This window comes from Treponema bryantii (assembly GCF_900113965.1).
In the GTDB taxonomy this organism is placed as follows: Bacteria; Spirochaetota; Spirochaetia; order Treponematales; family Treponemataceae; genus Treponema_D; species Treponema_D bryantii_A.
Genome location: NZ_FORI01000014.1, coordinates 1 through 46,781, shown reverse-complemented (window position 1 = coordinate 46,781; position 46,781 = coordinate 1). Strand labels below are relative to the sequence as shown.

The 46,781-nt window shown below is 40.3% G+C and carries 33 protein-coding genes, 1 tRNA gene and 1 rRNA gene; 17 read left to right on the top strand and 18 right to left on the bottom strand.

Translation table 11 applies throughout. From position 1 onward, the window contains the following. The 5 genes from BM161_RS13825 to BM161_RS13800 form a co-directional block, all read right to left on the bottom strand. Positions 1 to 128, bottom strand: a 16S ribosomal RNA gene (locus BM161_RS13825); the annotation flags it as partial. Between the two features lie 974 nt (positions 129 to 1,102). Next, positions 1,103 to 2,110, bottom strand: coding sequence for a LacI family DNA-binding transcriptional regulator (locus BM161_RS13815; protein ID WP_074933785.1), 1,008 nt, complete (start codon positions 2,108 to 2,110; stop codon positions 1,103 to 1,105). A 3-nt stretch (positions 2,111 to 2,113) separates the two neighbouring features. Next, a complete protein-coding gene (locus BM161_RS13810; RefSeq protein WP_074933782.1) occupies positions 2,114 to 2,956 on the bottom strand; it encodes a carbohydrate ABC transporter permease in 843 nt (280 codons plus the stop codon). Beyond that, on the bottom strand, positions 2,956 to 3,810 hold the full coding sequence (locus tag BM161_RS13805) for a carbohydrate ABC transporter permease (protein ID WP_074933780.1): 855 nt from the start codon (positions 3,808 to 3,810) through the stop codon (positions 2,956 to 2,958). The genes BM161_RS13810 and BM161_RS13805 overlap by 1 nt, the downstream gene beginning before the upstream one ends. A 138-nt stretch (positions 3,811 to 3,948) precedes the next feature. Beyond that, entirely contained in the window at positions 3,949 to 5,283 is a 1,335-nt protein-coding gene (locus tag BM161_RS13800; protein WP_074933777.1) for an ABC transporter substrate-binding protein, read from the bottom strand. A 428-nt stretch (positions 5,284 to 5,711) separates the two neighbouring features. On the opposite strand from BM161_RS13800, the gene pepT reads away from it, so the two are divergent. Both pepT and murA read left to right on the top strand, forming a co-directional pair. Beyond that, entirely contained in the window at positions 5,712 to 6,941 is a 1,230-nt protein-coding gene (pepT, locus tag BM161_RS13795) for a peptidase T (RefSeq protein WP_074933774.1), read from the top strand. Further along, entirely contained in the window at positions 6,941 to 8,224 is a 1,284-nt protein-coding gene (gene murA, locus BM161_RS13790) for a UDP-N-acetylglucosamine 1-carboxyvinyltransferase (protein WP_074933771.1), read from the top strand. The genes pepT and murA overlap by 1 nt, the downstream gene beginning before the upstream one ends. A gap of 79 nt (positions 8,225 to 8,303) precedes the next feature. Here the strand turns inward: murA and BM161_RS13785 are convergent, their stop codons facing one another. The 3 genes from BM161_RS13785 to BM161_RS13775 are packed head-to-tail and all read right to left on the bottom strand — an operon-like array spanning position 8,304 to position 12,019. Continuing rightward, on the bottom strand, positions 8,304 to 10,595 hold the full coding sequence (locus BM161_RS13785) for a radical SAM protein (protein WP_074933768.1): 2,292 nt from the start codon (positions 10,593 to 10,595) through the stop codon (positions 8,304 to 8,306). Positions 10,596 to 10,617: 22 nt separating this feature from the next. Continuing rightward, positions 10,618 to 11,520: an AEC family transporter gene (locus BM161_RS13780; RefSeq protein ID WP_177206253.1), complete on the bottom strand. Its 903-nt coding sequence runs from the start codon at positions 11,518 to 11,520 to the stop codon at positions 10,618 to 10,620. 16 nt (positions 11,521 to 11,536) lie between these two features. Then, positions 11,537 to 12,019, bottom strand: a complete 483-nt coding sequence (locus tag BM161_RS13775; RefSeq protein ID WP_074933761.1) for a COG2426 family protein — start codon at positions 12,017 to 12,019, stop codon at positions 11,537 to 11,539. A gap of 69 nt (positions 12,020 to 12,088) precedes the next feature. Here BM161_RS13775 and BM161_RS13770 point away from each other — a divergent pair. Both BM161_RS13770 and murD read left to right on the top strand, forming a co-directional pair. After that, positions 12,089 to 12,174 (top strand) — tRNA-Leu (locus tag BM161_RS13770). Positions 12,175 to 12,326: 152 nt separating this feature from the next. Next, on the top strand, positions 12,327 to 13,742 hold the full coding sequence (gene murD / locus BM161_RS13765) for a UDP-N-acetylmuramoyl-L-alanine--D-glutamate ligase (protein WP_074933758.1): 1,416 nt from the start codon (positions 12,327 to 12,329) through the stop codon (positions 13,740 to 13,742). 61 nt (positions 13,743 to 13,803) lie between these two features. On the opposite strand, the gene BM161_RS13760 is transcribed toward murD, so the two are convergent. The 3 genes from BM161_RS13760 to leuA all read right to left on the bottom strand — a co-directional run bounded on the left by BM161_RS13760 (position 13,804) and on the right by leuA (position 19,950). Next, positions 13,804 to 15,909 (bottom strand): methyl-accepting chemotaxis protein, encoded by a 2,106-nt coding sequence (locus BM161_RS13760; RefSeq protein WP_074933755.1) that lies wholly within the window; start codon positions 15,907 to 15,909, stop codon positions 13,804 to 13,806. A 133-nt stretch (positions 15,910 to 16,042) separates the two neighbouring features. Then, complete coding sequence (locus BM161_RS13755) at positions 16,043 to 18,145, bottom strand: methyl-accepting chemotaxis protein (protein WP_074933752.1); 2,103 nt, start codon at positions 18,143 to 18,145, stop codon at positions 16,043 to 16,045. 83 nt (positions 18,146 to 18,228) lie between these two features. Further along, a complete protein-coding gene (gene leuA / locus BM161_RS13750) occupies positions 18,229 to 19,950 on the bottom strand; it encodes a 2-isopropylmalate synthase (protein ID WP_074933748.1) in 1,722 nt (573 codons plus the stop codon). Positions 19,951 to 20,096: 146 nt separating this feature from the next. Here leuA and BM161_RS13745 point away from each other — a divergent pair, with 146 nt between their 5' ends. The 4 genes from BM161_RS13745 (at position 20,097) to BM161_RS13730 (ending at position 24,107) form a co-directional block, all read left to right on the top strand. Next, positions 20,097 to 21,077 carry a TAXI family TRAP transporter solute-binding subunit gene (locus BM161_RS13745; RefSeq protein ID WP_074933745.1) on the top strand — a complete coding sequence of 327 codons (981 nt, stop codon included), beginning with the start codon at positions 20,097 to 20,099 and terminating at the stop codon, positions 21,075 to 21,077. Next, on the top strand, positions 21,074 to 21,592 hold the full coding sequence (locus BM161_RS13740; protein ID WP_083425816.1) for a DUF1850 domain-containing protein: 519 nt from the start codon (positions 21,074 to 21,076) through the stop codon (positions 21,590 to 21,592). Before BM161_RS13745 ends, BM161_RS13740 begins: the two co-directional genes overlap by 4 nt. A gap of 78 nt (positions 21,593 to 21,670) precedes the next feature. After that, a complete protein-coding gene (locus BM161_RS13735; RefSeq protein WP_074933743.1) occupies positions 21,671 to 23,707 on the top strand; it encodes a TRAP transporter permease in 2,037 nt (678 codons plus the stop codon). 127 nt (positions 23,708 to 23,834) lie between these two features. Then, positions 23,835 to 24,107: a co-chaperone GroES gene (locus tag BM161_RS13730; protein ID WP_022932898.1), complete on the top strand. Its 273-nt coding sequence runs from the start codon at positions 23,835 to 23,837 to the stop codon at positions 24,105 to 24,107. A gap of 4 nt (positions 24,108 to 24,111) precedes the next feature. Here BM161_RS13730 and BM161_RS13725 read toward each other — a convergent pair whose 3' ends face one another. The 6 genes from BM161_RS13725 to BM161_RS13700 all read right to left on the bottom strand — a co-directional run bounded on the left by BM161_RS13725 (position 24,112) and on the right by BM161_RS13700 (position 31,985). Next, positions 24,112 to 25,977: a tetratricopeptide repeat protein gene (locus BM161_RS13725; RefSeq protein WP_074933740.1), complete on the bottom strand. Its 1,866-nt coding sequence runs from the start codon at positions 25,975 to 25,977 to the stop codon at positions 24,112 to 24,114. Next, on the bottom strand, positions 25,958 to 26,443 hold the full coding sequence (gene nusB / locus BM161_RS13720; RefSeq protein WP_074933737.1) for a transcription antitermination factor NusB: 486 nt from the start codon (positions 26,441 to 26,443) through the stop codon (positions 25,958 to 25,960). Before nusB ends, BM161_RS13725 begins: the two co-directional genes overlap by 20 nt. After that, positions 26,444 to 27,529: an MOSP complex formation periplasmic protein, TDE1658 family gene (locus BM161_RS13715; protein WP_074933734.1), complete on the bottom strand. Its 1,086-nt coding sequence runs from the start codon at positions 27,527 to 27,529 to the stop codon at positions 26,444 to 26,446. A 74-nt stretch (positions 27,530 to 27,603) separates the two neighbouring features. Next, the gene (locus tag BM161_RS13710; protein ID WP_074933731.1) at positions 27,604 to 29,427 is read right to left on the bottom strand and encodes an alanine--tRNA ligase; all 1,824 of its coding nucleotides are present in this window, start codon (positions 29,425 to 29,427) and stop codon (positions 27,604 to 27,606) included. 36 nt (positions 29,428 to 29,463) lie between these two features. Then, positions 29,464 to 31,029, bottom strand: coding sequence for a pallilysin-related adhesin (locus BM161_RS13705; RefSeq protein ID WP_074933728.1), 1,566 nt, complete (start codon positions 31,027 to 31,029; stop codon positions 29,464 to 29,466). A 122-nt stretch (positions 31,030 to 31,151) separates the two neighbouring features. Continuing rightward, the gene (locus tag BM161_RS13700; RefSeq protein WP_074933725.1) at positions 31,152 to 31,985 is read right to left on the bottom strand and encodes a hypothetical protein; all 834 of its coding nucleotides are present in this window, start codon (positions 31,983 to 31,985) and stop codon (positions 31,152 to 31,154) included. Positions 31,986 to 32,549: 564 nt separating this feature from the next. On the opposite strand from BM161_RS13700, the gene BM161_RS13690 reads away from it, so the two are divergent. The 4 genes from BM161_RS13690 (at position 32,550) to ilvC (ending at position 36,435) form a co-directional block, all read left to right on the top strand. Continuing rightward, the gene (locus tag BM161_RS13690) at positions 32,550 to 33,146 is read left to right on the top strand and encodes a hypothetical protein (protein WP_074933720.1); all 597 of its coding nucleotides are present in this window, start codon (positions 32,550 to 32,552) and stop codon (positions 33,144 to 33,146) included. A 180-nt stretch (positions 33,147 to 33,326) separates the two neighbouring features. Beyond that, on the top strand, positions 33,327 to 33,905 hold the full coding sequence (locus BM161_RS13685; protein ID WP_074933717.1) for a hypothetical protein: 579 nt from the start codon (positions 33,327 to 33,329) through the stop codon (positions 33,903 to 33,905). A gap of 228 nt (positions 33,906 to 34,133) precedes the next feature. Further along, positions 34,134 to 34,805: a hypothetical protein gene (locus BM161_RS13680; RefSeq protein ID WP_074933714.1), complete on the top strand. Its 672-nt coding sequence runs from the start codon at positions 34,134 to 34,136 to the stop codon at positions 34,803 to 34,805. A gap of 151 nt (positions 34,806 to 34,956) precedes the next feature. Beyond that, on the top strand, positions 34,957 to 36,435 hold the full coding sequence (gene ilvC, locus BM161_RS13675; protein WP_074933711.1) for a ketol-acid reductoisomerase: 1,479 nt from the start codon (positions 34,957 to 34,959) through the stop codon (positions 36,433 to 36,435). 94 nt (positions 36,436 to 36,529) lie between these two features. On the opposite strand, the gene BM161_RS13670 is transcribed toward ilvC, so the two are convergent. Continuing rightward, positions 36,530 to 38,578 (bottom strand): methyl-accepting chemotaxis protein, encoded by a 2,049-nt coding sequence (locus tag BM161_RS13670; RefSeq protein WP_074933708.1) that lies wholly within the window; start codon positions 38,576 to 38,578, stop codon positions 36,530 to 36,532. Positions 38,579 to 38,875: 297 nt separating this feature from the next. Between BM161_RS13670 and BM161_RS13665 the strand changes: the two genes are divergently transcribed. From BM161_RS13665 to BM161_RS13645, 5 genes are all read left to right on the top strand, one after another. Then, the gene (locus BM161_RS13665; protein ID WP_074933706.1) at positions 38,876 to 39,883 is read left to right on the top strand and encodes a LacI family DNA-binding transcriptional regulator; all 1,008 of its coding nucleotides are present in this window, start codon (positions 38,876 to 38,878) and stop codon (positions 39,881 to 39,883) included. Positions 39,884 to 40,057: 174 nt separating this feature from the next. Next, positions 40,058 to 42,535 carry a glycoside hydrolase family 94 protein gene (locus BM161_RS13660; protein ID WP_074933703.1) on the top strand — a complete coding sequence of 826 codons (2,478 nt, stop codon included), beginning with the start codon at positions 40,058 to 40,060 and terminating at the stop codon, positions 42,533 to 42,535. A gap of 215 nt (positions 42,536 to 42,750) precedes the next feature. Then, complete coding sequence (locus BM161_RS13655) at positions 42,751 to 45,837, top strand: clostripain-related cysteine peptidase (RefSeq protein WP_074933699.1); 3,087 nt, start codon at positions 42,751 to 42,753, stop codon at positions 45,835 to 45,837. 1 nt (position 45,838) lies between these two features. Next, a complete protein-coding gene (locus BM161_RS13650) occupies positions 45,839 to 46,210 on the top strand; it encodes a hypothetical protein (RefSeq protein ID WP_074933696.1) in 372 nt (123 codons plus the stop codon). A 109-nt stretch (positions 46,211 to 46,319) separates the two neighbouring features. Next, positions 46,320 to 46,781: helix-turn-helix domain-containing protein (locus tag BM161_RS13645; RefSeq protein ID WP_143090583.1), on the top strand; the 462-nt coding region annotated here is incomplete at its 3' end.

Here is a 46,781-nt window from a genome sequence, read left to right as displayed (position 1 = left end):
GTCACCCACGCGTTACTCACCAGTCCGCCGCTCTAGGATTAGTGCAAGCACCAATCTTACCGCTCGACTTGCATGCTTAAGACGCGCCGCCAGCGTTCGTTCTGAGCCAGGATCAAACTCTCCATGATTATTTCAATAGCCCGAAGGGTAATGATCTTCATAAATTGTTCTCTCCAGCTTTTATCTATTTGCTGAATTGATTTACAATCAAGTTTCGAGAACCGAAACTTGCGGGTATGTTTTTGTTCGTTGATATAAAAAACATAAAAAATTATTTAGTCAGTTATTTCCTTCCCTGATCTGTCAAAGAACTTTTTGTTAGTTCGTTGCCGCAACTCTGTGTTGCGACGGTGAAAATGAATATATCCCTTTCACCAAAAAGTGTCAATAGCGCACCCTGTTTTTTTTGTATTTTTTTTTACTTTTTTTACATTTTTTTCAAAGACTTTTCCGGCTCATATCACCCGCAAGCGGGCTCCCGTGGGAATATAACGGACAGTATAACTGTGGTAAGGGAGGGAACAAATTGCGGGTCCCAGCGACGGCAAAACTGAAAAAGCAATAGAAGAAGTAAAGCTAAAAAATGCTGTCGCATTTTTCTTAACGCTTTGCTATTGAACAACGGCCGCCAGCGGCCTTACACACTTTTTCATTTTGCCTGCGTCCCACAATTTCTTCCCTCCCTTCCCACGCTCCACAGTTAATTTTCCCACTCCGCCCGCTTCCGGGTGCCCGGGTCGGAGTTCTTTAATAGATGTAAGTTTAGTATAAAAAAACACAAAAAAGCTCACTGTTGATTTTTGACACTCTGTGAATTAAGGGGTATATTCATTTTCTTTTAAGCGGAAGGTGTGGTAAGGCGGGACTGAAATTGTGGGACGCAGGCAAAATCACAGAGTTGCACAAAAAAAGTGCGGAGTGGGAAATGGCATAGGGGTGCCTCGAGAAGTTTTGGCGCTTAGCCATAGAAAACAATCCGAGGATTTTTGCCTGCAAAAACCGCAGGATTGTTAACACAAAAAAACTGGCTCGCGAGCACCCCTATGTCATTTCCCACGGGAGCACTTTTTTTGTGTAAGATCTCTGTTAATTATTTAGGAAGTTAATTCAGACTTCTCACACTTTCACCTTCGACGAACTCAAACGGAATCCGCACCTGCCGTGCCGGCTCTTTTCGTTCCAGCATATTCAACAGCACCGCAAGGCCATCCCCCGCGAGCCGCTCTGTCTGCTGTCTAATAGTAGAAATACGTGGCGAATAAAAATCTGCATAAGGAAGTCCGTCAAAGCCTGTGATGGAAATATCATCAGGGACAGAAATCCCCATGTCATTTAGTGCACGGCAGGCTCCAATTGCCATTGAATCTGCCATGGTAAAAATTGCTGTTAAGTCTGGAGAGCGTTTAATCAGATTGCGAACGGCAGAAGCGCCGCCTTCGAAAGAATATTTTGAAACCGCATAGGCTTTTTCCTGATCAAAATCAAGGCCATGCTTTTCCATTGCATTAAGAAAACCTTTGTAACGTTTCTTTGTGATTTCTGAACTTTCAAAATCACCACCAATTACACCAATCTTCGTGTGACCTTTTTTAATCAGATATTCTGCTGCATACTCAGAAGCCGCAATATCATCTGTACTCACACTTGAAAGATATTCATTAGTAACTGAATTAGGTTCATTGGAAACCAGAACACATGGAATCCTAACCTTTTCAAAATCATTTCCATATCTGTCTGGATTACCACCAAGGAAGATCATTGCCTGAGGCTTGTGCTCGTAATAAACGCGATTGGCAACCAGTGCCTCATTATCATATTCATCAAGGACAACTACGCTCGCATTGTAAGAAAGGCCTTCCATTCTGTTGAGCACAACACTCAGCATCTCATTAAGAAGAGGGCTCGATGTACCTTTTACGAGAATCTCTATAGTTCTGCTGTCCTGACTTTTTAAGAGACTGGCATTTTTGTTCAGGACAAACCCGTACTTGTCGACAACCGACATTACCTTAGCACGAGTTTCTCCACTTACGTCCGGATGATTATTCAAGACCCGGGAAACTGTACCAACTCCGCAGCCACACTCTTTAGCAATATCCTTGATGGTCATTTTTTAACCTTTTACAGCTCCTGCTATAACTCCTCTAATAATATACTTTTGAGAAGAAATATAGAAGATAATAATAGGAATAATAGTAAGTACGAGCATTGCCATAAATCCACCGTAATCAGTTGAACCATAGGCTCCCTGCATTGCAAGCTGAATTGCAACAGGCACTGTTTTATGATCTGAACCGAGTACAAGATATGGAAGAAGATAGTCGTTCCAGATCCACATCGCCTGAAGAATTGCTACTGTAATTGCAGTAGGTTTGAGCATCGGGAATACAATCTGGAAATAAGTCTGAAGAGGAGTACATCCATCAATAGTTGCCGCTTCTTCAACTTCCAGTGGAATTGATTTTACAAAGCCGGTAAACATAAATACTGTAAGGCCAGCACCAAAACCAAGGTATACAAAAAGGATTCCAAATACATTATCAAAGTTCATGCGGTTTACAACAAAAGTCATTGTGTACATTACCATCTGGAACGGTACAATCATACTGAAGGTAAACATATAATAGAGAATTCTGCAGAACTTAGATTTTACGCGGGCAATATACCAGGCACACATTGAAGTTGCCACAACAATCAAAAGAACTCCTGCCACTGTAATCCAAACAGAACGAAGGAAGGCTACAACAAAACCAGAAGAAGTAACGCCATTAATATAGTTTTCAAATCCTACATACATATCTCCACGAGGGAATGCAAACGGAATTGTCGAAACATAAAGGCGAGACTTAAACGAGTTCATCAAAACAAGCAGAATCGGGAAAATGAAAACTGCGGTAAGAATAACCAGAATTGAAAAACGGATTACATTTTTCACAGATTTATTATTATCAACCATTATTGTTCAATCTCCTTTCTGTTTGTGAGTTTAAGCTGAACAAAGGCAATCAGAGCTACAAGAATAAAGAAGATTACAGCCTTTGCCTGACCTACCCCCTGAAAACCAGAGCGTCCGTAGAAAGTTTTGTATATGTTCAAAGCAAGCATTTCGGTATCTGAACCTGGAGCACCGTTTGTGAGCGCAAGGTTCTGGTCGAACATCTTGAATGAGTTTGTCAAAGTTAAGAACATACAGATAGTAATAGAAGGCATTACCATAGGTATTTTGATTTTGAAAAGTGTTCTGAGTGCTGATGAGCCGTCAATTGAAGCTGCTTCAAGAATATCAGTTGGAATGTTCTGAAGACCGGCAATGTAGATAACCATCATATAACCGATAAGCTGCCAGTTTGTAAGAATTACAAGCCCCCAGAAACCGTACTTTGCATTAAACGAAATATCTTCTCCAAAGAAATGCAGAAGCACACCATTAATAAGAAGATTCCAGATATAACCAAGTACAATACCACCAATTAAGTTCGGCATAAAGAAAACGGAACGGAAAAAGTTTGTTCCTTTAATTCCCTTTGTAAGTAAAAGCGCAAGCAGAAAAGCAAACACGTTTACTGTAATCATAGAAACAATTGTGAACAGAGAGGTAAAACCAAGTGCATGAAAGAAACTGTCGTCCAGAGTAAACGCTTTGATGTAATTCTTAAAACCTACAAAGGTAACATTTGTGATTACTTTAAACTTAGTAAACGAAAGACCGAATCCCATCACAAAGGGAACGATAAAAAACACTGTAAATGCAAGCAGCGTTGGTAAAACAAATACAGGAAAATATTTTCTCATTTCTTTTTTATTTTCCATTATTTGACCTCCTCATCTTTTTAATTGTTCAAAAAAAAAGGAACCGGCTGTTATCTGCAGAGTCTGCCGTATTCTCAGCAGCCGGTTCCTTAAAAAAAACTATTTTTTGTGAGATTGTGTGTTCACTAAAAACCTAGATTAGTAATCTTCAGCTTCCTTAAGCTGCCATTCTTTCTTCCAGTTGTTGATTACGTTAGAAGAAACTGTGTTCCAGTCTTTAGAACCCTGGCAGTACTGAAGAAGATCTGCACCAAAGTTATCTTTGAATGTCTGTGATGGGAACAATGTGAAGTTCCAAGCTACAGATACAGATCCTTTCTTGTCCATGTAGCGAAGGATTTCCTTAGCCAATGGATCTGTTGGCTTTTCGTTGTCAGCAAATGTATCGAATGGAGCGATGAAGCCAAGCTTTGTTGTTACATATTTCTTTCCTGTTGCAGAAGAATAGAGCCAGTAGATGAAGTCAGCAGTTGCTTTCTGATCTTCTTTAGAAGCCTTCTTGTTGATACAGTAGAAGTTTTCTGTACCTACACAAAGTCCCTGTGATTCTTCACCAGCAACTCCTGTATAGATTGGAAGATATTTAACATTGTCAGCCTTTACCTTGTTTCCAGATACACCAGCGATCTGTCCCCAAGCCCAGTTACCATTCTGTACCATTGCACACTCTTCAAGAGCGAACTCAGCCATTGAGTTATCTACAGTCTTAACACCAACATTCTTTCTGTCGATTACAGAGTCTGTTGTATAAAGATCGAAGATGTTCTTGAAGTTATTTCCATACTGGAATTTGATTTCATGTGTTGCATTTGATGTCAAATCAATCTTGTTGTTCTTGAATTCATAGTAAACAGGAAGGTTAGCAAGGTGTGTCTGCCATCTCCAGTCCTCACCAGCTTTCAAAGATGTAGATGCGAATACACCCTTAATTCCGAGTTCAGCTTTGTGAGCCTGCATATCATCACAGAGTTCCTTGAGTTTAGCAAAGTTGTTGATTTCGTCCATGCTCTTGAATGATGTGCCTTTTGAAGAAAGTGCAAAATACTTGTCTGTAATTGCCTTGTTATAGATAATTCCGTAACCTTCTACTACATAAGGAATGCCGTATACCTTACCTTTGTCTGTAATAGCAAGTGATTTGTCTGAAAGGTGCTTATAGATTTCTGTCTTTGTAAGATCAGCACAGTAATCTTTCCATGTTGAATAACCTACTGGTCCGTTTACCTGGAACAATGTAGGAGCCTGTTTTGTAGCCATTTTTGCTGTAAGAGTAGATTCATAGGTGTTGTTTGCAGCTGTTTCAACGATTACCTTTACGCCAGTTTCTTTTTCATAAGCTGCGGCAAGTTCTTCATAAACTGCAGCTACTTCTGGCTTGAAGTTCAAATAACGTACAGTTCCTTTTTTTGCTGCAGCACTCATTGTCATTGCAGCTGCGAGCAGAGCACATGTGCCCACGATCAGTTTTTTCATTAAAGTTCCTCCTCAAAAAACTTTTAATCAAATGTTTTCTGTTATGGAAACGTTTCTGGAAACGTTTCCAATAATTCAAGTATAAATCACATCTGGGTTCTTGCTTTAACAAAATTCACTTTTTTTATGATTATTTTCACGAAATCGTTGGAGAAATATAAATATTTTCAGAAATAAGCACCTGAAAACGGGCGGAGTGGGAAAACATACAGGGCTGCCTCGAGGAGTTTTGGCGCTTAGCCATCGAAAACAATCCGAGGATTTTTCGAAGAAAAACCGCAGGATTGTTAACACAAAAAACTAGCTCGCGAGCAGCCCTGTGTGTTTTCCCACGGGAGCCCATTTTCAGGTGAAGATTTCTGTATATTATAGATATAAAAATCTTACAACTAGCACCTATTTCTTAAAATCATTATAATTCCATCACTATGAATTACATTTACAATAATAAAGAAGAAGAAAATAAATTATTGGACCGTTTCTGCAGATATGTGAAAATCTGGTCAGAAAGTGACGGAAAAGCCGCAGACGCAGGTGTGTTCCCTTCAACTGAACGTCAGTGGGACATCGCTAAGATTCTTGTAAAGGAACTCCGTAATCTTGGAACCCGCAATGTTTATCTTACAGACAACTGTTACGTTGTTGCAAAAATTGACTCGAATATTGTTGAACCTGAAGAGCGTAAAAAGTATCCTACCATCCTTTTGATGGCTCATATGGATACTGTAGATGAAGTTACCGGCGAAAACGTAAAGCCAGTAATCTCTATGCTCTCTGCATCAGAATCTCCAACTGGTCAGGATGATACAATCGTAAAATCTGATGGAACTACTCTTCTTGGCGCTGATGACAAGGCCGGTGTTGCTGCAATTATGGCTGCTGTTGAATATCTTATGAATCATTATGAGGAAGAAGGCCTTCAGCATGGTCCGATTGAAGTAATGTTCTCTCCGGATGAAGAAACAGGTCACGGAATGGATAAAGTTCCTCTCAATATTCTTAAGGCTGATTTTGCAGTTACTGTTGATGGTGGAGATGAAGGCGAACTTGAATCTGAATGCTTTAATGCCTGGGCCGCAAATGTGCGCTTTACAGGAAAAGCCTGTCATACTGGAAGCGGAAAGGCTGATGGTATGATTAACGCTGTAACTCTTGCCGGAGAATTTGCTGCTGCCCTTCCTCATGATATGGCACCTGAAACAACAGAAGGCTTTGAAGGCTTTATTGCTCCTATGGAAATCAACGGAACTATTGAAAGCTCAAACGTAGAAATGCTGCTTCGTTCTTTCAATACAGACGAAATCGAAAATGAAAAGAAAATCATCAAGGCTGCTGCTGAAAAAGTTATTGCAAAATTCGGTGGCAGTTATGAAGTTGAATTCAAACAGCAGTATCTGAATATGAAGGCAAAGCTCGACGAGCATCCGGAAATTCTGGAACGCCTGGAAAAAGCCTACGCAGATGCCGGTGTAAAAGTAATCAAACAACCAATTCGTGGAGGAACTGACGGTTCTCGTCTTACAGAACTTGGAATTCCTACCCCAAATATCTTTACTGGAGCTCATGAATTCCATTCAAGAAATGAATGGCTTTCTCTAAACCAGTGTGCAAAAGCTGCCGATGTATTAATTAACTTATTAACACAAAAGGTGAAATAATGCACGAATATGTAATTGAGGGTGGATATCCGATTCAGGGAACAGTTACAGCAAGCGGAAACAAAAACGCAGCCTTGCCATGTATTGCGGCAACTCTTATGACAGATGAGCCGGTTATCCTTCACAATATCCCGGAGATTCAGGACACAAACGTAATGTTTGAGATTCTGAAATCTCTTGGTGCAAAAGTTGAAAAGCTGAGCAAACACAACTGGAAAATCCAGTGCGATAAAATCAAAACAACAGAACTTCCAAGCGACCTTACAAAAAAGGTTCGCGGTTCAATCGTTTTTGCAGGACCTCTTCTTGCAAGCAAAGGAAAATGTGAAATGACTCCTCCTGGTGGTGACGTTATCGGTCGCCGCCGTGTAGACACTCACTTCCTTGCACTCAAAGCTCTTGGTGCAAACATCCATGTAAACGGACGATTTGAGTTCTCTGCAACAAAGCTTGTTGGTGCAGACATCTTCCTTGATGAAGCATCAGTAACTGCTACAGAAAATGCCGTTATGGCTGCTGCCCTTTCTGAAGGCGAAACAATTCTTCAGAACTGTGCGAGCGAACCTCATGTTCAGGACATCTGTAAAATGCTCGTTGCAATGGGTGCAAAAATCAGTGGAATCGGAAGTAACATTCTGCGCATCACAGGTGTAAAAAAACTTCACGGCTGTGAGTTTACCATTGGACCTGACTATATTGAAATCGGTTCATACATCGGTATGGCTGCCGCAACAAAAGGAAAGATTACAATCAAGGGTGTACGCGCTGAAGAAATGCGTCCGCTCAAATACAGCTTTGCAAAGCTTGGAATCAGCTGGAGCATCGACGGCGATGAACTTACAGTTCCAAACACACAGAACCTTAAGGTAAATGATGATCTTGGAAATGCAATTCCTAAAATTGATGATATGCCTTGGCCGGGATTCCCTGCTGACCTTACTTCAATCATGACTGTAACTGCAACTCAGGTTGACGGTACAGTTTTGATTTTTGAAAAGATGTTCGAAAGCCGAATGTTCTTTGTTGATAAGCTGATTTCTATGGGTGCAAAAATTACTTTGTGTGACCCGCACCGTGCTGTTGTCTGCGGACCAAGCATGTTGCATGGAGACCATCTTGTATCTCCTGATATCCGTGCCGGTATGGCAATGGTAATCGCTGCAATGTGTGCACACGGAACAAGCCGAATCAGTAACGTTTATCAGATTGAAAGAGGTTACGAAGATTTAGTTGGACAGCTCAAGAAGCTGGGCGCTCACATTGAGACTGTTGAGATTTCATAAAATGAAACGTCATCCCGAACTTGTTTCGGGATCTATAAAAAGATTAGATGCTGAAACAAGTTCAGCATGACTATATTTTTTAGAAATCTAATAATACAAGGCCGCGGCCGAGGAGTTTTTTCAGATTTGAGATTGCTTCCGGGGTCGCGGTTATTTTATTTAACGCGGCAGTTCGGGCTTCGTCTGAAGCTTCCGGGCGGAGTGCGAGAAGAAGTTCGACATCCATAAACTTTGCCGGGGCGGTCTGTTCTTCCATCAGGTAGAGCCAGCGGTATTCTGTATTGCCTGTGCCGGCCAAGTTCGGCGTTCCGCAACGGACCGGGGCTCCGCCAAGCCACCATACATTTTTCACATTCTGAGCATTCAGCGAAGCCATGCGTTTTTTATTTATCTGCTCGTATTCTTCAATACAGCTGTCTATAAAGTTTTCTGAAACAGTTGGTTTTGGAACCTGAAAATCAAACCACTTTTGAACCTTCATCTCAATTTTATTTCCGTGCATCCAGTTATCAAGAGCTGTATCCAGAGGAAGACCAAATTTGTCGTACTGATTTTCGCCCTTAAAGTGAATGTTATTGCCGGCAAAGAGTCCACCTTTTTTATCTGACTTCGGTTCAATTGGCTGCAAGTTTTTCTGCCTCCCCTCTTTCCATTCTGTGTAAACCGTTGAGTTTTTTGTAAGTACAAACTTGTGCCAGAAGCAGCTGTCTAAAAGACCGGCAGCATAAAACTGGCGGAGAGTTTCCATTGAGTCGAGGATTGTCTGCGCAGTGTCATACCAGAAACCATAAATCATATAGGCATGAACGAGAACGCCCGCCTCCTTGAGCGCGGCGCAGGCACGGATGATTGAGCGGATGTCTGTTCCTTTATTGATATTCTCAAGTCCGCTTTCGGCAGCAACTTCAAGACCGGCAGATACACCACCGAGTCCACAGTAGCTCAGGAAAGCTGCAAAATCTTTTGTGAATGTTTTTTCAAAACGGATATTTCCCCAGAAGTAAAGCGGATTTCCATGCTTTGCATTTTCAAGAGCAAACCGTTTTAATGCAACCGGTGGCATTGCTTCATCTACGAAATGAATTCCGTAGACATTTTTTTCGCGGGCAGTTTTTAAAAGGCCTTCATAAAGTTTTTCTACAACTACCGGTCGGTAGGCACAGACATAATCCAGCTGAGTATCACAGAAGGCACAGCGGTGCCAGTAGCAGCCATGCGCAAGATAAGCCTTTATCCAAGAACCATCTGTCCAGATTCTGTGCATTGCGTTTTTATCATCGCACATGCGCAGGTATCGTGAAAAATCAATATCAGAATAATCTGGAATAATTTGAGTTGTAATTTCGGTTTCATACTTTTCATATTTTTCATCAGTCCAGACAGGCTCTATTACTTTACCGTTCTGGAAAATGCGAAGTTTGTAAAGAGGCTCGCAAAATACGGTGGTTGAGCCTGTCGAAACTACCGCAGACTCAGTTCCCATATTTTTAATAGAATCAAATAACGCTTTGTATGAACCATAACCTCTATCATAAGAAATTGCATCGATGTATTTTCCGAGTGAAGCATCTCGCAGATCCCGAAGTTCTGTATTTACAAAGCCGCCGCCTATGCAGATAAAAACCTTCTGCCCATATTGCGATTTCAGAAAGCGGGCAGTATACAGAGCTGGAACAAAAGTCCCGGCGAATGGAATGGAAATACAGATAAGAGTCTTTTCGTCAGATGCTGAAACAAGTTCAGCATGACGACATAGTACCAGTTTATAAAAATGTTCGAGCACCGGCGAATCCAGGCCCTTCTCTACTTCGGCAAAAGTTCGCTCATCAACTGTAAGTGCCTCGGCATATCTGATAAGTGAAAACTCTTTGTCAAAAACTGCGGTAATATAATCTGCTAAATCTGCGAGTGCATAAGAACACAAAAATCGCACATCATCAACAGAAGGCTCACGGCCGTCCTGAGCAAGTGCCTCCAGAAAGTTTTCCATTCGCTGACCGCGCGGCGCAAACGGAGAATATAAAAACTGATGTTCCTTTTCGCGTGCCCCGCCACCGCTCAATACGGCAGTTATAAAATCAATCCATTCAATCCAGATTTCTTTCTGGCTGATATAACGGCGGATATTAAATGCAGTATTGTCATCACCATTTTTCTCTGCCTTGTCTGCCATCGTAAGTGCACTCTGTTCTGAGAGAGAAAAAAGTTTTTCCAGTCCGCTGCGGCTGAAAATCTCATAGAAAAGTTCAATACTTAAATCTGCCCAGTGTGCGTCATGACCTTCCTTCTTAAAAAATGAAGTAAGATATGCGCCAGACGGATATGGAGCATTCAACTGTACAAGCGGCGGAATAATGGTGAAAACGTTCATAGCTTTATTATAACATCAAAAGTTATTTTATTATAAGTTCTGCAAGAGCAACAAAGCTTGGTAAAAAGAAAATGCACAGAATACTTGTAAAAGAAATTATAAGACTGGCATAAGTTTCATCACGATTAAACAAAACTGCAAAGCCCGGAATAGTTGTTGCAGCAGGACACATTGAACAAATCAAAGCTACAAAAAGAAGAATACGGCAGTCCGGTACATTCGGGAAGAGTTTCCAGACAACATACAAAATTCCAATATTCAAAACAGCACAGGCAACGTGACGCAAGAGACTTACCTTAACAATTTTGAGTGCATATTTTTTTCCGTCTGCTGGCTTAAAGTTTGCAAGAAGAATACCAATCAGAATCATACTTACTGCAGTATTCAAATCACCAATCATTGTAACTGGGCGGGCAATAAATTCCGGCAGAGTCCATGGACTGCAGAAAATTGCAACACCAAGAATTACTGCAACAATATTCGGATTTGTAATAATCTTTTTCAGATTGATTGAACCGCTCATAATATAAAAGCCATAAGTCCAGATCAGAATATTAAAGACAACAAGATAGCCCATCAAATAAAAAACACCGATATCTCCAAACACGCCGCGAATCAAAGGTATACCGATGAAGCCGCAGTTTGTAAAACAAACCGAAAGTCTGTCTACCTGTTCTTTGCTTGAAAAATATCCGAGCAGAATCATCACGCCATGAAGAATCAGGGCAATCACAAAAACAAAACCAAGCTGTGCAAGCTTATCCGCATCAAACTCAAGATTAAATGATTTAACGACCATGAATGGGTTGATGAAGTAAAGCAAAAGCTTGCTCAAAAATTTCTGCTGAGATTCTTCAACCTTAAAAATCTTTGCAAAGATAAAACCACTAAGTGCAATCAGTGCCATAGTGATTAATTGTTTCATAACAAGAATGTACATATTATTTTCCTAAAGCGGCAAAGAGTGCTGTAAATAAACCGAGGCTTCCTGCCATCATGATAAGGCCGGCAAGCAAAACTCCGAGCATAACTGCAATTACTGTATCACGGAAACGCATATCCAGAAGGCTTGCGGCAAGTGTTCCTGTCCACGCACCTGTTCCCGGCAAAGGGATTCCAACAAAAAGCAGAAGTGCTAAAAAGATTCCGCGACCAGCCTTTGACTGCATTTTTTCACCGGCAGCAGTTCCCTTTACAAGAAAGAAACGGCAAATTCCGCCGATAACTTTTTTATCCTGTCCCCACTCCAGAAACTTACGTGCAAAAAGATAGATAATTGGAACCGGAATCATATTACCGATTATACAGACGATATATGAAGGAATAATCGGAAGCTGCATTGCCTGCGAAACCGGAATGGCTCCACGAAGCTCAATCAGCGGCACCATTGAAATCAAAAAAATCCAGAGATAATTCTTAAACATAAGCACGATTATAATAAAAACCACCCGTCTTGAAAATATCCATTATTTCCTATATGATGATATTCACTTGCCGGGATGGCGGAACTGGTAGACGCCCAGGACTTAAAATCCTGTGCTGAGCAATCAGCGTGCCGGTTCGACCCCGGTTCCCGGCAACAGGCCTCCTGAGTTTTCGGGAGGCCTCTTTTTTTTACGGTGGTTGAGTAGGCACAGAGTGCCGTATCGAAACCACCGCAGATTTCGGCTCATATGGTGGTTTCGATACGTTGCTTTGCAACACTCAACCACCGGGCTTTCAGGAGTTCTTATGACACCACACGTTTATCCGCGCCAGTGCGCATTCAAATCAGTTGAAGATATTAAAGATAAAAAGGTTACTGTTATGGGCCTTGGTCTTAACGGCGGCGGTGAAGCTGCGGTGCGTTTCTTTTTGAAAAAGGGTGCATACGTAACTGTCACCGATATGAAAACTGAAGAGCAGCTCAAGGCCACTGTAGATAAACTGAACTCAGACGAAAGCCTTGACCACAGCCGCCTCACTTACCGCCTCGGTGAACACCGCATAGAAGATTTTGAAAACGCCGACTGTGTAATTAAAAACCCTGGCGTAAAATTTGAAGGCAACAAATACCTTGCGGCTGCCCACGCCATTGAATCTGACCTCAGCATTTTCCTTCGCTTTACAGACTGCCCGATTATCGCTGTAACAGGAAGCAAAGGAAAGTCTTCTACAGTAAGCGCAATTTATTACGGACTATCTCAGGCTGGTTTTACAACCTTCCTTGGTGGAAACATTACCGTGAGCCCTCTCACATTCTTTGATGAAGTAAGCGGCGACACTCCGGTTGTTATAGAATTTTCAAGCTGGCAGCTCGCAGACCTCCGCGGCCGTGGCGTGCTCCGTCCTCACATCGCTGTCATCACAAAGATTGTTCCAGACCATCAGAACTGGTACGGCGACATGGAATCTTATGTCGCAGACAAGCGCCTTATTTACGCAGATCAGACAAAGGGCGATTATTCAATTTTTGATTCTGATGACTGGGGAGACCGCTTTGCAAGTGAAACAAAAGCAACAGTTTTAAGATATGGCGACAAGGCAACCTGGAAGCTTGACCTCGGCGAACTCTTAGTTCCTGGCGTTCATATGAAAACAAACGCACAGAATGCTGCAACAGTAATGCATCTTATGGGAATTCCAGATGACCGTATTAAAGAGATTCTTCAGCGCTGGCCAGGAATCGACCATCGTCTTCAGTATTTCCACAGCTGGAAAAATGAAGCCGGCACAACAGTTAAATTTTATAATGATTCCTGCGCAACTGTTCCAGAAGCAGCCGCTGCCGCAACTCAGGCTTTTGGAAAACCTGTAATTCTTATGACAGGTGGAACAGAAAAAGGCCTTGAACTTACTCCGCTTATTAAGACTCTTACCGCGCCAGATGCAGATACAATCAAGGTAAAGGATATTTATCTTCTTGCAGGAACTGCAACAGACAAACTTGTTCCGGAACTGGATAAGGCTGGAGTTAAATACCACGGACCATTTGACGGGCTGGAGCCGCTGTTACGGGAAGCAAAAAGTGGTTTCGACAAGCTCAACCACCGCGGTGAAGAAGAAGTTTTCGTCTTCTCACCGGGGGCTACTTCTTTTGGTATGTTTAGCAATGAGTTCGACCGCGGCAATAAGTACATGACCGCAGTCAAAGAGATATTTGAATAGATTGCCACGCACTTCGTGCTCGCAATGACGGTAGTTTCGACAGGCTCAACCACCGCGCACGTTACACTTTAAACAAATCTACCTGCTCGCCAATCTTATCAATGGAACTCTTAACCTGATTCGAAATATCGCTGAGGGTTGAGCCAGTCTCATTGATTTTTTTTGCACCTATTGACATCTCAGACATGCTGGTGGTCATATAAGCAGTTGATTCTATAAGACTCTGCATATCCGTTACAATCTGCTTATTGCGGTCGGACATTTCATGTGATGAATCACGAACTTCACTCGTAGAAGTATTCAAATGTTTAAGGGCATCTATAATCTGCTTTGAACCTTCATTCTGTTCTTCCATTGCAGCCTGAATTTGAATCACAAGCTGATCTGTTTCCTTAATACAGCTTGAAACCTGAGTAAGAGCAGAACTTGCTTCATGAGATGAATTAACAACTCCGGAAATTGCTTCCATAATTTTTGTAAGCTGCTCACCAATTTTTTTAGACTGCTCTGAAGAGGTTTCAGAAAGTTTACGGATTTCATCTGCTACAACTGCAAAGCCCTTACCTGCTTCACCGGCATGAGCAGCTTCAATCGCAGCATTCATCGCAAGAAGATTTGTCTGTTCAGCAATTGCAGAAATAGCAGAGTTTGCCTCCTGCAGCATTTCCGACTGACCTTCTATCTTAAGAATCTGCTCATTAACATCTTCCTGTTTTGAGAAGCCTGTTTCAGCATTAGTCTCAAGGGTTTTAAAAGAAGATGTCATTTGTGCTACAGATTTATTTACAGAATTTATATTACCAACCATCTGCTCAACAGCAGCAGAAGCCTGCGTTACACTGGAAGACTGGTCTTCAATATGTACATCAAGTTCTTTAATTGATTTTGTAATATGAAAGACTGAATCACTGGTATTACTAACACACTTATCCTGATTATTAATCTGGGAATGAATACTGTCGATATTCGCAATGATTTCTGTAATTGAACTTGCAGTATTTTCTGTACCTTCATCAAGATTATTACCACTTAAACCAAGGTCTTCTTTTGAAGTCTTAAGGTTCTTTACAATATCATGAAGCTTGTCCATAAATTTGTCAAAGTTTATTATAAGCTCTCCAATTTCATCATAACAATAAAGCGTACAGCGTTTTGTTAAATCAGCATCACCAGTAGAAAGGTCTGCAAGAAAATATGAAACACCTTTAATTCGTTTAACAAGCCAGCGAATAAATGGTATACAGCCTGCAGCAATTATGAAAAACAGAAGAATGGAAGAAGGAATAATAATCTTAACTGACTGATCTCTGACTGCATTTATAGACGACATGGTTTTTGCAACAAACACCATACCGGCTATTGAGCCGTCATCATTTTTTATAGGATCATAAATTGTAAAATAATCGATACCATTAATTTTATTCTGACCTAAATACTGCTGACCTTTTTTCAACACTGCATCTGCAATTAGATCATTTTCAAGTTCTGTACCAACAAGATTAGCACCAAGTGTAGTTGCAGCTCTAATTCTTCCTTTGTAAATTGTACAATCCACAGAATGATGAGCCTGGACAATTGATACATACCCCTGCTGTCCCATTGTTGCAATATTATAACCAATTAAAAGGGCACCAATAACCTGATTGTTTTTTATAACCGGTGTAGAAGAGACAAGCGCATACCCGATATTTCCAAACTCACAATACGCATAGGACTTGTTACCACCAAGCGCTTTACTAACTAACGTTAGTGAGCTTTTGTATCCACGGTTTACATTATAACCTGCTATAACTGTTCCAGATTTATCAGTAAGGGCAAGAAGATCAACATCACAGATTTTTCCCTTATCTGATAAATATGCATCTTTATCGTAATCATCATAGGTTCCGTCTATAAAACCCTGAATACGATCCATTGAGGCAAGCATATCACCATAGCCATCAAGTGTTTCAAGCCAGTCATCTAAAATCCAGTGAACACCGTTTGTTGTATGCTGAAGATCTTGAACTGTTTTTTCAAGAAAGCCCTTATCGAAGGTAAAAAAAGAAATAGCGCCAGACATAAATACACCGATTACGCTGGCTCCAACAATCATCATTATAAGCTTTGCTTTTAATGACAAATTTCGCCTGAGGTTTGGATCAAACCTATTCAACTCTTTTGACATGTTCTCTCTCCATATATTCTTAAATATATTATTAAATATATTCTTAAATATCCTGCTTAAAGTATCATATATAAATGTCAAAAAAGCAAATTTAAATTTATTTTCGAGAAAAATATTATTTTTTTTTTGGATTTTAAACCTTAAACAAATCTACCTGCGCACCAATCTGCTGAATTGATTCCCTAACCTGAACAGAAATGTCGCCAAGAGTTGCTCCTGTCTCATTAATCTTTCGGGCACCAACAGCCATCTCTTCCATACTGGTGTTCATCATATCGGTTGATTCCTTAAGAATTTGCATATCCTTTACAATCTGTTCGTTTCTTCCAGACATTTCCTGAGAAGAATTACGAACTTCACTTGTAGAAGAATTCAGATGACGAAGGGCTTCCATAATCTGCTTTGAACCTTCATTTTGTTCTTCCATTGCAGACTGAATCTGAATTACAAGCTCATCTGTTTCCTTAATACGGGAAGATACCTCTGTAAGCGCCGTACTTGCTTCGCTAGAAGAACCTACAACCTCAATAATAGAATTCATAATCTTATTAAGCTGTTCACCAATCTTCTTTGACTGTTCAGAAGATGTTTCAGAAAGCTTACGGATTTCATCGGCAACAACCGCAAATCCCTTACCTGCTTCACCTGCATGAGCCGCTTCGATTGCCGCATTCATAGCAAGAAGGTTAGTCTGTTCAGCAATTGCAGAAATAGCCGTATTTGCTTCCTGAAGCATTTCCGACTGACCTTCAATCTGGCGAATACGTTCATTTACGTCTTCCTGTTTAGAGAAGCCAATCTCAGCATTATCTTCAAGAGACTTAAATGAAGAAGACATTTTTTCTACAGATTTGTTTACAGAATTAATATTTCCAATCATCTCTTCAACCGCAGCAGAAGCTTGAGTTACACTAGCTGACTGGTCTTCGATCAGATTTTCAAGATCTGTAATTGCACTTGAAATATGATGAACCGAGTTGTTTGTTTCTGAAACACTGTTTCCCTGATTATTTATCTGAGCATGAATAGAGTCTATGTTTGCAAGAATTTCTGTAATTGAACTTGCAGTATCCTGTGTTCCTGCATCCAGATTGTCTCCACTCACACCAAGATTTATCTTTGAATCTTTAAGAGTCTTTACAATCTCCTGTAATTTATCCATAAAAATATCAAAGTTGATAATGAGTGCGCCAATTTCATCACGAACATAAAGATTACAGCGCTTTGTCAAATCTGCCTCGCCGCTTGAAAGATCTTTAAGAAAAACAGTAACATTATTTATTCGCTTCATAATCCAGCGAACGAAGAAGTATCCGATTGTAGAAAGAATCAAGAAAAGAATTATTGCAACCGGAACTATCATTGAAATAGTCTGATTTCTTACCTTATCAATTACACTCATAGCCTTCGCTACGAAAACCATACCGGAAACTGTACCGTCATCATTTTTGAGTGGTGTATAAACTGTATAATACTCAACTCCGGCAATCGTGTTCTTTCCTACATATTCTACACCATCATAAAGAACCTGCTTAACGATTGCTTCATTATCAAGCTGGGTATTAAGCATGTGAACGCCAAGTGTTGTAGCAGCACGAGTTTTACCATCAAATACTGTACACTCAACTGTATGATAATCATGAACAATACCTACATATCCATCTGACCCCATTGTTGCAATATCATAAGCAATAAGAAGACAGCCCAGAGTTTTACCATTCTTAATAACTGGAGTAGCAAAAACCAACCCATAAGTCATAGCTCCAAGTTTGGTATATGCATAAGTTTTTTTACCTTTTAGTGCAGCCTGAATTATTGGAAGATTTGGTTTCTCACCCGGTTTAATCTCCCAGCCGGCATAAATAGTACCGCTTGTATCGGTAATTGCAAGAAGATCTACCTCACAAATCTCACCTTTTTCCTTAAGATATGCGTTTGGATCATCTGTATAAGTACCATCAAGATAACCTTTAATATGATCGGTTGAAGCCAGCATATCACCGTAACCACCCAGAGTATCAAGCCAGTCTTCGAGAATCCATTTAACACCACCGGTGGTATTTTCAAGTTCTTCAATACTCTGAGCATGCATACCCCGGTTAAAAACTGCAAATGCAACAGCACCAGAAACAAATACACCTATCATGCTGGCGCCGACAATCATTGCAATAAGTTTAGTTTTTAATGAAATATTTTTTCTTGGATTAGGATCAAATCGGTCCAAAGCTTTTGCCATAAATAAACTCCTAAAAGTAAAAATATAACAATCTATTTTATTTCTTACTTCTAATTATCGCACATTATGACAGAATTGCAATGTTATTTTATTTTTTTAATGTGACTAAAATTTAGGGCTGAAACAACGGCTGCAATACCGGCTCGTCCAACGTTAGAACTCTTTCCAACGCCCCATACCTGCTCACCATTATCTTTAGTAATCTGAACATAAGCAATAGCCTGTGTGTCTGAACCAAGACCAATAGAGTGTTCATGGAAGCTTGTGATATTGAAAGCCGGAGCAGGGGTCTGCTTCATGGCACTTACAAAGGCATCCAAAGGTCCGTTACCGTTTGCAGCAACAGCATAGCGATTTCCTTCCCATTCAACAGTAGCCATACCGGCAACCTGCTCTGGAAGATCTGTACCGCGCTCGCCTTCTATATGACGCTCTGTAATTTCGAGTACATTGAGTGGAGATTTTGTATAAAGCCAGGTTTCGGCAAAAATATCGTAAACTTCGTCCGGGCTGAGCTCACGCTGAAGTTCGTCTGCACGGGCTTTGATAACTGCGCCAATAACCGGATGCATTGCCTTTGGAGCAGCAATTCCAAACATTGTTTCGAGGATATAAGCTGCACCGCCTTTTCCACTCTGACTGTTGATGCGGATAATTCCATTGTATTCACGGCCAATATCGTGCGGGTCAATTGGAAGGTAAGGCACATCCCAAAGAAGATTTGATTTATTGCCAAACCGTGCATTAATTGCCTTGCTGATTGCATCCTGATGTGAGCCGCTGAAAGCTGTAAATACGAGCTCGCCCGCATAAGGAGAACGAGGATGCATTGCCATTCCAGTTAATCTTGTAAACTCAGAAGAAATAGTATCCAGATCAGAAAAATCAAGCTGAGGATCTACACCCTGTGTGTACATATTCAAAGCAACAGTTACAATATCAAGATTTCCGGTACGTTCGCCGTTTCCAAACAAACAGCCTTCTACACGTTCAGCACCTGCAAGAAGTCCAAGTTCACACTGAGCAATTCCTTCTCCACGGTCATTATGATTATGAAGAGAAATTATACAGTTTTCACGGCCCGGGAAATTTTCACAAAAATATTCAATCTGGTCTGCAAACTGATTTGGAAGACTGCATTCTACTGTAGCCGGAAGATTCAAAATCATCTTATTTTCCGGAGTCGCGCCCCAGGCATTCATTACCGCACTACAGATTTCAATTGCATAATCCATTTCTGTCTGAGTAAAGTTTTCCGGCGAATATTCAAAACGGAAGTTTGCAGGGGTACGGCCTTCTGCCTCTGCTTCTTTAGAAACTGCAGTAATATATTTTTTTACGCATTTTACACCGCTAACGGCAAGCTCAATTAATTCTTCTTTTGTCTTTCCAAAATTATATTTTCTCTGGGCTGGAGAAGTTGCATTGTATATATGGAAAATAACATTCTTTGCGCCATCAATTGCCTCAAAAGTTCTGGCAATCAGATGCTCGCGGGCCTGGCACAAAACCTGAATTGTTACATCATCAGGAATCAGTTTTTTTTCGATGAGGCGACGTATAAACTCAAATTCTGTATCTGATGCAGAAGGAAAACCAACTTCAATCTCTTTAAAACCGATTTTTACAAGCAGGTTAAAAAATTCAATCTTCTGCTCAATTCCCATCGGATTAATAAGAGCCTGATTTCCATCTCTTAAATCAACGGAGCACCATACAGGAGGATTTGTGATTGTTCGTGAAGGCCACTTTCTGTCTTTTAAAGGAACGGCAGTAAACGGTCTGTATTTTCCATTTGGATTCATATCCGCAACTCAATTTATAATTTACATAAAAAATCTTTTCCTAGCAATATGCAGAATTTTTGGAATTTAGTGCCACTTCAAAACTTTTGACTTATTGAAATTATGTTCCTATATATAGTAAAATATTATCATCAGGAGGAAGATATATGAAGAAAGTACTTAATGCTTCATTGGCACTGCTCGCAGCTGCCCTCATTTTCAGCGGATGTTCAAAATCAAATGCAAACGCTAAGAAAGACTACATTCTTGCAACAGGTGGTACCAGCGGAACTTACTATCCGTTCGGTGGTGCAATTGCAAATATCTGGAACACAAAAATTGCCAACATGAACGTAACAGCTCAGGCAACTGGTGCTTCTGCAGAAAACCTTCGCCTTATCAACAAAGGTGATGCAGAATACGCAATCGTTCAGAATGACGTTATGGACTATGCTTATCATGGAACAGACCTTTTCGCAGGTGAAAAGCTTACAAACCTTGCAACAATCGGAACTATGTATCCAGAAGTTGTACAGATTGCTGTTTCTAAAGCAAGTGGAATTAAATCTATCGCAGACTTCCGCGGAAAGCGCATTTCTGTAGGTGATGCTGGATCTGGAGTTGAATTCAACGCTAAACAGATTCTCGAAGGTTATGGTCTTACTTTTGATGATATCAAGAAGAGCAACCTTTCTTTCAAGGAATCTGCTGAAGGTATTCAGAACGGAACTTTGGACGGATGTTTCATTACAGCCGGTGTTCCAAACTCTGCTCTTCAGGAACTTGCATTCACAGCTGGTCTTATCCTTATTCCTATTGATCAGGCAGCAGCTGATGCAATCTGTGCTAAATATGGATTCTATACATATACAACAATTCCTGGCGGTACTTACAAGGGAACTGATGATGACACACCAGCTCTCGCAATCAAGGCTACACTTGCTGTAAGTTCAAAGCTTGATGAAGACACTGTTTATGAAATGACTAAGGCACTTTTCGCTAACCTCGACGAACTTTCTCGTGGCCACGCAAAAGGTAAGGAAGTTTCTGCTGCATCTGCTGTAACAGGTGTTTCAGTTCCATTCCACCCAGGTGCTTTGAAGTACTACAAAGAAATTGGTCTTAATGTAAACTCGGCAAATAATTGAACGTAAAAAAGTTTTCTACTTTTTTAATTTTACTTATTGCTGCAGTCGGAATCTTCTTTCTTCCTGCAGTACGAGTTCTTTCAATCAGCGGTAGAAAAAATCCAGATAAAGTATTTTATTCTGCCGCTGCTTTCAAAGAAGGCTTTATTATTTCTTATACACATTCTGTAAACAAAGGAAGAGTTCACGACTACTACAGTTTTTTACCAGACAGAACTCTAGAACTTTACAAGACACAGTTTGTTTCCTATGGAGCAGGCATTCCGGAACCGGAAGAAACTCCTGGAGCATTTTTTACCGTAACCAATGACGGTTACTTTATTGAAAATCTAAATAGAAAAGTTCCTCGCCTGGTAATGGCAGTTGGAATAGTCGCAAATCACTCTATTGCGGCAGGCTCAGAATTTGATTCAGGTAAAGAAAAGTTTTTCACAGATTATTTTGAGCCACAGACAAGTTTAATTCTTGAATATAAGAAAGTTTCAGTATTTTCATACATGAGACATAAATTATAAAATTTATGAAGGTGGTTTCGATACAGCCGCTCCGCGGCCACTCAACCACCGGGACATTGATAAAAAAAGGAGGTCCAGATGGACAAACAACCCCCGGCTGAACACAGCGCGATTGACAACATTCTTCCAACTTCAAATGAAGATGAAATGAAAAACTTGATGAAAAACCTTGACCGGGAGCAGGCTTATCGTGAACACAAATGCTGGCGCCAGTATATTACGGTTATCGTTTCAATCATTTTCGTAGCATTCCAGCTTTACGCCACCCTTTCAGGTGCAGTAACCGCCCAGATTTTACGTGCCACACACCTTGCCTTTGTCCAGTTTCTGGCTTTTCTCCTTTTCCCTGCAACCAAAAAGCTTCCACGTGATACACTCCCATTTTATGATGTGCTTCTCGGACTCGCAGGTGCAGGCTGCTGGATGTACATCGTAATCAACTTTCAGCAGCTGGTACGCCGCTCTGGAAACAATACAACACTCGACGTAATCATCGGTATTGTTGGTATTCTGATTCTTTTTGAAAGCTGCCGCCGTATTGTTGGTCTTCCAATTATGACAATTGCAGCAATCTTTATTATCTATGCCTTTACCGGTAAATATCTTCCTGGCTTCCTTCACCACAGAGGTTATTCTCTGCAGCGTGTAGTTTGCCACCTTTTCTACAATACAGAAGGTATTATGGGAACTCCAATTGGAGCCTGTTCAACCTTTATCTTCCTCTTCATTCTCTTTGGTGCTCTGCTTGAAAAAACAGGTATTGGTCAGTTCTTTATTGATTTGTGTAATGCAATTGCAGGTGGCGCAAGCGGTGGTCCTGCAAAGGTAGCAGTTCTTTCTTCTGCACTTTTGGGAACAGTTTCCGGTTCATCAGTTTCTAACACTGTAGGTTCAGGTTCCTTCACAATTCCAATGATGAAACGCCTTGGTTATAAGGGTGAGTTTGCAGGTGCCGTTGAGGCAGCAGCTTCCACAGGTGGACAGCTCATGCCTCCAATTATGGGTGCTGCAGCCTTCCTCATGGCAGAAAGTCTAGGTATGCCATACATCACAATTGTAAAAGCCGCAATCATTCCTGCAATTCTTTACTTCACAGGAATCTTTATTACAGTTCATCTTGAAGCAAAAAAGCTTGGTCTTAAGGGAATGCCAAAAGAACAGCTTCCACGCTTCCTTCCACTCTTCCTGAGTAAGGGGTATATGATTCTTCCATTGATTGTAATCATCTGGTTCCTTTGTGCCGGAAAGACAGCCGTTTACGCTGCCCTTATGGGTATTGTAGCCTGTCTCGTGATTGGAATTGTAGTTTCTATCGTAGACCTTGCAAAAGGCCGTAAGCCAACCTTTGGTTCAAAAGATTTAATTGATGTAATGTGTGCTGCAGCCCGCAACATCATCAGTGTTGCAATTGCCTGTGGTATGGCAGGAATTATTATTGGTGTAGTAACTCTTACCGGTCTTGGACTTAAGCTCGGAGCAGGACTTGTTTCACTTGCAGGTGGAAAACTCTTCCTCACTTTGATTTTCACAATGCTCGCTTCAATCATCCTTGGTATGGGAGCTCCTACAACTGCAAACTATCTGATTACTTCTACAATCACAGCAGGTGCTATTATTCAGCTTGGAGTACAGCCACTCGCTGCTCATATGTTTGCCTTCTACTTTGGTATTATTGCCGATGTAACTCCTCCGGTTGCCCTAGCAGCCATTGCCGGTGCCGCCATTGCCAAAGCACGGCCTATGAAAACGGCCTTTAATGCGACAAAGCTTGCAATTGGTGCCTTTATAATTCCTTATATGTTCGTTTATAATTCTCAGATGCTTATGATTGATGCATCAATCGGACGTATTCTGTTTATCATTGCAACAGCTTTAATTGGAATGTTTGGAATCAGCGTTGCACTTGAAGGCTATGGCTTCAACTTTACAGGTATATTCCATGGTAGTGATAAGCCGGTTGCACTGGTAACTACCTGCGATGTTATTGAACGCGTAATCTTTGCAGTTGCCGGCCTTCTCTGTGTAATTCCTGAGACTCGTTCAGACATCATAGGATTAAGTATGATGGCAGTGCTTATTGCTTATCAGCTGGTTGTTAAGAAATTAAAAAAATAACATGTCACCCCGAACTTGTTTCGGGGTCTCAGTTATAGATGCTGAAACAAGTTCAGCATGACAGTAATTATTTTGTTGACGTTATATAGTTAATTTTATTATCTTATAAATAAGAGGTTAAAATATTATGAAGATTAAACCATTAGCAGACCGTGTACTCGTAAAGAACGACAAGGCTGAAACAAAAACAGCAAGCGGACTTATCATTCCGGAGGCTGCACAGGAAAAGACTCAGACAGCAGTTGTTGTAGAGGTTGGACCTGGAACTGATGAGAATAAAATCACAGTAAAGAAAGGCGACAGAATCATGTATGACAAATATGCTGGAACTCAGGTAAAGATTGACGGTGAAGATCACCTCATTCTTCGTATGAGTGATATTATTGCTGTTATTGAATAGAAGCTTATCGGGTCGAGCCCGTTAATGACAATCTATCTTTCAGCATAGATGCCCTTGCGTTATCAGGATACAAAGAAGATGCGTATTCTGCAGAACGGAGGGCATTTTTTATGTCTCCGTCGCCGGCATATATGCAGGCAATGCGGTAGAATACTTCGGAACGCTTAGCGTTGCTGCTTTCACGGCCGGCAACCTTACCATAAAGATCTAAGGCTTTTGCTTTTTTACCCAGAGAAACATAAATGCTTCCAAGGTTTAGACAGGTTGATGTAGAAACAGCCTGTGAAATATAACCTTCGTCTAATAGCCCTGCACTCTCGTAAACACAGTATTCGTGCAGACGAAGGGCTTCTTCAGTCAATTTATTATAAGCGGCAAACCATGCACCAAACTCCATCATAGGAAGTTCATAGCCGCGTGCCTTTTCAATAAACTGCTCCCAGAAATCTCTTTTTGAATCATAAGGACTTAAGTCTGTTACATGATCATAAAAGAGCTTCCACGCATCATCATACTGCTTTGTTTTCAAAAGGAAATTAAGAGCATACTGAACTAAAAGACCTTTGAGCTCTCCGTCTTCGTTCAGGCTGTTTTCCAGCATGTTCCAGAGATCCCGGTTTTTGTCTTTTTCTGAAATAGAAGGATCTGTTTTATAACGTAGATCCAACTTTGCAATGTTCAGATACGGATCGTTGGTACGGCGGATAGAATCTTCAATTCTATAAAGTGCATCACTCATAGGAATTTTTCGACGGCTGTCATAACGCTCCATTTCGAGAGTCTGGATTCCGGCTTTTCTGAGGGCAGCAATTTCAGTATCTTCTTCGCGCTCAAGATTTGAGCGGTAAGCAAAATCAGCATAAAGAATAAGCCCCTGAATATTGTCTGGCCAGCGGTTTACAACATAGAAAAGCAGGTCTGCATTCTGTTCATCCATTCCCTGATTTTCTGCCCACTTTGCACTGTTCAGAATAATATTAGAAAGATATTCTTCATCACTCTTACGAACCTTAAGTTCATCAAGATTCATAACAATGCCGCGTCTTGCATTTTCTGCAGCTTCCATTTCTGAAACAGCCATGTATGAATCTGATTCAAGAGCTGTGAGAAGAACCGGAGAAGTCTTAAAGCTTACCGTTCCCTGGTAGCCGGTCATAAGACGGCGGGAATTATCTACAGCTTCAATTGCATTATAAAACTGGCCGGCATCATAACAAACCATAGACCAGAAATAAGCGTCATCTGCATCCTGGAAGAAGCCCGGATACAATGCAGCGGCAAGCCCATACTCACCGTTTAAAAGATTAAATACTGCGCAGTTACGAAGCAGCACAGCATTTTTTGAAGTTTTATATGCGTCTAAAAATATCTGATAGTATTCTTTTTGAGTATAAAAAGTGAAAGCTTTTTCATTTGAAGCAGCAGCCTTTTCAGCTGAATTACGAAGGATATATTCGGAATAAAGAGAGGCATACTTAGTTCCGCGCAACTTTTCCGCCGCCTTCCCCGCCTCGCCGAGGCGGCCTTCTCTAAGTAAAAACGCCGCGTACACCGCCTGCAGTTCTATATTCCCACCGTTTTTCTTAAGAGCCTTTTTAAGCACTTTTTCAGCAAGCTTAGACTCGCCGAGAGACATATATCTTTTGTATATACCAATGTAGGTCCACGAATCGTAAGCGCGCTTTTCTGCCTTGCGGAGTTCTTTTAAAGCCGACTGCATCTGATTCTGCATCACAAGAGCATCAATTAAATCAAACTGGCTTGTTAACGAGTTTTGTTCTGCCCTCATCCGGCAGGAAGAAAAGCAGAACAAAATAAAAGAAAATAATAAAAATGTAAGAATTAATTTTTTAAGCTCTTTTCGGCTCATCTTTTCCTATTTTATCAAGCACTGCATTAATAAACTTATAGGAATCATCAGTGTCAAAGTCTTTGGCAATATTTACAGCCTCATCAATGACAATTTTTGCTTCAGCGCCATTCTGGAACAAAATCTCATAAACGCTTGTACGCAAAATAGCAAGTGCTACTCGGCTGATACGCTCCATGCTCCATGAAGCAGACAGATGACTTTCAATAAGCTTATCAATTTCGTCAATATGACTGATTGTTCCTGAAATAATAATGCTTGCAAAAGTTCTTTCTTCTTTTGAAGTTTCTGAAAGTGCGAACATCTGCTCGTTCAGTTCATTCTGCTCTGCAACCTGATCGGCACTTCCAATCTCTGTATCTTTCTGCAACCATTCAAAAGTCAAAAGGTCATCCAAAGAAGCCTTTGTTACATCCCATGAATACAATGCCTGAAAGGCAATTACTCTACCATTTCTTCTGGACACTTAGTTCCCCCAATCCAGCAGCTTATCCAAAGCAGCGCCGCTCTTCTTCATATCAACATTCTCTGCAGTGTGAAGTTCTTTTGCTACATTTGTTGCAGCGTTATTCAAATAAATCTGCTGCTTCTGCTGAGTAAGGTTAGAACGGATATAATCATAAACAGTTACAGTTGTCTCCGGCTGAACAAGGTCACCGATTCCAAGCATCTTAGCATCATACTTTTTGATTACGCTAAGGAATCTGTAATCGTTAGCAGTTTCTTCAACATCAGAAGTATAGCCTTCTCCCTGAGTGAAAACAAAGATGAGGTTCTGCAAAGACATTCCAATTCCAGCTGCAGCTGCTTCTGTTTTAGGGAAGAGACCAAGACCAGCCTGGAATCCAGAACCTTCTGTCTGAGACTGAACTGCAATCTGCTCTGCAGAAAGAGTCTTTGCTTTATATTTTGTAAGGAAATCTGCAGTCTTCTGCTTAGCAGCTTCAGGATTGTTTCCCTTTGGAACAATTACGAGAAGCATTTTTACCATATCATTCCATACAAAAGAAGACTTATTGCTTTCATAAGCCATTCTGATTTCTTCATCTGTAGCAGCAACCTTCTGGATTTCTGCCTGATTCTGCTGAACAACATACTGCTGCATCATAAGAGTATTTTTAAGATGCTTCTTGTAGTCTGTTTTGTTCATGCCTGTCTGTTCCATAAGAACATCATCAAGAGTTTTACCCTGCTGCTTTTTAAGAAGTTCATCAAGTTCTTTTTCTGTTACACTTACACCAAGAGACTGGCTCATTGACTGAGCAAAATACTGATCAACAGAAGAGTCTGGAATAGAAACACCAGCTTTTGTAGCAGCCTGAACAATCAAAGTCTCTTCAATCAATGTATCGAGAACCTGTTTCTTCTCATCTATTGTAAGAGCTCTTCCTATCTGCTTTGAATAATAATCACATCTAACTCTAAGCTGTTTGAGTGTGATAGATTCATTCTTATTAAGTTTTACAACAGCAATTGGCTGCAAATCTGCCTGAGCAAAAGCAGCAACTGTAGTAAGCATTAAGATTGAAAGAACTGCAAAAATCTTTTTCATTTTATAATCCTTTTATTTTTAGTATCAGTTTTGTTTGTCTGTATAAGTATAACAAAGGTTCTGTCAAAAAGTTACTACTTATCCAGTGGAAGTCCACCGCTGATTACAGCACGGATACGGCGTACACCAGCTGAGCTAGACTGTTCCTTCTGAATCTTGAAGTCACCAATCTGAGCTGTGTGCTGAACGTGTGGTCCGCCACAAACTTCCTTACTGAACCAGTCGTTCTTAGCGTCGCGGCCGATTGTATAAACCTTAACGTCCTCACCATACTTGTTAGTAAAGAGAGCGCGTGCACCTTCTGCCTTAGCCTTATCAAGAGGCATAACTTCCATAGTAACAGGAAGGTCTTCCTTAATCTTTTCGTTTACGATGTCCTCAACCTTCTGAATTTCTTCCTTAGTCATAGGACGCTCGAATGTAAAGTCAAAGCGCATACGCTCGTTGTTGATATTTGAACCTTTCTGAGCAACCTGGTCGCCAAGAACGTTTACCAAAGCCTGCTGCAAAAGGTGTGTTGCAGTGTGATATTTTGTTGTAATTTCAGACTGTTCAGCAAGACCACCCTTAGCGGCACCTGCATCTACAGTTTTTGAAGCTTCCTGATGCTTGCGTTCAGCTTCCTTAAAGCCTTCTACGTCTACTGTAAAGCCATGTTCAGCTCCAAGCTCCTGAGTAAGCTCAAGAGGGTATCCGTATGTTTCGTAAAGATTATAAGCAACTTTACCGCTGATAATCTTTTTAGGATTCTTCATGAGATTTGGAAGAAGCTTCTGGAATTCAGCCTCTCCCTTGGTAAGGGTGTGGCGGAACTTTGCTTCCTCTGCAGTAAGCTCTTTGTAAACCTTTTCGCGGTTAGCTTCGAGCTCTGGGTATGGTCCCTTGAAGTTTTCGATAACTGTAGCAGCAACTTCTGCCATAAAGTCTTTTTCGATTCCAAGCTTCATTCCGTGGCGAACTGCACGGCGGATAAGGCGGCGGAGAACGTAACCTGCACCAACACGGTCTGGAGTAACGCCTCTCTGGTCACCAAGAATGAATACAGAAGAACGAGTGTGGTCTGCAATAATGCGAACTGACTTATCTTTTTCTTCATTTGTACCATATTTATAGCCTGAAAGATTTTCAATTGTCTTAATGATTGGCTGGAAAACTTCTGTAAGATAAACTGAAGTTTTTCCCTGAAGAATACAGTTTGTGCGCTCAAGTCCCATACCTGTATCAACGTTCTTTTTCTCGAGCGGGAGAAGAGTTTTTTCGTCCACGCGGTTATACTGCATGAATACATTGTTCCAGATTTCCATCCAGTTAGCGCTGTCTGTTCCTTTGTTAGAACCTAGAGGAGGCAAGCCCTCGCCTACCCAGTAGAAAATTTCTGTATCTGGACCACAAGGACCTGTTGGACCTGCTGCCCACCAGTTGTCTGAAGCTGGAAGGTAAGCAATCTTGTCCTCTGGCATACCGTTTTCTTTCCAGTAGCCTGCAGCTTCTTCGTCGCGAGGAGCGTTTTCATCACCAGCGAATACTGTTACAGAAATCTTTTTAGGATCAAGTGCGAGCCAGTCTGGACTTGTAAGGAATTCGTAAGAATAAGCGATAGATTCTTTTTTGAAGTAATCACCAAGAGACCAGTTTCCGAGCATTTCAAAACAAGTAAGGTGTGATGGGTCTCCAACTTCTTCAATATCGCCGGTACGAATACATTTCTGATAGTCAGTAAGACGGGTTCCGGCCGGGTGCTTTTCACCAAGCAGATAAGGAACTAACGGATGCATACCCGCCATTGTAAACAAAACAGAAGGGTCATTTTCAGGGATCAAAGACTGTCCTGAAATTTCAACATGATTTTTACTTTTAAAGAACTCAATATATTTTGAGCGAAGTTCATTAGCGTTCATAAACTTGTATTATAACGAGTTTTCTATATTATGTCATCACTCAGAAATGCCATTGCGACTCAGAATATACGAGCGTCCCTCGGTTGCAAAGCAGTCTGTCGAAGTAAGTTTTACCGGAGTAAAGGTGATTGTGTCGTAATCTGTAACAACTTTTTCAACGGTCTTTTTCTTTACAGTCTCGGTAATCACCTTAGTTCCAAATTCCATTGAATAAGTTTCGCTTAAAATTGAACCTTCGGTGTCTGCGCGGAACTGAATTACGTTATAGCTGCCAATCTTTTCTATTGAATAGATTCCAGTTTCAGTAAGTCCGCCGTTCAAAAGTGTATATGTGTAGTTTGCAAAGTTCAAAGTGATTGTTGTATCTGCGGTGCTCCAGGCGTCGCCCTTTGTAAGCTCTTTGCGATAGATATTCTTTTCTTCTGTGGCAGCAAAGTCTCCAAAGGTATCCTGAAGCGACATCTTTTTGTAGTTACCGTCCCATTGTGTGTTTTCATTGATGATAAGATTGATGTCGTCGCGCAGGGTGATTTTAATTTCATCTGTGTTAACAAGGGCGATGTCGAAGCGGCGGTGAAGATTCATGATGTCGGCATTTACCGCAGTAAGGTAGATTCCGTTATGGCGGAGCTTACTGTCTTCCCACTCATAAACTTCCTGAATATCTTTATAAAGCTGAATGATTTCGTTGTCCGGGAAATTGAAATACATGTAGCGGATATTTCCGTCTGTGTTTGAAGTTTTGTACCAGAGACCGTCGAGGAAGGCGGCAAAAGTTTCTACAGTTCCGTCCTGAATGCGCGAAAGCTCTGTTGCAGCAAGACGGCCGGCAGTTACATTGATTTCACGGGCAAGCTCATATTCCTGGCTCGAAGGATTCCATTTATATTCCTGCTGAATCTGATTCTGTGCAATCTTTGTCTTGTCTGAACCATCTGCATTCTGAACATCTGATTTATAAACCCACACAGAAAAACTTTCGCCCTTAGACATAGCAAGCGCATATGATTCTGAACGTTCTGTCTGCTGGATAAAAACTGTTCCGTCACAAGAAAAGTCACCGATAGTTTTAAGATAACTGATTCCCCGCTGCTCTGCGCAAAGGAAGATCTTCATAATGTAGTTACCGTCATCGGCAAGGCCCTGATAAATAAGGGCATTTTTGTGCTCTCCAGTTACATCCATTCCCATGTAAGAGAAGGTTCGAGTTCTGGTAAACTCTGTCTGAATTGGCTCAAGACGCTCATAAAGTCCAGACTCAGAATCAATAAGAGCCGCAACAATCCAGAGGTTTGGAGAATTAGATTTACGGACAATTAAAACTTCATCATCATATCCGTCGTTATTAATATCGATTGTAAGAGTACTGATAAGAGTTTCGCCGGTATAAAGAGGAACAAAGGTCTCGTATTTTTCAGATTCAATTGAAGAAGGTGTAGTCTCATTTTCCGAATTAGCAGATACCGCAGATTTAGGCGTAACAATTCGCGCTCTAGTAGAAGATTTATCTTCCTTTACAAGCACTTTTTTAGAAAAGAAAAATACACCTGCAATCAAAGCCGCTGCAAGCACAAATAAAACCGGCACTGTTCTAGACTTCATATAATTGTAAATATATTGTGATTTTCGGATTTTCTCAAGACTTGGGGCTAGGTGTATGGGAATTGGCCGAGGTCTGCGAGTTCGCGGGGCGGCCGAAATCTATAAAGTCCGGGAGCTCCCCCTCAAATCAAGTAATTCTTGATTAACCTTTCTAAGTCTTTTGTGTCCAAATGCTCCGTACCAGACTCCATTGAAATTATCAGGCCGCGCCCGGGGAAGATACCATTTTGAATATAAAGGCTAAGCTTGGAGATTGTTCGCTGAACGTATTCGGGGTCATCCATCATGCCAAAATGTTCCCAGAAAAATTCTTCGCGGGTACAGACGTTCAGACAGAGAAAATCTGGGTAAATGGTTACTTGTTCGGCTTCGGCTGCGCGTTTTAGATTAAGCGGATACTCATAGCGGTATGGAACTTTGTAGCGTTGCAGGGTTTCCGCAATGATTACTTCGGACTTCGAACGCATCCGTTCATTGTTACTTGTAAAGTAATTTGGGGCGTCGTCGGAAAAGACTTTGCCCTGCCAGGAAACTTTCTTCCATTCTGCGGCGTACTGGGCATTTGTGAGAGTTACGGGAGTTATGAGCGCCTGACGCCCAGGGCAAAGCCCCTCGTAGAGGTGAGAGATCTCGGTCAGTTTCAAAGTTGACTTCAAAAAGCGCTCAATTGCCCCGATTTCTTTTTCCACCAGTCCAGCGAGTCGTAGATTGTAGTCTTTTTGCGCCAACTGGGCTGCTAAAGAAACCTGGGCTTTTGGAATATAGATTCCGCGTGAACAGCCCGGCTCTTTTATATGGTAGAACTCCTTGCGTTTTTGCTTTGTAGCCACTTTCAAATGCCCCTGCGGAAGATTTACGTTCTTCTTTTTAAGGTTCTGCAGTATAGCCTTAAGATCTTTGAGACGCTGCTCCAGTTCTGCAACACTCTGCGCTGGTTTTAACTGTTCAATTTTCATATTTTCTCCTCATGAAAGCAAGGTCGAGCCGGCAATGTACCGTTTTTCTACCGACCTTATGTGATTTTGCCAACAATTGCGACATTTTCCCGCTTTTTGTTGGAAGTTTTGCGGGCGCTCTCCAGGTCAATTTTCTGAAAGTTCCAACAATCTTGGTACTTTCGGACTTTTTGTTGGAACAAATACGCTGCCGGACTGTGTGCAGGCTGGCGATGTGCCGTTTCGCTTGTGTTCTTTTGTGATTTTGTTCCAACAAAAATGCTGCATTCCTCTCATTTGATGGAAATCAGCGCTCACTAACCATTTTCCCCCTGCTAGGTTGTTCCAACAATTTTTGTTTTCTCTCCTCCTTTGTTGGAAAACTCCTCGCACACAGCCCACTGAAATCTCCGCCGCATGCTTTCAGCTAAAAATAATTTTTCTTACATATATAAATATGTTTTGATATGACAAAAACGGAAGTCTTTTCGACATTTTTTGAAAAAAACTTGCGCGGGGGCTTTTTTTTTTGTATAGTGTATCTAAATTAAAAATAGGGCACATTGCCCCAAAAAGGAGATTTTTATGAAAAAAACTGTAAAAGTTTTAAGTCTGCTCTTTGTAGCAGCAGCATTGTTTATGGGTTGTAAACAGAATGTAGAAGAACCAGCCCCAGCACCAAGCATTGATGGCGAACTCTTCTCAAAAGAGGACACAACAGTTACAGCAAGTGCTGTTGAATTATCAGATGGTAACTGGACATTCAGACTCGTTGTAAAAGATGATAATGAAACAGGAGCTGGCGAATTATCATTTGCAGCAGCAAATGGCAGCTTAGATGCAACAAAAGATTTTACATTTAAGTTCAGCCAAAAAGGTACAATTCCAGCAGGCACAACTGAAGCAGAGATAGAAGAAAAAAAGGCTGATGGTTACACAGTTGATGGCGACAAATATTCATTTTATAAAGAATTTGACGCTAAATCTCTTACAGAATATATGAGTGAGAATCCCGATGATGATATTACTGACTGCGCAGAAATGATGTTGATGATCGTAACGAACCCAAGTATGTCAGCCAACAGTTCTGTTCCTATTAAAACAAATTCTAACAAAACAAAATTCTTTGCAGAACAAACTAAAAATGCAGCAACTATGACAATGTACTTCGCAAAGAACTAAGTAATTAATTCTTTGCACTTGTAGCCACACGGGCCGGCCAATCTGCCACCGTGTGGCTTTTTTTATGTCCTTGTAATTTTCTGTTATATTCAAGCTGGGAAATTGTTGCCCTACTTCTTTTTTAATATACTTTTCATAGAATAAAATAACTGGTTGCGAAGACAACCCGAGGAGTAAAAAATGAAAAAATTCGTAAAATCCACCCTTTTCTTATTGGCTGCCGCACTCTTCTTTGCCGGCTGTAAAAATCAGACAGAAGAACCAGCTCCTGTTGACATCGAAGTTTCTACTGAAGATTTTCAGTCAGGAAACTGGCTCACAGATGGTACCTGGTTTGTAGATGAATCTTCAACTTCAAAGATTTCTGGAATGGGTCAGAACCAGGAAGTAAAATCTACTGGACATATTGAAATGGAAGTTGAAGGCGATAATGTTACCATCACTAAAGCAACAGAAACTGTTAATGGCACAGAACATGATATAACAAGTGAGATGCAGGCTGCAGTACAGAATAAACAGGAATTCCTGGAATCTGAAGAAAACATCGATACAGAAGATCCATACGGCCTTATGAACAACATAGCCATTGAACCAGAGATTCACATTTACAAAAACGAAGCAGGCACCGAATATCGTTTAACCATGAAATTCCAGGTTAATTACGCAGATATGTTCGCAGGCACGGGCATAGAAGTACCAGAACAGCTTAAAGACTTCACCATGGAGTCAGAAACAGAAGCAACATATAAAAAGCAGTAAGATTATAAAAGAATAATTTTCATTCAAAAGGATGATCAAAAAGATTTCCATATTTGCTGTGGTATAGATGCTGAAACAAGTTCAGCATGATAGAGAAACTTGCAGCAGAATGTTTTTTTTTGATCATCCTTTTTTTATTGGCAAAACTACTTGACATATGTACGGGGGGGGGTAGACTAATGTTATTATAAATAACACGCCATGAGGAATGGCAAAAGGAGATTTGTTATGAAAAAAACATTAAAAGTATTGGGACTGCTCGCAGTAGCAGCAGCTTTGTTCGTAGGTTGTAAACAGAATGTTGAAGAGCCTGGTAAAAAGGACATTCAGGGAGAATTGTTCGATCCATCTGACTTAACAGTAACTGCAACTAAATATGTGCTCTCTGACGGATCATGGTCTTACAGATACGTATATGAAAGTGGTGAAGACACAATGGCAGAACAGGTTGATTTTTCAATATCAAACGGTTCTTGGAATGCAGAAGCAGCAACAACATACATTTCAAGTGCTGAAATGACAATTCCAGAAGATGCAACTGAAGAAGAGAAGCAAGAAGTTATTGCTATGGGAATGGAAATCAACGGTAATAAAGCTACTTATTATAAGGAATTTGATATTTTAGCTCTTGCGAATAAAGTAAACTCTGATGCAGAATTCAGATCAAAAGTTTTAGCTTATGTTGAATATATTTCATCTTCAAGTCATTCTTCTGACTTCGTGCCAGATCCTGAAGCAGCTGCATATGTACAAACAACATCTTTGTTAATGGGGCTTCCAGGAGCTGATGTTGAGCCTGGAACAAAAACAAATGCTGAAAAATCAAAATATTATTTTACAGATTCAGAAACACATAACGGCAAAACATATACTACAAAGATCTACCTCGCTAAGAACTAATTTCTAACCTATCTGTATAAAACAGCAAAAGGTGACCGTCAAACGCGGTCACCTTTTTTTTATCCTCTGCGCAGGCCGGGTTTTGCCCTTTACGCAATCTGCTATTTTAATTATACTAAAGAAATTAATTTATATAAAAGAGGCATAGTTTATGGGAAACAACTATTTTAACTCAATTCCATGGAGAGAGGCACGTCTTCAGCTCGGTCACTGCCGCTCTATGGCTAAAGAAGAATTTGCTGACGGAGTAAACGCACTTAAAGGAAAGAAAATTGTAATCGTCGGCTGTGGTGCCCAGGGCTTGAACCAGGGTATGTGTCTGCGCGATTCTGGTCTCGACGTCAGCTATGCACTTCGTGAAAGCGCAATTACAGAAAAACGTCAGTCTTGGAAAAACGCTACTGAAAACGGATTCAAAGTAGGAACATATGATGAGATGATTCCAACAGCAGACCTTGTTGGAAACCTCACTCCAGATAAACAGCATACTCCTGTAATCACAGAAGTTATGTCAAAAATGAAGAAGGGTTCTGCTCTCTGGTACAGCCACGGATTCAATATGATTGAAGAGGGAATGCAGATTCGCCCTGATATCACTGTTGTAATGTGTGCACCTAAGGGACCAGGTACAGAAGTTTGGCACGAGTTCCAGAGAGGATTTGGTGTACCAGATCTTATCGCTGTTCACCCTGTAAACGACCCTGAAGGAAAGGGCTGGGCTTATGCTAAGGCTCTCGCTGTTGGTATGGGTGGTTCTAAGGCCGGTGTTCTTGAATCATCATTTGTTGCAGAAGTAAAATCTGACCTTATGGGCGAGCAGACAATTCTCTGCGGTATGCTCCAGGCTGGTACAATCGTTTGTTACGACAAGATGATTGAAGAAGGTATTTCACCTGAATATGCAACTAAATTCCTTATGCATGGCTGGAACGTAATTTGTGAAGCTCTCAAATGGGGTGGAATCACAAATATGATGGACCGCCTTTCTAACCCTGCAAAGATTAAGGCTAATCAGCTTTCAAAAGATATTAAGAAACTTCTCGCTCCACTCTATCAGAAGCACATGGATGACATCATCTCTGGTAAGTTCTCAAGCACAATGATGGAAGACTGGAAGGCAGGAGATAAAGACCTTCTTGCATGGCGTGAAGATACTGGTAAGCTCCCATTCGAAAAAAATGCAGAAGCTGCAGACGAAATCACAGAGCAGGAATACTTTGACAAGGGCATTTTGATGGTTGCTATGGTTAAGGCTGGCTGTGAACTCGCATTCGAAACAATGGTTGATGCAGGTATTAAACCAGAGTCTGCTTACTATGAATCACTTCATGAAGTTCCTCTTATTGCAAACCTCATTGACCGCAAGCGCCTTTACGAAATGAACCGCGTAATTTCTGATACTGCTGAGTACGGATGTTACCTCTTCAGCCGCGTTGCAGCTCCAATGATGGCAAAAGACCTTATGCCAAAACTTCACACAGATGTTATTGGTAAGGGACTTGATGCAAAAGACAACGCTGTAAACAATGCAGAACTCGTTGCTGTAAATGCAGAGATTCGCGAGCACCCAATTGAGGTTGTTGGCCGCAAGCTCCGTGCTTATATGACAGCTATGAAGCCATTGTTGTAAGGAGATGCTGAAACAAGTTCAGCATGACAAAATGGAAAAAGGCACCGAAAACTTCGGTGCCTTTCTTGTTAAAAAGGAGGACTTTTTGTACTATCTATGCTGTAAACTGGCGAAGGAGAGAATCCATCATCTGGATATTATCCCTGGTGTTCTTGGCCAGTTCAGAGACACTTTGAGATGAGCTGCTGATCTGCTGTGAGCCGGCTGCCATTTCATCCATACTTCCAAGAATCAAATCTGAAACCTGAGAAACAACAGTCATATTATTCTGAACATCTTCAATACCTTTACGAAGATTTACAGATTTTTCATTTACAGAAGCCGACTGTCCTTTCATATCTGAAAGTGCATCAAGAATCTGTGTAGAAGCAGCACTCTGCTCTGTCATTGCATTATCAATCTGACTCATAATTGAGTCTGTAACATTAAGCTGATTTACGATTGCATCAAATGAATTCTGTGCTTCCTGTGAAAGTCCAACGACATCATCAATAGAACCTGAAATCTCTTTAAGCTCAGAATAAATATTCTTTGACTGAGCTGCACTGGTTTCTGCAAGCTTACGAATTTCATCTGCTACAACACTAAAACCACGGCCAGCTTCACCGGCATGAGCCGCTTCAATTGCAGCATTCATAGCAAGAAGGTTTGTCTGAGAAGCAACCTGTGCAATCATATTGTTTGCCTGAATAAGCATCTTAGACTGAGCTGCCATCTGATTTACACGGGCACCTACATTCTCAAGCTTCTGGTTTCCATCACCAACGTTTGAACCAAGAATCTTAAAGCTTTCAGACATCATCTTTACAGAATTAGAAACAGCTGAAATATTACTGATCATCTCTTCAATTGCAGCAGAAGCCTGAGTAATTCCTGCAACCTGATTATTTACAAGGTCAACAAGCTCGCCAACATGCTCTCTTGAATTTTCAAGAACATTTGAAGTTTCGCTTACAGCTGCCGACTGAGTTTCTGCCTGCATTCTTACACTGTTGATATTTGCCATAATTTCATTTGTGGCACTTGCAGTTTCCTGAGAGTTTACACCAAGTTCATTTCCAATCTGTTCAAGCGCAACCTGAGCGCCGTTAAGCTTCTGAACAAGACTCTGCAAAAGATTAATAAACTGGTTTACATCTGAACCAAGTTCACTGAATTCATCATTACCTTTAACCGGTACACGAACTGTAAGGTCTGCATTTCCAGAAGAAAGAGTCTTAATAGATTTTCCTACATATTTAACCTTATTCAGAACTGTCTTATACAACATCAAAATCATAACTAGAATAAGGATGGCTGTAATTCCACCTGTAATAAAAAGAAGTGGAACAATAATCTGTGTAGCCATTTCATAAACATCTGAAATTGGCTTACCAATATAGAAGGTTGTAAGAACATTGCCTTCTGCATCTTTAATAGGGAAGAAATAAGAAATATATTTATCGCCTCTAACATTTAAGATGCCCTGTACAGATTCACCTTTAAGAACACGATCAACTACTTCTTTGTTTTCAATTTCGCTTCCTGTCATAAGAGTGAAAGTTGAATAGATTCTTTTATAACCAGAATAGTATTCAGCCTCTACATCATAAAGAGATGCAATTGTAGTTACGAAATTATCATTTGTAATGCGCTTCTTAGTTACTACTGCACCAACAGTTTTGCCGTCTACTTTAAGAGGAGAAGCAACAACGGCATAAAGATGTCTTCCATCCATAAAAGTAGATTCAACTTCTTCGCCAGAAAGTGCGCGCTTAATGTATTTAGAAAAATCAACAGAACCAAGGCTTGTAGTAGATTCTTTGTTACCATTGGCATCAACAATAATGGCACCATCTGCATCAAAATATTTAATTACGTTGTGACAGATATCACTTACAAAGCGTGTGTTAAAACCGTACTGTGCATAGCCATCATAAAAAGAGTCTTTGAGGCTTAAAGTTGAATGCTTAAGATCTTCAATATTATCATCAATATATTTTTGAACCCCAGTGCTTTCATATGCAAGGGATTTAGTAATATAATTTTCAAATCCAAAAATAAGCTGTCTGTTTACAATAGCAAACAGAGCTATTGAGAATGCTGCCATTCCCACAACAATAACACCGATAACACGAACAGAAACAGATCCAGTTCTTTTCATTTACTTCCTCCGGGAAATAATACAAATGTTCTTCTACTCTCTCTCAGGGACTTTTTTGGATCTTTTTGGCCGTGCAATTAGATTGCACACAATGTATTATTAAGACGTATGTGCATTATATCTAAATACTTTTTTTTGCATAATAGGTTTTTTAAAGAAAAATATATTTATACAACCAATTTAGAGATTTTTTCATTTAATGAAAGTTACAAAATAGTCGAAAACGTTTGCGTTATTAAAGTAAATAGGTGTATTATGGTATTATGTTAACTACAACGTTATAGCGGAGGCAGAGTTTTGGTAACTCTAAAAGACATTGCAAGGGAATGTCAGGTATCTTTCTCAACCGTTAGTAAGGCTTTAAAGGGCAGCCCTGAAATCAGTTATGAAACAACTGAGTTTATTCAGAAAAAAGCTCGTGAAATGGGCTATCATCCTAACATTGCCGCAAGAAGTTTACGCACAAACCGCACCTATGATATTGGTGTAATTTTTGAAGATAAGACCGGCGCCGGTTTTCAGCATCAGTACTTTGCAACAATCATCAGTGGTATTCAAAAGGTTGCCTTTAGCAAAGGCTATGAGATGACCTTTGTAAGCGGGGATTCTACCAAAAATTATGATTATTATGCACATGCCCTTGCCCGCAATTATGATGGCGTTGCTATTCTTTCGTGTGATTATAATTCTTCTGGAATAAAACAGCTTGTTCAAAGCGAAATACCAACAGTAACCCTCGATTATTTTTATGATATGGAACACAGCGCTGTAATGAGTGATCATAGTGCCGGTATTGAAGAACTTCTGGAATATGTTATTTCCTGCGGTCATAAAAAGATTGCCATGATTCACGGTGAAAAAACCTGGGTATCAGAACAGCGAGTTCAGGCCTTTAAAGCAGTTTGTAAAAAGCATGGAATTGAAAGCCCTTCTGATTATTTTGCAGAAGGTCTTTATCATGATCCTGTAACTAGCTCTGCCGCAACAGAAGTATTTATTTCTCTTGATGAACCTCCTACCTGTATTTTTTATCCTGATGATTATGCTGCTCTTGGTGGAATCCGCGAGCTGGCAAGCCATGGCTATACACCTGGAAAAGATATAAGCATTGTAGGTTATGATGGAATTAAGCTCACTTCTATGATGATTCCTCCGCTCACAACTTACGAACAGGACGGCGAAACAATTGGCCGCACAATGGCAGAAGCCCTTCTCTCAAGAATCGAAGACCCCGACAATTACGCACCTAAAAAAGAAGTGGTAACAGGACGTATTATTCACGGGGGAACGGTGGTTAAGCTTTAATTGCCGGGAACTGCGGCAATTTCGACAGGCTCAATCATCGTATTGATTATAGAATAAATTCATTTGCATAAATTCAATTCATACACTATACTTGTAAACTACAACGTTTTCGCTAACTTATAATACAGGAGGAGTTGGCGGAAGGGTTAAATCAATCTATACAGGAGAACCTTTATGAAGTTCGGACATTTTGACGATGTCAACCGCGAGTATGTTATTGAAACACCGCGCACACCGTACCCATGGATTAACTACCTTGGAACACAGGGATTTTTCTCGTTAATTTCCAACACAGCCGGAGGATACAGTTTCTATAAAGATGCACGTCTCCGCCGTATTACACGATACCGCTACAACAATGTACCTATCGATATGGGCGGCCGTTATTTTTACGTTAACGACAACGGTACAATCTGGAATCCTGGCTGGTCTCCAGTAAAGACAGAACTTGATTTTTACGAATGTCGCCATGGTATGGGCTACACAATTATTACCGGTAAAAAGAATAATCTGAAAGCAGAGGTAACTTTCTTTGTTCCTCAGGACTATGACGGCGAAGTTCAGCAGGTTGTTCTTACAAACGAAGGCAGTTCAGACAAGACTTTTAAATTCTGGTCATTTGCAGAATGGTGTCTCTGGGATGCTCAGGACGACTGCACAAACTTCCAGAGAAACTTCTCTACAGGCCGTGTTGAAATCAAAGATTCAACAATCTACCATAAAACAGAATACCGCGACCGCCGCAATCACTTTGCGTTCTACTCAGTAAACGACAAGATTGATGGTTACGATACAGACCGCGATACTTTTATTGGTCTTTACAACGGATTCCATAATCCACAGCAGGTTCTCGACGGAAAGTGCGGAAACTCACTTGCTGACGGATGGTCTCCAATTGCATCACATTACAAAGAAATCACACTTAAAGCAGGCGAATCAAAAACTCTCGTATTCGTACTCGGATATGTAGAAATGCCTGTTGAAAAGAAATTCGAAGCAGATGGCAAGACAATCAACAAAGAAAAAGCTCTTGCTATGATTGAAAAATACAACACTCCAGAAAAGTTTGCCGCCGGTATGAAAGAGCTTCGTGCTTACTGGGATAAGCTCCTTGGCATCCTCAATGTAAACACACCGGAAGACAAAGTAAACCGCATGGTAAACATCTGGAACCAGTATCAGTGTATGGTTACTTTCAACCTTTCACGTTCTGCTTCTTACTTCGAATCAGGAATTGGCCGTGGTATGGGATTCCGCGATTCAAACCAGGATATCCTTGGTTTCGTACATCAGATTCCAGACCGCGCCCGCGAACGTCTTATCGACATTGCTTCTACTCAGCTTGAAGACGGTGGATGCTATCATCAGTATCAGCCACTTACAAAGAAGGGTAACGCGGACATCGGTGGAGACTTCTCTGATGATCCACTCTGGATGATTCTTTCTGTATCAGCTTACATCAAGGAAACAGGCGACTGGTCAATCCTCGATGCAAAGGTTCCTTACGATAACGATGAGTCAAAAGCAAAATCAATGCTCGATCACCTTACAGTAAGCTTCTACCACATTGTGAACAACCTCGGTCCACACGGACTTCCACTTGCAATGCGCGCAGACTGGAACGACTGTATCAACCTTTCTTGTTTCTCTGACACACCAGGGGAAAGCTTCCAGACATATACAAACCCTAAGTTCAAGAACGAAGGCGGTTATTCAAAGGTTGCAGAATCTGTATTCGTTGCAGCACTCTTCACTTATGTTGGACCAAACTTCGTAGGAATCTTGAATCACTTGGGCAAGGCTGATGAAGCTAAAAAGGCTCAGGCAGAAATCGACAAGATGAAGAAAGTTATGATGGATTCAGCTTGGGACGGAAACTGGTTTATGCGTGCTTATGACGCTAATGGCCAGAAGATGGGTTCTAAGGAATGCGAAGAAGGACAGATCTTCATTGAACCACAGGGCTTTGCAATCATGTCTGACATCGATAAGGATGCAACAAAGAAGACTCTTGCAGCAATTGACGAGCGCTTGAACACAAAGCACGGTCTTGTTTTGAACAATCCTGCTTTCTCTAAATACTACGTACAGTACGGTGAAATCTCTACATATCCGGGCGGATACAAAGAGAACGCAGGTATCTTCACTCATAACAATGCATGGATTATCTGTGCCGCTGCTTATGCTGGTGAAGGTGATCAGGCATTCAAGTACTACTCAGAAATCGCTCCTGCTTATACAGAAGAAACTTCTGATCTTCACAAGACAGAGCCTTATGTATACGGTCAGATGATTGGTGGTAAGGATGCAGGTTCTGATATCGGCCAGACAGGAAAGAACTTTGGTCAGGGAAAGAACTCTTGGCTTACAGGTACTGCAGCATGGAACATGGTTGCTATCAGCCAGTACATTCTCGGTATTCAGCCAGACTTCGACGGACTCAAAGTTGATCCTTCTATCCCTGCTAACTGGGACGGCTTTACAGCAACTCGTCTCTTCCGCGGTGCAAAATACAACATCACAATCAAAAACCCAAGCCACGTTTGCAAGGGCGTAAAGAGCATGGTTGTAGACGGGGCTGCAGTTGAAGGCTGCGTAGTTCCTTATGTTGAAGGAAAGAAAGAAGTTAATGTAGAAATTACATTAGGCTAAGCCATATACTGTCATCCCTGTCCTGAAACAAGTTCAGAATGACGTAAAAAACGAGACCTCGGAAAATTCCGAGGTCTTTTTTTATATTCTAAACAAATATTACGAAATTTTCTAACTAAACCGAAAATCCTTACCTTGACAACTTTTTATAGTGCAGTAGATAATCTTTTAAAGACTTTACTTAAAAAAGAAATTTAAAAATGAGGTAATCATCTATGAAAAATTTCAAAAGCCTTTGGATTGCAGGTTTTCTTTTATCTGCATTATTTTTTATTAGCTGTACAGCTTCTGTAAGTCCTCAAGCCCCTTCACTACCTGAAACTCCAACAGAAACTGAAAAAGAGGTAACTGTAACATTTTTTATTACTAATAACGAGAAAAAAACTGTTACATTAAAGGCTGGAAGCAACATTCCTGCATCAAAGATTCCTACCGACAGAGATTTTCCTCTCTATAATTATTTGATGTATTGGTCAGAATCAAAAGAATCTTTAGAAAAGGTAAAAGAATTTGATTTAACGAGTAAAATTACAGAAGACAAAACTCTATATGCAATTTTTACTCCAAAATTAGAATATGAATCAATTCAAAACATATCATCTATAGATATTGAAATTAAACTATATTCAACTTACGTTTACCCTCTTGAAGATGGCACGTATGTCGGACTTAAATTTCAGCATTCAACAGATGATACAAACTACACAGATATCGACTTAAAGGCACCATATGAAACTGAAGATAAAAATGGTTATAGATATCTTAAATTCTATTTAAACTTTGACTTACCAGAAGGAAACAATTACTTCAAGGTATCAAATGGTTATCAAAGTCATACAAAAAGCATTGATTATGTTCGTCCAGAAAATCTTAGAACTGTAACTTTTGATGATAATGGAACAATCTTGAAAAAGATAGAACTAAAGGTTGGAGAAAATATTCCTCCTTCTAAAATACCTCAGACCTCATATAAGAGCTGGAACGATTTCTTACATTGGTCTGCATACAAAATATCTAAACAACTGGCTACTGCTTTTGATTTTAATAGTCCTATCACAAAAAATACAACTTTGTATGCCATTTATGCTCCAAGAATCTGTTCTATTAGTGCCATAACAAAAGACTATATAGAAATACAACTATACGACACTAATGTTTTCCCACTTGATGACGGTTCGTACGCTGGAATTATAATTACATATGCTTTAGATAATGGTTACTATGATGAATTAAGATTGAATCCTCCAAGCTACGAAGACAGGGGTTCCTATAGATATCTGAAATATTATTTTAATGAAACTTTAGGTATAGGTACTCATCATTTCAGAGTAAGCAATGATCGTGACATTACAATAACAAAAGACCTGATTATTGCAGCTCCTGCTCCTGTTACAAACCTTTCTGCAATGCCTGAAGATTGCCAGGCAACAATTTCATTTACAACAGCAGAAAACTGGACTTCTTACACTGTAAAGGTTTATGATGGCAGTTCAGAAATTACTTCTAGACCGGTCCGTACCGGAAGCAACCCAGATACTGTAACTCTTGAAATCTATGGACTTAAAAACGGAACAGAATATACTGTCAAAGTACTTACAGATGAAACTGACAAATATGCAGAATACACTGTAAGTCCAGCCATCACTAAAAAAGAGACAGACTGGCTTGTTGCTATGTATATGGATGGAGACAATAACCTTCATGAACCTATCTGGCTTGATTTGAACGAAGTTGAATATGGTCTCTACTCAATTCGTAACTCAGACGGCACACCAAAAACAATTTATGACGAAGTTACTGCAGTTGCTCTTTGGGATGGTGCAGTTAGCTGGGACGGCGTTGATGGAGACGGTAAAGATACAATAGTAAAACCTAAATATGGTACAACTGGAAGCTGTCTTTTTGAACTAGGAACTGATACATCAACAGCAACTGCAAATAATACTTCTGGTGGAAATAAACTTTCATCCAATACAAAAAATCTTTCATACACAGCCCCTTGGATTGTTGGCGAAGATTCTACTATTACTTACAGCACACCAACTTCCTGTGGTGAAGTTAACATGGGAGACAAAGAAACTCTCATTAATTTCTTAAACTGGGTTAATGCACATTATACAGCCCGAAAAGGTATAATTCTTCAGTTTAGCGATCATGGTGGTGGACCAAGAAGTGTAAGATATATTAACACCGCAAACGGTACATCTATTAAACTTGGTGACACAAGTGGACGCCGTGCTCTTTGCTGGGATGAATCATCTTCTTCAAACTTCCTTAAAACAAAAGATGTTTCTGAAGCATTAAAGGCAGCGCGTTTTGGAAGAGATAATCAGCTCAGCATAATTTTAATGGATGTATGTCTTGGCTCATCTCTTGAAGAAGCTTATCAGTTCAAAGACTATGCAAAATACCTTGCAGCTTCACCTAATACAATACCTGGAACTGGATTGGATTATATAAAGTTAATGAAATCTTTTAAAACAGCTGATGACCTTGAGACAATTACAAAAACTATTCTGGAAGATTACCAATCACAGTATCATAGTTTCAATATAAATCTCTGGAACAATTATGCACAAAGCGCTTTTGGAAAATCTTATGCTCTATTAACAGATAGCCAGAAGGAAGTTCTTGAATGGGCAGGAGAATTAGGCCAGACAACATTTACTATTACAGACCTTTCTAAAATTGATGATGTTAAATCTGCAATCAATAATCTTTGCGATATTCTTCTTTCAGAAGAAGGAAAAGACAAAGAAATTTATGTAGATTCGGAAGGTGTATTCTCTCAAGTTATTACAGAAAACAAAAAGAATTATGTTAAATATCTTGGAGACCATTTTGTAAATGTTGTAAATGTACTTAATGGTAAAAAAGGTTATTACATTAATGATTCAATTTACTATCCTGGTTCCTTTACCTGGCTGTATGATATTGGATATATCGCCGATAGTATCAGAGGATGTTCTGCAGCAAGCCTTTCAGGTTCCGCTAATGTAAACGCATGGTCAGAATTGAACACCGCAGCTAACGCCTTAAGTGAGAAGCTTGGTCAGGCTATAAAATACAGCTGGAGAGACAGCGGTCTTAATCCGAGTCTTTATAATTATGATTTTTATTATAGTATAGACGGGGAGTATAGATATAATCACCATTACGGTCTCACTATCTGCGGTGCAAACCTAGCTAGCGATGGAGATAAAGCTATTAATGGAAGCGCCCCAGACTTCTATAAAACAGATCTCGCTTTTGGTAAAGATTCAAGATGGGGTGATTTGCTTGACTACTGGTTTGAAGAATAATATGAAAAAAATATCTTATTTAATAATAATTTCACTTGGCCTCATTTTTGCATCTTGTGCATCTAAAAATCAGGACGCTGAAAATGAGGTGAAAATTCAATCAACAACTTCTATAAGTCATTCTTTTCTTAATGAAAAGGACATTGGTAAAAAATTCACAATAAAGGGAAAACTTGTTCAAGATAATGACAGCTTTAGAATTATAGAAAATCAAAACTCAAAAAATAGAGTAACCTTCTTTCTGACTTTTGAGGAAGATTCCATAGAAGAAAAACTTATAGATAAAAACAACGACTTTGTCACAGTTTCGGGAATTCTGATTTCTTCGGATTCGCCGTGGGTAAAGGGGCTGAAGGTTTTGAAGGTTGAATAAAGATTCCCAACCAAGTAAGAGAAAGGCAATACAAAGCAAAAATACGGTGGTTTTGAAGTGCACCCCTAAAGTTGGACAAATAAAGTTCAATTTTGGAGGTGCATTTTTTATGTCCAAGTATTCTTATGAGTTAAAAATGCAAATAATACTTGAGCACAAAATAAAGCGTTACGGATCTTGGATTCTGGAAAGAAAGTATGGTATTCATCATAGCATTATAGATCAGTGGATATCCCAATACGAATTAAATGGAAAATTTACAGAACCAACCCGACATTTTAGCGGAGAATTTAAGCTAAAAGTGCTAAACTATCAACAAGAGCATAATCTTTCAAATTCACAGGTTGCATTGCTTTTCGGTATTACAAGTAAGGGGACAATCTGTGCATGGAGAAAGAAATATATTACCGGTGGTACAAAAGCTCTGTTTCAGAAACAAGGCAGGCGTTCAAAAATGCCAAAGAAAAGTTTAATACCAAACAAACCTAGAGAAGAATGGACAAAAGACGAAGAACTGGCATATCTTCGAATGGAGAATGAATACCTAAAAAAATATCTGGCCTTAGTTCAG

What these genes read in the sequence shown, in the direction of transcription:
- BM161_RS13815 (WP_074933785.1), bottom strand. Translation starts at nt 2,110, where the DNA reads ATGACCATCAAGGATATTGCTAAAGAGTGTGGCTGCGGAGTTGGTACA.
- BM161_RS13810 (WP_074933782.1), bottom strand. Translation starts at nt 2,956, where the DNA reads ATGGTTGATAATAATAAATCTGTGAAAAATGTAATCCGTTTTTCAATT.
- BM161_RS13805 (WP_074933780.1), bottom strand. Translation starts at nt 3,810, where the DNA reads ATGGAAAATAAAAAAGAAATGAGAAAATATTTTCCTGTATTTGTTTTA.
- BM161_RS13800 (WP_074933777.1), bottom strand. Translation starts at nt 5,283, where the DNA reads ATGAAAAAACTGATCGTGGGCACATGTGCTCTGCTCGCAGCTGCAATG.
- pepT (WP_074933774.1), top strand. Translation starts at nt 5,712, where the DNA reads ATGAATTACATTTACAATAATAAAGAAGAAGAAAATAAATTATTGGAC.
- murA (WP_074933771.1), top strand. Translation starts at nt 6,941, where the DNA reads ATGCACGAATATGTAATTGAGGGTGGATATCCGATTCAGGGAACAGTT.
- BM161_RS13785 (WP_074933768.1), bottom strand. Translation starts at nt 10,595, where the DNA reads ATGAACGTTTTCACCATTATTCCGCCGCTTGTACAGTTGAATGCTCCA.
- BM161_RS13780 (WP_177206253.1), bottom strand. Translation starts at nt 11,520, where the DNA reads ATGAAACAATTAATCACTATGGCACTGATTGCACTTAGTGGTTTTATC.
- BM161_RS13775 (WP_074933761.1), bottom strand. Translation starts at nt 12,019, where the DNA reads ATGTTTAAGAATTATCTCTGGATTTTTTTGATTTCAATGGTGCCGCTG.
- murD (WP_074933758.1), top strand. Translation starts at nt 12,327, where the DNA reads ATGACACCACACGTTTATCCGCGCCAGTGCGCATTCAAATCAGTTGAA.
- BM161_RS13760 (WP_074933755.1), bottom strand. Translation starts at nt 15,909, where the DNA reads ATGTCAAAAGAGTTGAATAGGTTTGATCCAAACCTCAGGCGAAATTTG.
- BM161_RS13755 (WP_074933752.1), bottom strand. Translation starts at nt 18,145, where the DNA reads ATGGCAAAAGCTTTGGACCGATTTGATCCTAATCCAAGAAAAAATATT.
- leuA (WP_074933748.1), bottom strand. Translation starts at nt 19,950, where the DNA reads ATGAATCCAAATGGAAAATACAGACCGTTTACTGCCGTTCCTTTAAAA.
- BM161_RS13745 (WP_074933745.1), top strand. Translation starts at nt 20,097, where the DNA reads ATGAAGAAAGTACTTAATGCTTCATTGGCACTGCTCGCAGCTGCCCTC.
- BM161_RS13735 (WP_074933743.1), top strand. Translation starts at nt 21,671, where the DNA reads ATGGACAAACAACCCCCGGCTGAACACAGCGCGATTGACAACATTCTT.
- BM161_RS13730 (WP_022932898.1), top strand. Translation starts at nt 23,835, where the DNA reads ATGAAGATTAAACCATTAGCAGACCGTGTACTCGTAAAGAACGACAAG.
- BM161_RS13725 (WP_074933740.1), bottom strand. Translation starts at nt 25,977, where the DNA reads ATGAGCCGAAAAGAGCTTAAAAAATTAATTCTTACATTTTTATTATTT.
- BM161_RS13715 (WP_074933734.1), bottom strand. Translation starts at nt 27,529, where the DNA reads ATGAAAAAGATTTTTGCAGTTCTTTCAATCTTAATGCTTACTACAGTT.
- BM161_RS13710 (WP_074933731.1), bottom strand. Translation starts at nt 29,427, where the DNA reads ATGAACGCTAATGAACTTCGCTCAAAATATATTGAGTTCTTTAAAAGT.
- BM161_RS13705 (WP_074933728.1), bottom strand. Translation starts at nt 31,029, where the DNA reads ATGAAGTCTAGAACAGTGCCGGTTTTATTTGTGCTTGCAGCGGCTTTG.
- BM161_RS13700 (WP_074933725.1), bottom strand. Translation starts at nt 31,985, where the DNA reads ATGAAAATTGAACAGTTAAAACCAGCGCAGAGTGTTGCAGAACTGGAG.
- BM161_RS13690 (WP_074933720.1), top strand. Translation starts at nt 32,550, where the DNA reads ATGAAAAAAACTGTAAAAGTTTTAAGTCTGCTCTTTGTAGCAGCAGCA.
- BM161_RS13685 (WP_074933717.1), top strand. Translation starts at nt 33,327, where the DNA reads ATGAAAAAATTCGTAAAATCCACCCTTTTCTTATTGGCTGCCGCACTC.
- BM161_RS13680 (WP_074933714.1), top strand. Translation starts at nt 34,134, where the DNA reads ATGAAAAAAACATTAAAAGTATTGGGACTGCTCGCAGTAGCAGCAGCT.
- ilvC (WP_074933711.1), top strand. Translation starts at nt 34,957, where the DNA reads ATGGGAAACAACTATTTTAACTCAATTCCATGGAGAGAGGCACGTCTT.
- BM161_RS13670 (WP_074933708.1), bottom strand. Translation starts at nt 38,578, where the DNA reads ATGAAAAGAACTGGATCTGTTTCTGTTCGTGTTATCGGTGTTATTGTT.
- BM161_RS13660 (WP_074933703.1), top strand. Translation starts at nt 40,058, where the DNA reads ATGAAGTTCGGACATTTTGACGATGTCAACCGCGAGTATGTTATTGAA.
- BM161_RS13655 (WP_074933699.1), top strand. Translation starts at nt 42,751, where the DNA reads ATGAAAAATTTCAAAAGCCTTTGGATTGCAGGTTTTCTTTTATCTGCA.
- BM161_RS13650 (WP_074933696.1), top strand. Translation starts at nt 45,839, where the DNA reads ATGAAAAAAATATCTTATTTAATAATAATTTCACTTGGCCTCATTTTT.